General features: G+C 67.9%; 50 protein-coding genes (2 of these 50 only partly in view). 22 read left to right on the top strand and 28 right to left on the bottom strand.

What is annotated here, in order from left to right; all coding sequences use genetic code 11:
• The 4 genes in view from V7787_RS06305 to V7787_RS06290 are tightly spaced (each overlapping or abutting the next) and all read left to right on the top strand, a layout consistent with a single transcriptional unit that may run on beyond the window.
• Positions 1-1577: the 3' portion of an IucA/IucC family protein gene (locus tag V7787_RS06305; RefSeq protein WP_336086608.1), read on the top strand. It extends 232 nt beyond the left edge of the window; 1577 of the gene's 1809 nt are visible here — the last part of the coding sequence; the start codon falls outside the window, past its left edge; it ends in the stop codon at positions 1575-1577.
• A complete protein-coding gene (locus V7787_RS06300; RefSeq protein WP_336086606.1) occupies positions 1577-2767 on the top strand; it encodes an MFS transporter in 1191 nt (396 codons plus the stop codon). Before V7787_RS06305 ends, V7787_RS06300 begins: the two co-directional genes overlap by 1 nt.
• Positions 2745-4511: an IucA/IucC family protein gene (locus V7787_RS06295; protein ID WP_336086604.1), complete on the top strand. Its 1767-nt coding sequence runs from the start codon at positions 2745-2747 to the stop codon at positions 4509-4511. The genes V7787_RS06300 and V7787_RS06295 overlap by 23 nt, the downstream gene beginning before the upstream one ends.
• A complete protein-coding gene (locus V7787_RS06290; RefSeq protein ID WP_336086602.1) occupies positions 4508-5740 on the top strand; it encodes a type III PLP-dependent enzyme in 1233 nt (410 codons plus the stop codon). The genes V7787_RS06295 and V7787_RS06290 overlap by 4 nt, the downstream gene beginning before the upstream one ends.
• Before the next feature lie 139 nt (positions 5741-5879).
• Here the strand turns inward: V7787_RS06290 and V7787_RS06285 are convergent, their stop codons facing one another.
• Entirely contained in the window at positions 5880-6530 is a 651-nt protein-coding gene (locus tag V7787_RS06285; RefSeq protein ID WP_336086599.1) for a hypothetical protein, read from the bottom strand.
• Between the two features lie 330 nt (positions 6531-6860).
• Here V7787_RS06285 and V7787_RS06280 point away from each other — a divergent pair, with 330 nt between their 5' ends.
• The 4 genes from V7787_RS06280 to V7787_RS06265 all read left to right on the top strand — a co-directional run bounded on the left by V7787_RS06280 (position 6861) and on the right by V7787_RS06265 (position 10777).
• Complete coding sequence (locus V7787_RS06280; protein ID WP_336086597.1) at positions 6861-7358, top strand: hypothetical protein; 498 nt, start codon at positions 6861-6863, stop codon at positions 7356-7358.
• 22 nt (positions 7359-7380) lie between these two features.
• On the top strand, positions 7381-9228 hold the full coding sequence (locus V7787_RS06275) for an XVIPCD domain-containing protein (RefSeq protein WP_336086595.1): 1848 nt from the start codon (positions 7381-7383) through the stop codon (positions 9226-9228).
• A gap of 92 nt (positions 9229-9320) precedes the next feature.
• On the top strand, positions 9321-9695 hold the full coding sequence (locus V7787_RS06270) for an NIPSNAP family protein (RefSeq protein ID WP_336086593.1): 375 nt from the start codon (positions 9321-9323) through the stop codon (positions 9693-9695).
• Between the two features lie 119 nt (positions 9696-9814).
• Positions 9815-10777 (top strand): MBL fold metallo-hydrolase, encoded by a 963-nt coding sequence (locus V7787_RS06265; RefSeq protein WP_336086591.1) that lies wholly within the window; start codon positions 9815-9817, stop codon positions 10775-10777.
• Positions 10778-10810: 33 nt separating this feature from the next.
• On the opposite strand, the gene V7787_RS06260 is transcribed toward V7787_RS06265, so the two are convergent.
• A complete protein-coding gene (locus V7787_RS06260) occupies positions 10811-11737 on the bottom strand; it encodes a LysR family transcriptional regulator (protein WP_336086588.1) in 927 nt (308 codons plus the stop codon).
• Positions 11738-11876: 139 nt separating this feature from the next.
• On the opposite strand from V7787_RS06260, the gene V7787_RS06255 reads away from it, so the two are divergent.
• Positions 11877-12275, top strand: coding sequence for a RidA family protein (locus tag V7787_RS06255; RefSeq protein WP_336086587.1), 399 nt, complete (start codon positions 11877-11879; stop codon positions 12273-12275).
• A gap of 89 nt (positions 12276-12364) precedes the next feature.
• Here V7787_RS06255 and V7787_RS06250 read toward each other — a convergent pair whose 3' ends face one another.
• Positions 12365-12946: a LysM peptidoglycan-binding domain-containing protein gene (locus V7787_RS06250; protein ID WP_336086585.1), complete on the bottom strand. Its 582-nt coding sequence runs from the start codon at positions 12944-12946 to the stop codon at positions 12365-12367.
• A gap of 618 nt (positions 12947-13564) precedes the next feature.
• Between V7787_RS06250 and V7787_RS06245 the strand changes: the two genes are divergently transcribed.
• A complete protein-coding gene (locus V7787_RS06245; protein ID WP_336086584.1) occupies positions 13565-15085 on the top strand; it encodes a discoidin domain-containing protein in 1521 nt (506 codons plus the stop codon).
• 85 nt (positions 15086-15170) lie between these two features.
• Here V7787_RS06245 and V7787_RS06240 read toward each other — a convergent pair whose 3' ends face one another.
• From V7787_RS06240 to V7787_RS06210, 7 genes are read right to left on the bottom strand one after another with little or no spacing between them, the layout of a single operon-like run.
• A complete protein-coding gene (locus V7787_RS06240) occupies positions 15171-16184 on the bottom strand; it encodes a GGDEF domain-containing response regulator (RefSeq protein ID WP_336086581.1) in 1014 nt (337 codons plus the stop codon).
• Positions 16181-17212 carry a chemotaxis response regulator protein-glutamate methylesterase gene (locus V7787_RS06235; protein WP_336086579.1) on the bottom strand — a complete coding sequence of 344 codons (1032 nt, stop codon included), beginning with the start codon at positions 17210-17212 and terminating at the stop codon, positions 16181-16183. Before V7787_RS06235 ends, V7787_RS06240 begins: the two co-directional genes overlap by 4 nt.
• Positions 17209-19464: a hybrid sensor histidine kinase/response regulator gene (locus V7787_RS06230; protein ID WP_336086577.1), complete on the bottom strand. Its 2256-nt coding sequence runs from the start codon at positions 19462-19464 to the stop codon at positions 17209-17211. Before V7787_RS06230 ends, V7787_RS06235 begins: the two co-directional genes overlap by 4 nt.
• Positions 19461-20066 carry a chemotaxis protein CheW gene (locus V7787_RS06225; RefSeq protein ID WP_336086575.1) on the bottom strand — a complete coding sequence of 202 codons (606 nt, stop codon included), beginning with the start codon at positions 20064-20066 and terminating at the stop codon, positions 19461-19463. The genes V7787_RS06230 and V7787_RS06225 overlap by 4 nt, the downstream gene beginning before the upstream one ends.
• Positions 20063-21331, bottom strand: a complete 1269-nt coding sequence (locus V7787_RS06220; protein WP_336086573.1) for a CheR family methyltransferase — start codon at positions 21329-21331, stop codon at positions 20063-20065. The genes V7787_RS06225 and V7787_RS06220 overlap by 4 nt, the downstream gene beginning before the upstream one ends.
• Positions 21328-21828, bottom strand: a complete 501-nt coding sequence (locus V7787_RS06215) for a chemotaxis protein CheW (RefSeq protein ID WP_336086571.1) — start codon at positions 21826-21828, stop codon at positions 21328-21330. Before V7787_RS06215 ends, V7787_RS06220 begins: the two co-directional genes overlap by 4 nt.
• Positions 21829-21835: 7 nt before the next feature.
• Entirely contained in the window at positions 21836-23455 is a 1620-nt protein-coding gene (locus V7787_RS06210; protein WP_336086569.1) for a methyl-accepting chemotaxis protein, read from the bottom strand.
• 14 nt (positions 23456-23469) lie between these two features.
• Here V7787_RS06210 and V7787_RS06205 point away from each other — a divergent pair, with 14 nt between their 5' ends.
• From V7787_RS06205 to V7787_RS06190, 4 genes are all read left to right on the top strand, one after another.
• Positions 23470-23706: a hypothetical protein gene (locus V7787_RS06205; RefSeq protein WP_336086567.1), complete on the top strand. Its 237-nt coding sequence runs from the start codon at positions 23470-23472 to the stop codon at positions 23704-23706.
• 656 nt (positions 23707-24362) lie between these two features.
• The gene (locus V7787_RS06200) at positions 24363-25808 is read left to right on the top strand and encodes a lipopolysaccharide biosynthesis protein (protein ID WP_336086565.1); all 1446 of its coding nucleotides are present in this window, start codon (positions 24363-24365) and stop codon (positions 25806-25808) included.
• 5 nt (positions 25809-25813) lie between these two features.
• Positions 25814-26761, top strand: a complete 948-nt coding sequence (locus V7787_RS06195; protein WP_336086563.1) for a hypothetical protein — start codon at positions 25814-25816, stop codon at positions 26759-26761.
• Positions 26758-27894 carry a GNAT family N-acetyltransferase gene (locus V7787_RS06190; protein ID WP_336086562.1) on the top strand — a complete coding sequence of 379 codons (1137 nt, stop codon included), beginning with the start codon at positions 26758-26760 and terminating at the stop codon, positions 27892-27894. Before V7787_RS06195 ends, V7787_RS06190 begins: the two co-directional genes overlap by 4 nt.
• Positions 27895-28092: 198 nt before the next feature.
• Here the strand turns inward: V7787_RS06190 and V7787_RS06185 are convergent, their stop codons facing one another.
• The 10 genes from V7787_RS06185 to V7787_RS06140 form a co-directional block, all read right to left on the bottom strand.
• A complete protein-coding gene (locus V7787_RS06185; protein ID WP_336086559.1) occupies positions 28093-29244 on the bottom strand; it encodes a glycosyltransferase in 1152 nt (383 codons plus the stop codon).
• Positions 29241-30785, bottom strand: a complete 1545-nt coding sequence (locus V7787_RS06180; protein WP_336086557.1) for a glucosamine inositolphosphorylceramide transferase family protein — start codon at positions 30783-30785, stop codon at positions 29241-29243. Before V7787_RS06180 ends, V7787_RS06185 begins: the two co-directional genes overlap by 4 nt.
• Complete coding sequence (locus tag V7787_RS06175) at positions 30772-32184, bottom strand: WecB/TagA/CpsF family glycosyltransferase (protein WP_336086556.1); 1413 nt, start codon at positions 32182-32184, stop codon at positions 30772-30774. The genes V7787_RS06180 and V7787_RS06175 overlap by 14 nt, the downstream gene beginning before the upstream one ends.
• Positions 32181-33347, bottom strand: coding sequence for a glycosyltransferase (locus tag V7787_RS06170; RefSeq protein ID WP_336086552.1), 1167 nt, complete (start codon positions 33345-33347; stop codon positions 32181-32183). The genes V7787_RS06175 and V7787_RS06170 overlap by 4 nt, the downstream gene beginning before the upstream one ends.
• Positions 33344-34681, bottom strand: coding sequence for a VpsF family polysaccharide biosynthesis protein (locus tag V7787_RS06165; protein ID WP_336086550.1), 1338 nt, complete (start codon positions 34679-34681; stop codon positions 33344-33346). The genes V7787_RS06170 and V7787_RS06165 overlap by 4 nt, the downstream gene beginning before the upstream one ends.
• Complete coding sequence (locus V7787_RS06160; protein ID WP_336086548.1) at positions 34678-35820, bottom strand: glycoside hydrolase family 5 protein; 1143 nt, start codon at positions 35818-35820, stop codon at positions 34678-34680. Before V7787_RS06160 ends, V7787_RS06165 begins: the two co-directional genes overlap by 4 nt.
• On the bottom strand, positions 35820-37316 hold the full coding sequence (locus V7787_RS06155) for a GumC family protein (RefSeq protein WP_336086545.1): 1497 nt from the start codon (positions 37314-37316) through the stop codon (positions 35820-35822). The genes V7787_RS06160 and V7787_RS06155 overlap by 1 nt, the downstream gene beginning before the upstream one ends.
• Entirely contained in the window at positions 37316-38092 is a 777-nt protein-coding gene (locus V7787_RS06150; protein WP_336086543.1) for a polysaccharide biosynthesis/export family protein, read from the bottom strand. Before V7787_RS06150 ends, V7787_RS06155 begins: the two co-directional genes overlap by 1 nt.
• Before the next feature lie 301 nt (positions 38093-38393).
• A complete protein-coding gene (locus V7787_RS06145) occupies positions 38394-39836 on the bottom strand; it encodes an undecaprenyl-phosphate glucose phosphotransferase (protein ID WP_336086541.1) in 1443 nt (480 codons plus the stop codon).
• Positions 39837-40164: 328 nt separating this feature from the next.
• Positions 40165-41124, bottom strand: coding sequence for an MBL fold metallo-hydrolase (locus V7787_RS06140; RefSeq protein WP_336086539.1), 960 nt, complete (start codon positions 41122-41124; stop codon positions 40165-40167).
• A 151-nt stretch (positions 41125-41275) separates the two neighbouring features.
• Here V7787_RS06140 and V7787_RS06135 point away from each other — a divergent pair, with 151 nt between their 5' ends.
• Positions 41276-42184 carry a LysR family transcriptional regulator gene (locus V7787_RS06135; RefSeq protein WP_336086538.1) on the top strand — a complete coding sequence of 303 codons (909 nt, stop codon included), beginning with the start codon at positions 41276-41278 and terminating at the stop codon, positions 42182-42184.
• A 51-nt stretch (positions 42185-42235) separates the two neighbouring features.
• Here V7787_RS06135 and V7787_RS06130 read toward each other — a convergent pair whose 3' ends face one another.
• Positions 42236-43732 carry an XVIPCD domain-containing protein gene (locus V7787_RS06130; protein ID WP_336086535.1) on the bottom strand — a complete coding sequence of 499 codons (1497 nt, stop codon included), beginning with the start codon at positions 43730-43732 and terminating at the stop codon, positions 42236-42238.
• Between the two features lie 143 nt (positions 43733-43875).
• A complete protein-coding gene (locus tag V7787_RS06125) occupies positions 43876-44373 on the bottom strand; it encodes a DUF2938 domain-containing protein (protein WP_336086533.1) in 498 nt (165 codons plus the stop codon).
• A gap of 138 nt (positions 44374-44511) precedes the next feature.
• Here V7787_RS06125 and V7787_RS06120 point away from each other — a divergent pair, with 138 nt between their 5' ends.
• From V7787_RS06120 to V7787_RS06110, 3 genes are all read left to right on the top strand, one after another.
• The gene (locus V7787_RS06120) at positions 44512-45183 is read left to right on the top strand and encodes an ArsR/SmtB family transcription factor (protein ID WP_336086531.1); all 672 of its coding nucleotides are present in this window, start codon (positions 44512-44514) and stop codon (positions 45181-45183) included.
• 171 nt (positions 45184-45354) lie between these two features.
• Entirely contained in the window at positions 45355-46521 is a 1167-nt protein-coding gene (locus V7787_RS06115; protein WP_336086529.1) for a benzoate/H(+) symporter BenE family transporter, read from the top strand.
• Between the two features lie 9 nt (positions 46522-46530).
• A complete protein-coding gene (locus V7787_RS06110; RefSeq protein WP_336086527.1) occupies positions 46531-47229 on the top strand; it encodes a helix-turn-helix domain-containing protein in 699 nt (232 codons plus the stop codon).
• On the opposite strand, the gene V7787_RS06105 is transcribed toward V7787_RS06110, so the two are convergent.
• Entirely contained in the window at positions 47186-48172 is a 987-nt protein-coding gene (locus V7787_RS06105) for a sterol desaturase family protein (protein WP_336086525.1), read from the bottom strand. The two genes, V7787_RS06110 and V7787_RS06105, sit on opposite strands and share 44 nt — an antisense overlap.
• Positions 48173-48344: 172 nt before the next feature.
• Between V7787_RS06105 and V7787_RS06100 the strand changes: the two genes are divergently transcribed.
• From V7787_RS06100 to V7787_RS06085, 4 genes are all read left to right on the top strand, one after another.
• Complete coding sequence (locus tag V7787_RS06100; protein WP_336086524.1) at positions 48345-48713, top strand: hypothetical protein; 369 nt, start codon at positions 48345-48347, stop codon at positions 48711-48713.
• A gap of 253 nt (positions 48714-48966) precedes the next feature.
• Positions 48967-49983: a transporter gene (locus tag V7787_RS06095; RefSeq protein WP_336086522.1), complete on the top strand. Its 1017-nt coding sequence runs from the start codon at positions 48967-48969 to the stop codon at positions 49981-49983.
• Positions 49984-50178: 195 nt separating this feature from the next.
• On the top strand, positions 50179-50319 hold the full coding sequence (locus V7787_RS06090) for a hypothetical protein (protein WP_336086520.1): 141 nt from the start codon (positions 50179-50181) through the stop codon (positions 50317-50319).
• A 144-nt stretch (positions 50320-50463) separates the two neighbouring features.
• Positions 50464-51717, top strand: a complete 1254-nt coding sequence (locus tag V7787_RS06085) for a YcaO-like family protein (RefSeq protein WP_336086518.1) — start codon at positions 50464-50466, stop codon at positions 51715-51717.
• 7 nt (positions 51718-51724) lie between these two features.
• Here V7787_RS06085 and V7787_RS06080 read toward each other — a convergent pair whose 3' ends face one another.
• The 5 genes from V7787_RS06080 to V7787_RS06060 all read right to left on the bottom strand — a co-directional run.
• Positions 51725-52861 carry a M23 family metallopeptidase gene (locus V7787_RS06080; protein ID WP_336086516.1) on the bottom strand — a complete coding sequence of 379 codons (1137 nt, stop codon included), beginning with the start codon at positions 52859-52861 and terminating at the stop codon, positions 51725-51727.
• Positions 52862-52968: 107 nt separating this feature from the next.
• A complete protein-coding gene (locus V7787_RS06075; RefSeq protein ID WP_336086514.1) occupies positions 52969-53430 on the bottom strand; it encodes a chemotaxis protein CheX in 462 nt (153 codons plus the stop codon).
• Positions 53427-53795, bottom strand: coding sequence for a response regulator (locus V7787_RS06070; RefSeq protein WP_336086512.1), 369 nt, complete (start codon positions 53793-53795; stop codon positions 53427-53429). Before V7787_RS06070 ends, V7787_RS06075 begins: the two co-directional genes overlap by 4 nt.
• Before the next feature lie 8 nt (positions 53796-53803).
• Positions 53804-55954 (bottom strand): ATP-binding protein, encoded by a 2151-nt coding sequence (locus V7787_RS06065; protein WP_336086510.1) that lies wholly within the window; start codon positions 55952-55954, stop codon positions 53804-53806.
• Positions 55955-56112: 158 nt separating this feature from the next.
• Positions 56113-57076 carry the 3' portion of an OprO/OprP family phosphate-selective porin gene (locus tag V7787_RS06060; protein WP_336086508.1) on the bottom strand. The gene runs 188 nt beyond the window's last position, so only the last 964 of its 1152 coding nucleotides appear in the window; its start codon lies beyond the right edge, outside the window; its stop codon occupies positions 56113-56115.

The raw sequence follows: 57076 nt of genomic DNA, 5'->3' as shown, positions 1-57076 counted from the left end.
ACGCAATGCAGAGCTTGAGCGCGCTGAGCGACGGTTGGGTGCGCGAGAGCGGCGACGGCGTCGCGCTCGAATACGGGGCCGAGCGCTGGCTGGAATTGATCGGCCAGGACCTGGACGAGCAAACCCGCGCGCTGCACCGCGACTACGCGGCCGAGGCGGCCTGCGCCGCGCAGCATCGGGCGCTCGCGCGCGCCGCCTACGTCGGCAACGCGACGGCATTGACGCAGGCGCTGGATCTGCAGCCGTGGACCGAACGCGCCTTGCGGCTGGACCAAGTTGCCAGCTATCGCGACCATCCGTTCTACCCCACCGCGCGGGCCAAGTCCGGTTTCGACGAAGCCGCGCTGCGCGGGTATGCGCCCGAGTTCGATCCCAGCTTCGAACTGCGCTGGCTGGCGGTGCCCAAGGCCGCGCTGACCTTGACCACGCCGCAGCCCGGGTTCTGGCCGGGTTGGCGCGAGCTTGGCCTGCCCGCGTCGGTCGAAACCAGCCATGCGCTGATGCCGGTGCATCCGCTGACCTGGTCGCGCCTGGACGAATTCGAGTTGCCGGCCGATACGCTGCGGGCGCCCAACCCGTTCTTGCGGGTGCGCCCGACCTTGTCGGTGCGCACGGTGATGCCGGTCGAGCATCCGCGCCATCACCTCAAGCTGCCGCTGCTGATGCGCACGCTCGGCGCGCTCAACCTGCGTTTGATCAAACCCTCGACGCTGTACGACGGGCATTGGTTCCAGCGCGTGCTCAGCCAGATCGGCGTCACCGACGCGGCGTTGCGCGGACGCTTCGTGCACGTGGACGAGTCCCATGGCGGCCACGTCGATGAAGCCAAGCATCTGGCCTATCTGCTGCGCAGCTACCCCGAATCGCTGGACGGCGGCACCCTGGTGCCGGTCGCGGCCTTGTGCGGCGCGATGCCGGACGGGCGCGCGCTGGCCCGGCATTTGGCCGATCGCTATTACGCCGGCGACTTGTCGGCATGGTGGCGCGACTACGCGCGGTTGCTGTGCGAGGTGCATCTGCGCCTGTGGCTGAGCTATGGCGTGGCGCTGGAGTCCAACCAACAGAACGCCGTGCTGATCTACCGCGACGATGCGCCGCCGCGACTGTTGATGAAGGACAACGATTCCGCGCGGGTGCTGCAATCGCGTTTGCGCTCGCGGCTGGCCGGCGTCGAGGCGTACGGCCCGGTGCGCGATGCGCGCATCGAGGTCGAAAGCGACGATGCGCTGGCGCGGATGTTCTGCACCATCACCTTGCAACTGTGTCTGCTCGCCGTGCTCGAAGGCGTGGCCGAGGGCGAGCGGGCGTTGCGCGCGGGGATGTACGCGGCGCTGCGCGAGACGCTGTCGTCGAGCTTGCGCGCGCTGGCCGCCGAAGGCATCGACACCGCACCGGCCTGGGCCTTGCTGCGCGCTCCGCGCCTGCCGGTCAAGTACCTGTTGAGCGCGGGCAGCCTGTACAGCAAAGCGGCGACCGGCGCGGCCGACATCAATAAGTTCTACGGCGACAGCGGGCCGAACTTCATGCTCGCCGGCGACGACCCGGCGGCGCCGTCTAACCCGGCCGAGGCGGCCTGATGCGCATCCTAGGACCTGTCCTGACCGCGCACTATCTGGCCGCGTTCACCGCGTTGGGGCTGCCGATCTTCATGCCGCGGGTGCTGGCCGAACTGGCGCCCGGCGCGCCGGATTGGCTGGTCGGCGTGTTGTACGTGCTGCCGACGGTCTGCACCGCGCTCACCGCGACCGCGTGGGGCCGCTTCGCCGACCGCTACGGCCGCAAGTTGTCGTTGATGCGCGCGCAAGTCGGGCTGGCGATCGGTTTCGCGCTCGCCGGGCTGGCGCCGAATCTGTGGGTGTTCGCGCTGGGATTGATCGTGCAAGGCAGCTGCGGCGGCTCGATGGCGGCGGCCAATGCGTATCTGTCGACCCAGTCGCAGGGCGCGGCGTTGTCGCGCTCGCTGGACTGGACCCAGTTCTCGGCGCGGCTGGCGATGGTGTCGGCGCCGCCGCTGCTGGGCTTGATGACCGGCGCCGGGCAGACCCTGCAGCTGTATCTGTACCTGGCCGGTTTGCCGCTGCTGGCGCTGGCGATCACCGCGCGGCTGCCGACCGATACGGTCGTGGCCAGGCCCAAGCCCGCGCAGGCCGCCGGCACCGCGCTCGCGGCCGCATCGCCGCACGACCACCGGCGCGAATTGTTCGGCCTGTTCGGCGTGCAGTTCCTGTTCTGCTTCGCGATGGTCGTGACCTTCCCGTACTTCGTCTCCTACAGCGAACACCTCGGCGTCGGCAGCGACAGCCTCGCCGGCCTGCTCTACAGCCTGCCGCATCTGGTCTACCTGTTGGCGATGCCGTGGCTGCGCGCGCGCAAGACCGCATCGCAGCGGCGCTTGTTCGCCGGCTTGTCGTTGCTTGCGCTGGCCTGCGCCGCGCACGGCCTGCTGCGCGATCCGCACTGGCTGGCGCCGGTGCGGGTGGTGTACGGCGCGGGCATGTTGCTGAGCTTCAGCGGCATCAACCGCGTTTTGAGCGAATGCGTCGGCAGCGGCGGCGCGGCCGGACGCCTGTTCGGCGGCTTCGACGCGTGCGGCAAATGGGCCGGCGCCTTGGCCGGCGTGTGCGCGGGCTTTCTGGTCCATCGCTACGGCGTAGTCGCGCCGTTCTTCATTGCCGCCGTCGTCAGCGCGATCGCGCTGGTGGTGGCGCTGTTCACGTTCCGCCCCTTCCCCCAGAGGCAGTCTCATGTCGCAACAAACGATGCATGAACAATGGTACGAGGCGCAGGCCCAGGCCAACGCCGTCGAATGCTGGTTGAACTGCTACCTGCGCGAGTTCGCGATGCCACGCGGCGAAGCCGAGTTCGACTACCGCGGCAACGACCGCCCCGCCCGCTTCGAACAAGGCCATGGCGCGCTGATACGCATCCGCTTCGCCCAGCCCGGCTACCGGGTGATGGTGCGCACCCGCCGCGGCAGCCGCCTGGGCCGCTGCGAATACCAGGGCTCGCCGTACCTGAAATCGCCCGGCGAACCGTGGCGCGCGGCCAATGCCTCCAGCCTGATCCACTTCCTGCTGGATCGATTGGCTGCGCAATGCGGCTTCAACCACGAACTGCTGGCGCAGTGCGAGAACAGCATCCAGATCAACGCCCAGTTGCTGGCGCTGGCGGCGAACGCCAGCGAAACCGGCAATCCGATGCTCGACGCCGAACAGGGCATGATCTGGGGCCACGCCCTGCATCCCACGCCCAAGAGCCGCGAAGGCGTCGCCACCGAGCAGGTGCTGGCGTGCTCGCCGGAAGCGCGCACCCAGTTCCCGCTGTACTGGTTCCGGATCGACCCGAGCCTGTTGCGTCGCCAGGGCAGCGATGTCGGCGACGTGCTCGGCCAGTTGTCCGGCGCGGACGATCTGTATCCCTGTCACCCGTGGGAGGCCGAGCGCATCCAGGCCAATCCGCTGTGGCAACGGGCGCGTTCGCTGGGCCTGATCGAAGCGCTCGGCCCGCTCGGGCAGGCGCTGGCGCCGACCTCCTCGGTGCGCACGATGTTCCATCCGCGCGCGGACTATTTCCTGAAGATGTCGATCCACGTGCGCCTGACCAACTGCGTGCGCAAGAACGCCTGGTACGAGCTGGAAAGCGCGGTGGTCATGACCGACCTGCTGGCGGCGGCGTGGGACGACGTGCGCCAGCGCGCCGCCGGCTTCGACGTATTGCTGGAGCCCGCCGCGACCACGCTGGATTTCAGCGCGGTCGCCGCCGGCGATGAGGCCAATGCGCGCGAGCTCGGCGAGAGCTTCGGCATCCTGTACCGCAGCAACTTCCCGGCCCTGGTGGTCGAGCGGTATCGCCCGCAAGTGGCCGGCGCGCTGTTCGCCCGCGATCGCGCCGGCGCCGGCATCTGCCAAGGCCTGATCGAACGCTACGCGCGCCAGCACGGCGGCGGTTACGCGCACGCCGCCGAGACCTGGTTCGCCGCCTACGCCAAGTGCCTGCTCGACGGCGTGTGGCTGGCGTTCTTCAGGCACGGCATCGTGTTGGAACCGCATTTGCAGAACACCTTGATCGGTTTCAATCACGACTTGCCCGCGCGGGTGTGGGTGCGCGACCTGGAAGGCACCAAGCTGGTGAGCGAGCTATGGCCGGCGCAGCGCCTGAGCGGTCTGTCCGAACGCGCTCGCCAGTCGGTGCAGTACTCGCGCGAACTCGGCTGGAACCGGGTCGCCTACTGCGCCTTGGTCAACAATCTGGCCGAGGCGATCTTCCACATCGCCGCCGGCGATCGCACGCTGGAAGATCGTTTGTGGAACGCGATCGGCCACCTCGCCGCCGACTGGCAACGGCGCTTCGGCCGCCAGCCGTTGCTGCAAGGGCTGCTGGAAGGCGCGAGTCTTCCGAGCAAGAACAACCTGCGCACCCGCGTGTTCAAGCGCGCCGACCGCGATTCGGACTACACCGCCCTGCCCAACCCGATCCGGGCCTGGGCCGCCGCGGCGGGGGAAGCGGCATGACCCCGGCCGTGTGCGCCGCGATCGAGCGCTTGCGCGCCGAGCCCGGCGACGGCGTCTGCGCCTACGTCTACGACCTGGATGCCTTGCGCGCCCACGCGCGCGCCATGCGCGCCTGTCTGCCGCCGGGCTATGAGATCTACTACGCCGCCAAGGCCAACGCCGAGGCGCCGATCCTGCGCACGCTGGCGCCGTGGGTGGACGGCTTCGAGGCCGCCTCGGGCGGCGAGTTGCGCTGGTTGCAGCAACAGCAACCCGGCCGGCCGTTGCTGTTCGGCGGCCCCGGCAAGCTCGACAGCGAACTCGCCCTCGCGGTGTCGTTGCCCGATTGCACCGTGCACGTGGAAAGCCTGGGCGAACTGGATCGGCTCGCGCGCATCGCCACCCAGGCGGGCAAGCGCGTGCGGGTGTTCCTGCGCATGAACATCAGCGTGCCCGGCATCCGCGACACCCGGCTGATGATGGGCGGCAAACCGACTCCGTTCGGGCTCGACGAAGATGCGCTGGCGCAGGCGGCGCGTTGCCTGGGCGAGAACCCGCAGTTGCGCCTGGAAGGTTTCCACTTCCACTTGATGTCGCACCAGCGCGACGTGGCGATGCAGTTGCAACTGGTGCGGGCCTACATCGCCGCCACGTTGCGCTGGCGCGAGCAGTACGGCCTGGACGCCCGGGTGGTCAACGCCGGCGGCGGTTTCGGCATCGACTACGCCGATCACGCCCGATCGTTCGACTGGCCGGCGTTCTGCGAAGGTTTGCGCGAGCTGGACCTGCCGCGCGCCCATGGCCTGCGCGTGCGCTTCGAGCCCGGCCGCTTCATCAGCGTCGGCTGCGGCTACTACGCGATGCAGGTGCTGGATATCAAGCGCAGCCACGGCGAATATTTCGCGGTCGCCCGCGGCGGCACCCACCACTTCCGCACGCCGGCCGCGCAAGGCCACGACCATCCCTTCCAGGTGATCCGCGGCGGCGATGCGCCGGTGCTGGCGAATCAGCCAGTCACCCTGGTCGGGCAGTTGTGCACGCCCAAGGACGTGCTGGCGCGCGCGCAGACGGTCGCGGCGCTGGCGGTCGGCGATTGCCTGGTGTTTTCGCTGGCCGGCGCTTACGCCTGGAACATCTCGCACCAGAACTTCCTGATGCACCCGGCGCCGCGGATGGTGTTCCTGGAATCGGAGCATTCGCCGCAGTTCGAGCCGGATCGCACGGAGATTGCCGAAACCGCCGAGTGCTGAACCCTCGCCGGCGGCGCCGATCGTCCGGCCCGGTGCGTATTCGAATCGGGCCGGACGATGCCTCCGACAGACCGCAAGCCGACCGGCCAGGCCCGGATCGCCGCGAAACCGCGGCGGTCTTCGCCGCCGAATCCGCCTTTCAGCCACCGACGCCTGGGCGGCGCGAAATGCCGACCTTGAGATCGTCGCGGATATAGATCTCGACATAGCCCGGCAACCAACCGTCGTGGGCCATGCGCACGAACGGCGCGAGCAAACGGCTGTCCTGTTCCGGGGTCAGGAACACCACCGACCACAGGTTCAGCGGCTGCTCCTGGCGGCCGGCGACCGCGTGGATCACGTGGAAGATCGGCTGGCTGTCGCCGGCCTTGAGCACCGTGCCGTCGGCGCCGGGATACTCGGACGCGCCGATGAAGGTCACCCGCTGCCGGGCGTGATCGACCCGGGTCTGTTCCAGGATCAACTCGTAACGATCCGGCTGCAGCCACAAGCGCTGCCGCGATTTGCGCACGAAGCGCTCGACCTGGGCGCTTTCGGGCGAATCGGCCCACACCGCCGCACTGCCCTGCTCGACCACGTAGGGAATGTACAGATCCGGGCGTCGGGCTTTGCGCGCTTCCATCTCCCACAGCTGGCTGCGGGTAAGGCGCAGCGGGCGTTCCAGGTCGTAGCGCTCGGCCAGGATCCGGTTCACGTCGACCGGCGGGATTTCGAAGCGGGTATTGCTGGGGTCGTTCCAGGCCTGCTCGAAAACGGGCTCGTGGTCGACACTCGGGTATTGAACGGTCATGGCGGTGCTCCGGTAAGAAGGGCGATGCGTTGCGTGTGCCTATAAGCTAGAACCTTAAGTAATGTTTAGGTCAACGAACGCACGGACGAACGATCCATTCCAGTGCGGAAACGATGCGGCTTTCGCGGCCGCACGCGGATGCGTGGAAAGCGCGGTGTGCCCGCTCGCTGCGTGCGATGGTTTATGACGATGAACGCCGAATCGCATTCGCGCTTTCGCCCCGCGCAATTGTGATTCGCAACACGTTTGCGGGCGAAAAACGCGTCCGGTCGCGGCATCGATGCGCGTGTTTTCACTTGAACGCCGAACGATCGAGCACGCCCCGCGACAATGGACGAACCTCAGAACCACACCGAACAACCTCCCAGCGAGCTGGCGACCCGGCTCGAACTGGGCGTGCTGCATTGGCTGGCAGCCGCCGAAGCGCCGGACCGGTTCGCGCCCGAGACGCTGCGCGCGGCGCTGGGCGTGGAACTCTCGCCGCTGGGCGAGAGTCCCGGACTGTACTGGCATGGCGATGCGCTGACGCCGGCGTGGCGTTACGGCCTGCTGCTGGACCGTTCGCGGCCGGCGCCGCGTCTGGAACTCGATTTCCGCCCCAGCGCGGGCAACGATCCGTCGATGCGCGAGATCGCCGCGATCGATCTGGAAGCGGCATCGAGCCGCTTGCTCGAAGCCGGATTCCAGCGCGACACGGTGCGCGCCGAACACGGCCGCGTCGATCACCACCGCTTCCGCCGCGATGCCTTGACCGTGGAGATCTACGCGCGCGGCGAAAGCGCCGCCAATCCCGAGCGTCAGTGCATCCGCCTGTTGGTCGCACGCTGAGCGGACTGGGGCACCAATCGCCATGCCCGCGCTGAGCGACGCCGACACCGCACTGCTCGACCGGGTCAACGGCATCGGCGCCGACACGGTCGAGTACGCCAACCTCAAACAGGTATTCGCCGACTCGCCGCAGCTGTTGGCCCAACTGCGCGATGCCGTAGCCAACCACGGCCTGATCTCGATCCAGTTGCTGCCGCCGACATCGACCTTGGCCGGCGGCTACCTCGGTACGACCGGGGTGATATCGCTGTGCGGCGCGAACCTGCAGCGGCCGCACAACGAAGGCGCAGCGGCGGCTTCGACCGTCGGCCACGAACTTCGGCACTGCCAGCGCTACGCCGAAGTCCGTCAACGTATCGACATCGACATCGGTTTCGCCAACCTGCTCGCATCCGCAGGCGCGTACGACTGCACCGACACGGTCCAGGCCTACGTTCAGACGATGCGCGAAGACGAGGCGCACGCGGAAATCGCCGGCTGGAACGCGCATCTGGATATCGTCAGGGAAAACATCGGCGATCGACCGCTCACCGCGGACGATCTGTACCGATCCGCGCCCGGCCGGATGGCGTATTACGTCCAGCCCGCCTCCGACAACGTGCATTACGAGTTCAAGCCGGAGATCCAGGCGGTGTTGAACGCCGACTTGAGCATGCCGGTCGATCAGACCGCCATCGATGCGGTCGCGACGAACTATTTCGACGTGCCGCCGCATCTGTCCGGACTGGGCCCGACCGGCGCCTGCGACTACCGGCACTACTACGCCGCCGCGGCCATCGCCGAAATCCGTCACGGCAGCCCGGAGGCGGTGCAGCTCGATCTGTCCCGATTGCAGCTCAACGAAACGACGCTGCGCGCCAGCGGCGCCGACCTGGGTCCGGCCGATGCGCCGTCGTTCATCGACGTGCCCACACCGCCGCCGGGCTTGACGATGCCCGATACGGCCGATGCCGTGTGGGCGATACCGCCGACTTCGCCGCCGATCTCCGCGTTCCCGGAGCTGGATCTGGGACTGGAACTGGAGTTCGGGCTGCAACAGCTACCCGATGGGTCTGCCCACCACGATCCACTCGCCGGCAACGACGATCCGGGCTTGGATTTCGGCACCGCGTTCGGACTGGACTTCGACGACCATCCGCTGTTCGACGACGACGCGCCGAATCCGCTCAATTCCCCGCCCGCTTCGACCTCCGCCGCGCCGCCCAGCCCGCGATCGGAAGAGCCGAGCGATTGGTTCGCCGAGTGGCTCAAGCAGCACGAGTCCGAACACGTCGCTCTGCCCCCGGGCGACGACATCGACACCAGCACCAGCGTGCTCGGCAAGCGCGGGCGCGACGACGACGAACCGGAGCCCAACCCGGGCAATCCGAAGTCGCCGCGCAACCATCCCGACACCGTGTTGCCGCAGCAATCGGCTCCGCCGCATGCCACCGTTATGCGTCCGCAGCAGTCGGCGCCGAACCTCGGCGGAACCGCAACACCCGAACCCGCCGCGCCGTCCAAGGCGCATCCGCTGTATCAGCAAGCCTGGAACGCGCTGCAAGCGCACCCCGACCCCAGGATCAACGGCTGCGCGCCGGAGACCTTGCAACGCCTCGCCGGTGGATTGGCCTGCCAGGCGCGCAACGCCGGCATGGAGCGCATCGACCACGTCGTCGCGTCGCCGCGCAACGACAATGTGTTCGCGATCCAGGGCCTCAGGCCCGACGATCCCGGCAACCGCCAGGCCCATGTCGACCTGCACGCGGCCGGCGCCAGGCCGCTGCAACAATCGTTGGCGGAATTGTCCGCGGCCGCGCCGACCGATCCGGGCCGGACGCAAGCCGCGCCGTCGCAACAGCCCGGCGGACGCGCGCCGTCCGGGCACTGAGCGCGGGCCTTCCCACCGCCCGCTCGGCTTGCCAAACCCCCGCCAGCGGCGACAATCGTCTGCGCCACCGCGTTTTCGATTGAGGCCAGACGATGGACCAGGCAACGCCGCCACCGAAACTGATCGAGATCCGCACCTACCGGGTCAAACCGGGTTCCGGCCCGCGTTTCGTCGCCGCCATGGCCGACGCCTTGCCGATGGTCCGCGCCAGCGGCATGGACGTGGTGGCCTTCGGCCGCTCCGATCACGAGCACGAAAGTTTCCATCTGATCCGGGCCTACGCCGACCGCGCACAGTTGATCGCGCAACAGGACGCGTTCTACGGCTCCGACGCCTGGCGCCTCGGACCTCGGCAAGCTTTGATCGATTGCCTGGAGGATTACTTGAACACCTTGCTGTGGTTGTCGGCCGACGCGGTCGAAAATCTGCGTTCCAGCAACGGCGCGGAAATACGCTTTCCGGCGTGATTCACTGCGGCGGCCGCATCGCCTTGTTGGCCATCGGCAGCGGCTATAAGCTCGCCGGGCTGCGGCATCGGTCGTCGGCGAGCGCCGACGCGTCATTACTCACGACTTGAGAGCGTCCTGTGACTTACATCCACTTCTCCCGCGGACGTTTGGCCGCCACGGCCCTGACCGTCGCGCTGCTCGCGGCCTGCGCCAAGCCCGAACCGGCCGCGCCCGCCGCGACCGCAGCGGCACCCGCCGCCGCACCGGCGCCGGCCGCGCAAAACGAAAGCCCCGACGTGCGGCGCTTCCGCATCGGCGCGCTCGAAGCGGCGGCGCTGAAAGACGGCGACATCGACGTCGTCAACGACGCCAAGACCTTCGCCATCGGCCAGCCGCTGGATCAGATCAACGCGCTGCTGTCGGCCGCCGGACAACCGACCGACGCGCTGCATCTGAGCATCCAGCCGCTGCTGGTGCGCAGCGGCACCCGCAACCTGCTGTTCGACACCGGCGCCGCCGATGCCTCCTTCGCCCACGCCGGACGCCTGCCCGCGTCCTTGCGTGCGGCCGGGCTGGAACCGGCTCAGATCACCGACATCTTCATTTCCCATCAGCACCAGGACCATGTCGGCGGCCTGTTGACCCGCGACGGCGCGCTGGCGTTTCCCAACGCGGTCGTTCACCTCTCGGCGCCGGAGTGGGAATCGCTGAAGGCCGATGCCGATGCCGCCAAGCTGGTCGCCGCGATTACGCCGAAGGTGGAAACTTTCCAGCCCGGCGCCGCGATCGTTCCCGGCGTGGTCACCGCGGTGGCCGTCGACGGCCACACGCCGGGGCACAGCGCGTATGAGATCGCGTCCGGCGACGAGCGCCTGCTCTACATCGGCGACACCGCGCACCACTTCGTGATTTCGGTGCAGCGTCCGGAATGGACCGTGCAGTACGACCAGAACGCGCCGCTGGCCCAGACCCACCGGCGTGCGCTGCTGCAACGCGCCGCCGACGGCAACCTGCGCGTTTACGCCGTGCACTTCCCCTTCCCCGGCCTGGGGCGGGTCAAGGCACAGGGCGACAGCTTCGTTTGGGAAGCCGAACGCTGATCCACGCCGTGGCGCGCGAGCGCCGCGGCTCGATCATCCATCGCGCCGGTCCTCGACCGGCGCGTGTTGCGCCATCAACTCGACCACCCAGTCGATGAACACCCGCAGTTTCCTGCTGACATGGCGGTTCGGCGGAAACGCCAGATACAGCGGCATCGGCTGCAAGCGCCAGTCCTGAAACAGGCGCACCAGCTCGGCTTGCGCCACATGCGCCTTGGCCATGTAGTCCGGCAGCCACAACACGCCCATCCCGGCCAGACCGGCGGCCAGATACGCGTTGCCGTCGTCGACCGCTAGCGCATAGCGACCTTGCGCCTGAATCTCTTCCGCACCCCGCCGCATCGCATACGGATACACCTTGCCGGCGCGTCCCCAACGGAAACCGACGATGCGGTGATGGCCGTCGTCCAGTTCGCGCGGATGCGCGGGCGTGCCGGCGCGCTGCAAGTACGCCGGCGCCGCGTACACCCCGAGTCGTAGATCGCCGATGCGGCGCGCCACCAGCGATTGATCGGCGATTTCGCCGCCGCGCACGACGCAGTCCACGTTCTCGCCGATCAGATCGACCCGGCGGTCGCTCACGCCCAGATCGAGTTGGATGTCGGGGTATTGCGCATGGAACGTCGGCAACGCCGGCACCAGAATCATCCGCGCCAACGGGCTCGGCACATCCACCCGCAACCTGCCGCGCGGCGATGTCGAAGCATTCGACAAACCGGTTTCGGCGTCCTCCAGATCGGCCAGCAAGCGCACCACCCGCTCGTAATACGCCGCGCCGTCGGCGGTGACATTGACCTTGCGGGTGGTGCGGTTGAGCAGCTTGACCCGCAGCCGCCCCTCCAACTGCTGCACCAGTTGGGTGACGCTGGTCTTGCTCATCTGCAGGGTGTCGGCGGCCTTGGTGAAACTGCCGGTCTCCACCACGCGGGCGAACGCCTGCATCGCATCGATACGGTCCATCGGCGCTCCGGGCGTTTGGGATTGTTTGGATTCTACAAACAGTGATCCCCGGCTGGGCGCGTTTATCCGCATGCCGCGCCGGCCTAGAGTGGCTTCATCGCCGATTACCGGCCTTTTTCAGCTTATCCAGGAGGTTTCCATGACCCAGCGCGACGTCGTTTTCCCGCCCGGGCGCCATGCGCTGTATGAGCGCAACCGTTACTCGCCCGCGATCCGCTCGAACGGTTTTTTGTTCGTGTCCGGCCAGGTCGGCAGCCGCGAGGACGGCTCGCCCGAACCGGATCTGACCGCGCAAGTCCGGCTGGCGTTCGAGAACTTGAACGCCATCCTGAAGGCGGCCGGTTGCACGTTCGACGATGTGATCGACGCGACGGTCTTCGTCGTCGATCCCGAAGCTAACTTCGAGACCGTGTGGAAAGTGGTTCCGGAATACTGGGGCCAGGCGCCGCACCCGACCCTGACCGGTATCGGCGTGACCTGGCTGTACGGCTTTCAGTTCGAGATAAAGGTGATCGCGAAATTGCCGGACGGCGTTTGAGCCCGGAGCTTCGCCGAACCGGCGTAGCCCACACGAAAGCGGCGCGTCTGTACCGACGCGCCGCTTGAGCGGTGCCAGCGCGGCCGCGATCAGTCCGTGTCGCTGATTTCCTTGGCCCGTGCCTGCGCCGCTTCGCGTGCGGCCTTGGCCAGTTCCGGCTCGCCTTGCGCTTCATAGCGCTGGGCGATCTTCTCCCCGACCGCCAGCGCTTGCTTGGAATGGCCCTCGCGGTTGCTATTGGGCGGCAGCACGATGCCGGCATCGATCTCGGCCTTCACCGTGTTGGTGAACTCGGCCTTGGCCGAGGTGGCCGGCGCCGACTCGGGCGCATGGCCTTGTTCGAGCGTGGCATCGTATTTTTCGGCCGCCGCATCGGTCGCCTTGGCCTTGTCGCCGGACACGAAGATCACTTCGCCCGGATAGATCAGATCGGCGCTGCGGGTGTTCGGATGGCCGGCCGGATCCATACTGAATTGCGGATTGACCGCCAACAACTGCGGCAAGGTCATGCCGTTCTCTGCGGCGATCCGACTGAGGTTGTCGCCGGGTTCGACCACCACCGGCTTCATGCCCGTGGGCGTGGCGACCTGCGCGGTTTCGATTTCCGCCTTGGTGTTGACCAAGGCGCCCAGCGACGGACCTGCGTAGGACGGGCCATTCAAAGTAGTCATAAGTCGTCTCGAATTGGTGGGGGAAAAGACTGCGGTCGGTAGTGCGATCCAGCTACGGCTCAAGCCAAGGTGCAGCCACATCGCCGCTCGGGCCAGGGACGGACGACGTTCGTCCCGGGCGTTTGCGGATGTCGTCGGCGGCGGTGTCTTGTCGAAACAATCCAAGCCCGCCGGATCGCGGCGCCTGCGTGCGTTCCGGCGTGTGCGCCATCCTCCGCGCATCCATGCGCCATAACGCGGTCGCGAATCGAAGAAACGGCGAAAGCGCGGCAAGTGCATAGGCAATCGCGTCTAACCGCATCAAATCGCCGGCGCCCTTCAATGATGGCAATGCCTGGCGAATCGCTCGCGCCGCGGTGCGGCCTGCTTCGGGACGGTCCCGCTCTTCGGCCGGCTTCGCGATTTGCGAACGTGCGCACGCATTTTCCGATCCAAGCCGTTCTGTGCAGCGCGAATCTCGCCCAGCGCGGGCCTACTCTTCGGATTGGATCGATCTAAACCCGGCTTGACGCAAAGGTTCCGTTTCCGGGCGTCGCCCGCGGATCGACCGCGTTCGTCATCGCGACGATCGCGCCGATTGGACGCTCCACACCTCCGTCAAGAAGAAAAGGACCTCCCATGCAATCGACCCATCATGCGAGTTCTCGCGCCCGCCGAATCCGATGGCTGCAAGCGGCCAGCGTGCTCACCTGCCTGGGCCTGGCCGGCACCGCGCCGGCGGCCAATCTGGCCTTGAACAAGGCCGCCACCGGCTCGGCGGCGTGCAACGCCAACGAAGGCCCGGCCAAGGCGTTCAACGGCAGCGTCGGCGGCGGCAACAGCGACAAGTTCTGCTCCAGCGCCAGCAGCAAGTGGTTGCAGGTCGATCTGGGCGCGAGCAAGTCGATCTCCAGCTTCACCGTCAAGCACGCCGGCAGCGGCGGCGAGCCGGCTGCGTTCAACAGCAAGAACTTCAACATCCAGATCTCGGCCAACGGTTCGAGCTGGACCACGCCGGTCACGGTCAGCAACAACACCGCCAACACCACCACCCACCCTATCGCCGCGGCCACCGCGCGTTATGTGCGGCTCAACATCACCACCCCGACCCAGGGCAGCGACAGCGCCGCGCGGATCTACGAGTTCGAAGTCCACGACACCCCGCCGGCCGCGGAAAAACTGGTGCAGGTGCTCGACCAGGTGCCGCAATTCGGCATCTACCGCAGCACCGAGCCGACCACGTACACGCCGCCGACGGGCTTGCTGATGTGGAAGCGCGGGACCGAGTTCGCGCGCAAGCTCAGCGATGCGGACAAAGCCAAGATCGGCGACGACGTCGCCCTGCGCATCACCTATCACGCCCAGTGCGATCCCTACGACCGCTTCGCCTCGGCGTTCTACATCAGCATGCCCAAGGGCGTGGCGCCGACGGTGGACACGCCGCGGGTGACCTTCACCGATTTCATTTCGCCCTTCAGCGACATGTGGCAAGGCGCCAAGGCGACCCGGGTGTATCCCGACGCGCCGATGGACCCGTACGCCGCGGCGCTCGCCAATCCCGACCGCGATATCTGGGTGGGCATCAGCGGCGGCTCCAATCCGCAGTACGGCGACGACGCCTGCGAAAACCACGGCGTCACCGATCCGGCCATCGCCGAGGTCGGTTTCAAGTATTCGCTGGCGCTGGTGTCGACCAAGGCCTTGACCGCCGGCGGCGATCCCGACGTGGTCAGCGTGCTGTCGCGCTCCTCGGAAAAGGACGACAACATCGCCACGCCGGCGGTTTCGCACAGCGCCAATCTCGGCATCGGCACGCTGGCGGTCAGCATCGCCGGTTACGGCGCCGCGTCGGGTGGGCAGGAATACACCAACACCAACATCTCGGTGAAGGTCAACGGCGCGCAGTTGGCCAACTTCAGCACCAAGATCGATTGCGCCAGCTACGAGCAATTCAGCCCGCGCGGCAATCCGGGGATCTTCCGCAACAACAACAGCAGCAATCCGCGCAGCTGGTGCCCGGGCGCGCTGGTGCCGATGCGTTACTTCGATCTGGGCAACATCGCCGGCAAGACCATCCAGGTGACCTTGGGCGTGGGCAATCCCTCGCCGTGGACGGTGGATTCGCAGTACGTGACCAGCATCAGCGTGCTGGAACACTGATCGCGGGCAACGTGCCGGTCGCGCGAGTCGCGGCCGGCGCTTCCCGTTCGTCATTCCCGCGTTCGCGGGAATGACGGCTGGTTAGTCAGCCAACTTCGGAAATCAACGCCCGGTTCTTGCCCGAACGCTTGGCATCGTACAAAGCCCGATCCGCCGCCTGCAGCAGCGCTTCGTACGAACCCACATCGCGTTGCGAACTGGTCGCGCCGCCGACGCTGACGGTGATGCGCTGGGTCGGCGCGCCTTCGTTGGGAATCGCCAGTTCGAACACCCGCGCGCAAATCTGCTCGGCCACCCGCGCCGCGCCGTCGGCCGAAGTCGACGGCAGCACCAACGAGAACTCCTCGCCGCCGTAGCGCGCGGCCACGTCGGCCGGGCGCTGCGCGCACTGCTGGATTTCGCTGGCCACCGCCTTGAGCGCTTCGTCGCCGGCCAGGTGACCGTACAGATCGTTGTAGACCTTGAAGTTGTCGACATCGATCATCAACAGCGAGAACTCGGAGCGGTCGCGCGCGGCGCGGCGCCATTCCTGATCCAGGTATTGATCCAGGTAACGCCGGTTGTTGAGCCCGGTCAGCCCGTCCACGTCGCTGAGGCGGCGCAGGGTCTCGTTCATTTCCAACAGCTTCTGCTGGCTCTCGCGCAGCGCCTGATAAGCCAGATCGCGTTCGACGTGATACAGGTAAGACTGCGAATGGTGGCGGATGCGCGCGATCAGCTCGATCGGATCGGGCAGCTTGACCAGATAGTCGGCCGCGCCGGTGGCGAAGGCCTGGCTCTTGACCGCCGCGTCTTCCTTGCTCGACAGCACCACGATCGGCACGTTGCGCAATGAGGGATGCACCCGGTACAGATGCACCAGGGTCATGCCGTCGACGTCGGGCATCACCAGGTCCTGCATGATCACCGTCGGCTTCAGCGCCTCGGCCATGGCGATCGCGTCGCTGGCCGAACTGCAGTAGTGGAAGTCGATGTCCAGCTCTTTGGCGATGGCGCGACGCACGGCCTCGCCGATGAAAGGCTGATCGTCGACCAATAGCACCACGAACCGATGTTCGCTCGGCAACCCGAGGTGACGGTTCACGGGGGGAACACTCATGGGGAGACACTCCTGTGATCTGCAAACAGCTCGCGCAGCTTCGCGGCGATACGGTTCAACGGTAGGACATCGACCGCGGCGCCGCGTTCGACCGCCGCCTTGGGCATGCCGTAGACGGCGCTGCTGGCCTGATCCTGGGCGATGGTGTGGTGGCCGCTGCGGCGCAGCGTCTCCAGCCCCTTGGCGCCGTCGCGGCCCATTCCGGTCAGCAGCACGCCGACGATCTCGCCGGTCCAGGCGCGGTTCGCGCTTTCGAAAAACACATCCACCGATGGGCGGTACGGCTGCTCCACCGGTTCGCGGGTGTAGCCCAACGTGCCGTCGGGCTCCAACACCAGATGTTCGTTGGTGCCGGCCAACAGCACCGTGCCGGCGGTCGGGCGCTCGCCCTGGGCGGCCACCCGCACCGGGTTGGCCGAAAAACGGTTGAGCCAGTCGGCCATGCTCAGGGCGAATTTTTCGTCGATGTGCTGCACGATCACCAGCGCGGCGGGAAAATTCGCCGGCAGTCCGGACAGCAGTTCCGACAACGCCGCCGGGCCGCCCGCCGACGCGCCGATGGCGACTAGCCGCCGCGCGTTGCCGCGGCGCGGCTGCGGATTGACCGCGCGTTGCGCCGGGGTGTCGCCGATCAGCCGGGCGATCAGATCGATCTTGGCCAGCAGCTCGCGCCCGCCGCCGTTGCCGCCGCCGTCCTCGCCCAGGCCCAGCGCGGGTACGTCGGTGGCGTCCATCGCGCCGTAACCCATGGCTTCGAACACCAGCGGCGCGTTGCCGCCGACGCTGGCGGTCACGATCAGGATCGGGCACGGGCTGGCCGCCATGATCCGGCGCGTGGCCTCTACCCCGCCGATGCCGGGCATCAGCAAATCCATCAGCACCAGGTCCGGCGGATCCTGCGCGCAACGCTTGACCGCTTCTTCGCCGTTGGCCGCGGTCCAGGCGATGCTGTGGTCGCGGCGCTGGCCGATCACCCGGCGCAAGGCTTCGACCGCCAGCGCCAGATCGTTGACGATGGCGATCCTCATGCGGCGGCCTCGCCGATCAAGTCGACCACCGCCTGCAACAGCGCCTCTTCATGGAACCCGCCCTTGGTCAGATAGAAATCGGCGCCGGCTTCCAGACCGCGGCGGCGGTCTTCTTCGCGGTCCTTGTAGGACACGATCATGATCGGCAGATCGCGCAGACGCGCGTCTTTCTTGATCAGCCCGACCAGTTCGATGCCGTCCATGCGCGGCATGTCGATGTCGGTGACCACCAGATCGAAATGCCCGGAACGCACCGCGTTCCAGCCGTCCATGCCGTCGACCGCGACTTCCACCTGATAACCGCCGCTCTCGATCAGCTTGCGTTCCAGCTCGCGCACGGTCAGCGAATCGTCGACCACCAGCACGCGTTTGCGCGCGGCGGCCTGGGCGTGGTCCTGGTAACGCAGTTGCGCCAAGCGGCCGGTCGAGACCAGCCGTTCGACCGAACGCAGCAGGTCGTCGACGTCGACGATCAACACCGGCGTGCCGTCGTCGAGCAAGGCGCCGGCGCTGATGTCCTTGATCTTGCCCAGTTGCGGCGGCAGCGGCTGCACCACCAGTTCGTTGGCGCCGCGGAAACCGTCCACGGCCAGGCCGTACTCGGGATCGGCGCCGCCGCCGACCACCACCACGTGCAAGCGATCCTCGGTGGCCTGAGTGTCGTTGCCGCCGAGCACCTGGGTCGCCGACACCAGCCCGATCCGGCGGCCGTTCAAGCGGAAGTGCTGGCGCCCTTCCAGCCATTGGATGTCCTCGCGCGGCACCAGCGCGGTGCAGGCGACCTGGGTCATCGGGAAGGCATAGGCTTCGCCGCCGATGTCGACCACCAGCCCGCGCAACACCGAGGTGGTGAGCGGCAACTGCAATTGGAAACGCGAGCCGTGGTCCGGCGACGACGACAGCCGCACGCTGCCGCGCAGTTGCTTGACCATGTCCTGGACCGCGTCCAGGCCGACGCCGCGCCCGGAAATTTCGGTGACCACCTCGCGCAGGGTGAAACCGGGCAGGAACAGGAACTCCAGCAACTCGGCTTCGCTCAGCCGCGCCGCGGTGTCTTCGTCGGCCAGACGCCGGGCCAGCACGATCGCGCGGATGCGTTCCAGGTCGATGCCGGCGCCGTCGTCTTCGACGGTGATTTCCAGCAGGCCGGAGACGTGATGCGCTTCCAGCCGGATCGTGCCGACGGCGGGCTTGCCCGCGGCTTCGCGCTGCGCCTCCGACTCGATGCCGTGGTCGACCGCATTGCGCAGCAGATGGCTCAGCGGCGCTTCCAGTTTGGCCAGCACGTCGCGGTCGACCTGGGTCTTGGCGCCGACGATTTCCAGGCGCGCCTGCTTGCCCAACTCGCGCGCCAGATCGCGGACCATGCGCTTGAAACCCTGGGTGCCGTCGGCGAACGGCCGCATGTGGCTGGACAAGGCTTCTTCGTACATGCGATGGGCGACGCTGGCGCTGCGCCGTTCGAACAGATCCAGCTGGGCCACGCGTTCGGCCAGCAGCCGTTGCGATTCGGCCGCCAGCGAGCGCGCCTCCATCAGCAAGGCGACCGCGCGCGGATCGCGCGCGACGCTGGCCAGATCGGCGAGCTTGTCCAGGGTTTGCGCGCCGCCGTGCTGGATCCGCTTCAGCCGTTCCAGCGAGCGGATGTAGGGATCGAGCCAGCGCGAAGCGACCAGCGATTCGCCGGCCAGGCCGAGCAAACGGTTGAGGCTGCGCGCGGTGATCCGCAGCACCCGTTCTTCGCCGTCGCCTTGCGTCTCGGCGCGGGTTTCGCGGCTTTCGTTGCGTACGGGCGCCGGCGGCGATACTGGCAAGGCTTCGGCGACCGGCGCCGCGCCGGGCTCGGACGCCAGCGCCTGGGCGAGCAAGTTGCAGTACGCCAGCGCTTGCGGCGCGTCGTCGCGCATCCATTGTCCGGCCTGTTCCGGCGGGGTGGCGGCGATCCGGCTGAGCATGTCGACGCCGCGCAGCAAGGCGTCGATCGCGGCGTGGTCGAGCAGCAGCCGTTTTTCCTGCGCGGCAACCAGGCAATCCTCCATCACATGGGCGATCGCCACCGCCGCCGACAAGCCCAGAATGCGCGCCGCGCCCTTCACCGAATGCGCCGCACGCATGCACGATTCCAGCTCGGCCGCCGAGTCGGGCTGGCTTTCCAGCACCAACAGCCCTTCGGTCAGCACCTGCGCCTGCCCTTCCACTTCCATCCGGAACAGGTCGTGCAGCGAGTAATCCTGGAGATTGCCTGTACTCATCCCAGCCGCCGGTTGATCGCGCCGATCATCAGTTCGATATCGAGCAGGCCCACGCTGCGTCCGCCGTCCATGCTCAATACGCCGGTGCTGAACGGCGAGCCGGACAAGGCCACGGTGGCCGGGACATTGCCGACCACGGCCGGGTCGTAACGGTGCGAGCCGTGCACCTCATCGGACTCGAACGCCAGACGCTGGCCGTTCGCCGACAACACCACCAGCCGTTTGCTCAGCAGCATCCGCCGCGGGTCGACGCGCTCGGCGGCGGCTTCCAGATGCAGCAGCGCCTCCAGCGCGACGCAGACGGTGAGCTGGCCGCGCACATTGACCAGACCGCGCACCACGCCTTCACGGCGGTGCGGCAGGCCGTGGATGGCGCGCGGTTCGATCACTTCGTCGGCGACCGCCGCGGGCAAGCCCAGCCACTCGTTGCCCAGGCGGAACACGAAGAGGGTATGGGTCAGCGAGCGCAGGTCGGCTTCGCGCGTGGCTACGTGCCGGGTCGCCGACTGCAGTTCGCCGCGGTCGGGCGCGCGGCCGAGCAGGCGCGCGACCGCGCTGTGCGAGGCATCGTTGTTGTCGCCGCTCATCGGCACCTCGCTCATGGCCGCCGGCCTACCGCGGCGGCGCCGCGGCAACGTTCGGCGCGGGTGCGCAGCACGCGCCCGCCGGCCGCGTCGCCGCGGGTTTCCAGCAACAACGCCAGATGCATCAACGCCTCTTCGTGGCAGGGTTCCAGGTACAGGACTTTGCGGAAATGCTGTTCGGCCTCGCGCTCGCGTCCGCTGGCGCTGTCGATCAGCCCGCTCAGATACAAGGCGCGCGCGGACGGTCCGTGCGCTTGCAGATACTTTCGGCAGGCGGCCAAGGCTTCGGCCAGGCGGCCGTTGTCGGCCAGGGTCTGGGCCTGATCGAGCAGGCTCTCATCGACGCTCGCCGCGGCGGCGGCCGCGGGTCGCGCCGGCGTCGGCCGCAGCGGCGCGATCGGTTTACGCAACGGCGCGGCCGCGCGGGGCTGCGTCGGCGCGGCGATGGCGCGTACCGACGCCGTCGCGGCCGGCGCATCGACCGCCCGCGCCGGCGCCTTGCGGAACGCGAACGCCATCGGGAACTGCGCCGATACGAAATTCAGCGACAGCAGCAGACTCGCCTCCGACGGCCCCACGAACAACAACCCGTCGGGCCGCAACAGTCGCCGCAGCACTTCGACCGTGCGCAACTGGGTCTGCGCGTCGAAGTAGATCAACAGATTGCGGCAGAAGATCGCGTCGTACAGCGACTCGCCCGGCAGGAAGCCGAGGTCGAGCACATTGCCCTGACTGAAATTGACCCGCGAGCGGATCGACTTGGGCAACTGCCAACCCTCGGCGGTCGCCTCGAAATGGCGCTCGCGGAATTCCAGTTCGCGGCCGCGGAACGAATTGCTGCCGTAACGGCCCTGACGCGCCTTGCTCAAGGCGCGCTCGCTGATGTCGATGGCTTCCACGTCCAGGCGTTCGAGCGGGAATCCCGCGTCCTGCAGCGCCATCACCATGGTGTAGGGTTCTTCGCCGGTCGAGCACGGCAGGCTCAGCAGACGCAGGCGCTGGGCCGGCCGGGTCGCCGCCCACAGCGGGTCGTAATTGCGCGCCAAGGCCGCGAAGGCCTGGTTGTCGCGGAAGAACCAGGTCTCCGGCACCACCACCGCTTCGATCAGCTCCTGCTGCTCCAGCGCCGAGTCGCGCAACAGTTGCCAATACTGGCCCAGGTCCGCGCGGCCGCAGGCGGCCATCCGCCGCTGCACCGCACGCTCGACGATGGTCGGACCGATCGTGCTCGCGTCCAGTCCCATCGTGTCCTTGAGCCATTGCTGGAAACCGCTCAACTTCATGCGTCCGCCGTCCTCGGCTGGAACAGCAGTTCGTACAGCGACTCGGGCAGCAGATGCTCGATCCGCACCCGCTGCAACGCGCCGCGCGCATCGGCCGCGACCGGCCCGAGATAGGCGGTGTCGGGGTGGTCCACGCCCGACTCCTGAAAGTCGGCCTCGGCCAGACGCACGGTCTGCAGCACTTGCTCGCCGATCAGACCGAGCTTGCGCGGCCGGCCCGCGCTGTCGCGGTATTCGGCGACGATGATGCGCGTGCTCAGCACCGGCCGCGCGGCGCGGCCCAGCGCGATCCGGCACAGATCGATCAGCGGCAGCAGTTCGCCGCGGTAATCGAACAAGCCGGCCACCGCTTCGGGCGCGCGCGGAATCGCCTTGGTCTCCACCAGCGGCAGCACCGAGATCACCCGCGCCGCCTCGATGGCGTAGCGGTCCCGGTCCAGATGGAAGACGAGAAACAACACGGCGTCGTTCTCCCGAGCGGACGATGCTTCGGCCACGGATCGATCAGGCCTGCAGCTTGAACTTGGACACGCCGTCGCGCAGCCCGGCGCTGACCTGATGCAATTCGTCGATGGCCTGGTTGGATTGCTTGAGCGCGTCGACGGTCTGTTGCGCGGCCTCGCTGAGCTGGACCAGGGCCAGATTGATCTGCTCGGCGCCCGCGGCCTGCGCCTGCACGCCTTCGTTGACGGTTTCAAAGCGCGGCACCATCGCCTGGACGTGGTCGATCACCTTCGACAACTGCCCGCCGACTTGCTGCACATCGCCGGTGCCGCGGCGGACTTCCTCGGAGAACTTGTCCATGCCCATCACGCCGGCGGACACCGCCGACTGGATCTCGCGCACCATTTGTTCGATGTCCAGCGTCGCCACCGCGGTCTGATCGGCCAGGCGGCGGATTTCCACCGCCACCACCGAGAAGCCGCGGCCGTACTCGCCGGCCTTCTCCGCTTCGATCGCCGCGTTGAGCGAGAGCAGATTGGTCTGATCGGCGACCTTGGTGATGGTGGTGACGACCTGGCTGATGTTGCTGGCCTTCTCGGCCAGCACCGCCAGCTTGCCGCTGATCGCCGCGGTGGCGTCGATCATCCGGCCCATGGTTTCTTCCATCTGCGCCACGCCTTCCTGGCCGTGGCCGGCGAGCGAGGCGGTCTGCTCGGCGCTGCCGGCGACATCGCCCATCGCCCGCGCCAGTTCTTTCGAAGTCGCGGCGATCTCGCGCGAGGTCGCGCCGATTTCGGTGGTGGTGGCGGCGATCTGCGCGGCGGTGGCCTGCTGTTCGCGCAAGGTCGCGGTGATTTCGTTGATCGAGGAATTGACCTGGATGCCCGAGGTCTGGATCTGCCCGACCAGTTCGGACAAATCGCTGCTCATGCGGTCGTAGCCTTGCGCGACCGCGCCGAATTCATCGCGCCGGTTGAAACTCAGGCGGCGGCTGAAATCGCCCTTGGCCATCACTTCCGAGGCGCGCGTCAGCAGATCCAGCGGCTGGGTGACCGAGCGCAGCAGATAGAACCCGGCCAGGCCGGCGATCAACAAGGCCACGCCGAAACTGGTGCCGATGCCGATCCGCGCGTCCTGCACCGCGCCGTCGATGCGGTTGCCCGATTCGGTGGCGCGGCGGAAGTTGTAGTCGATCAACCACTCCACCAGATCGGCGGCCTTGGCGAACATCGGCGTGGCCCGCGCTTGCAGCATCGGCTGCACCGACAGCGAATCGACATCGCCGGCGGCGGCCAGTTCGGACTGCAACGCGAACATCTTCGTGCTCAGCTGATCCAGCGCGTCGAAATTGCGCTGGTCCACCGTTTCCACGATGGTCGGGCGATAACGGTTCATCGCAGTCTGAAACGCCACCCGGCGCTCGTTCAAACGCAGCACCGCGTCGGCGCGCTTTTCCGGCTTGGACGAGGTCAGGCCGTTGAGCGCGGTGTAATAGGCATGCCACTCGGTTTCGATCTTGCCGGAGATATGCAGACCGGGAATGAAGGCCTGCCGCAACTGGTTTTCTTCGTTCTGGATCTTTTGCAGGCGTTGCAGGGAAATGCCGCCCATCACCAGCATCACCGCGACGATGACCGCGAAGCTGAGGATGATTCTCTGGCGGATCGTGATGTTGGGCATAACCGGTCCTGGTGATGAACGAAAGTCTTTGTCCAGACACCGGTGCGCGTCGCGCACCGATGCCGGAGGTATTGCGGCGCGGAACGCTGTCGGAAGCGGGTACTGCTGTTTGTCGTTTCCCGGCGGCTGCCCCGGCCGAAACAGCGGTGTCCGCGGTGTCGGTTTCAGGCAACCGGATCGAGACCGGCCGCAGGGTTAATTTACACGTTAAACATGCCTTCAAAGTATCTGTAAATGTTGTTGTTGCCTGATTATTAGTCCGATCAGGCACGCGGCCGGCAGCCACCCGGACCGTGAACGCAATCGAGCCACGCGAGCGGTCGGACTGCCGCGATGCGAATCGGGCTCGGCCGCCCCAGGCCCCGGGCCGCATCGCAGCGCATCCGGTTCGAACGCGGGCAGCCGCGACGCGGCGCGGGTTCCGGGCCTGTGGCGATGCCGCTCGCGGGCAGATCCGATGATGCTTTCGATGTCATGGCATCGATGCTTCGGCGCGGCTTTGGGTGCGGGTTTGTGCCGCACCCGCCATTCGTCGATCAGCCAACCTGCGTCAGCCGCATCGCCGTATCCAACGTCGGCGTGAACCCGCGGTGAAACGCCGGGCGCGGCGAACGCGCGATCCGGGCGATCGGCCGAAACACCCTGCGGACGGCGCGCCCAGGTGAAGGAAATGTCATGAAATTCCTTCGAATCTGAAGCGATTTCAGCGCTTTCTAGCGCCAATGCTTGTCGCTGCCGTGGCCGCCGTGGGAGGATGCGCCACGCGAAATATTGTGACGCTAATCACTTAAATTTCTTCAGATTTATGAATGAAACGGCCGCATAGGACATCCCACCGGCCCATCGCCGCCACCGCCCGCACGACCGGCCTCGCCGGCGTCGCGGCGGCCGTCGCCAAGGAGCCGGCATGCTGATTCGCCAAACCGTTCTGTACCTGCCCGCGCAACTGCTGGGCCCGCTCGCGCAGTTGGCGGCGATCGTGCTGTGGACGCACTGGCTGGACCCGCTGGAGTTCGGTCTGTTCACCCTGGCGCTGGCGACGCAGGAAGCGGTGTACCTGCTGTTCCTGGCGTTCTGGTCCTACTTCCTGTTGCGTTTTCTGCCCGGCGCCGACCGCGCCGAGCGCGAACGCATGGACGCGATCGAGACCTGGGTGTTCTTCGCCAATGCCGTGCTGCAGTCGGCGACGCTGCTGGCCTTGCTGGCGTATGTCGGCCACCACTGGCCCGATCCGGGCGTGCTGCTGACCTTGTTCGTGTTCGCCCTGACCCGCTCGTACTGCACCCACCTGGCCGAACGGGCCAAGGTCGCGCAGAAGATCGGCGTGTACACCGCGCTGCAAACCATCGGGCCGCTGGGCGGGCTGATCATCGGTTGGACCTGGGCCAGCCTGATGGCGAAGGGGCCGGCGCAAATCGGGCCGACCCAGGTGCTGACCGCGTATGCGATCGCGCAAACGCTGTCGCTGTTGTTCGCCGTGCCCAGCCTGCGTTTGCGTTTGCGCCCCGCCCGCCCCGACCCGGCGCTGGCGCGCAGGATCGCGGTGTACGGCCTGCCGCTGGCGATCAGCGGGGTGCTGGCCTGGGTGCCGGGCAACGGCATCCGCTTCGTGGTCGAGCACGGCCTGGGCATCGCCGCGGTCGGGCTGTTTTCGGTCGGTTGGACCCTGGGCCAGCGCGCCTGCGCGTTCGCCGCGATGCTGGTGACCGCGGCGGCGTTTCCGATCGCGCTGCGCCTGGAAGCCAACGGCGAGAAACACCGCGCGCTCGAACAACTCGCGCTCAACGGCGCCTTGCTGTGCGCGGTGCTGTGGCCGACCGCGGCCGGCTTGATTCTATTGGCGGCGCCGCTGTCGAAACTGGCGGTATCGGCGCCGTATCTGGCCACGACCCTGAGCATCCTGCCGATCGCCACCCTGGCCGGGCTGATCAAGAACCTGCGCAGCCACTTCGCCAACCAACCGTTTCTGCTAGCGCAAAAGACCGGCTGGACGCTGGCCATCGATGTGCTGGAAACCGTGCTGTTTCTGGCCGGCGCGGCGATCGGCCTGCGCACGCTGGGCCTGAGCGGCGCGGCCTGGGGCGCGTTCGCGGCGGTGAGCATCGGCGCGGCGCTGTCGTTCTATATCGCCGTGCGCCGGCTCGGCATGCCGATGCCCTACGCCCATCTGCTGCGGATCGGCTTGGCCACCGCCGCGATGGCGGCGGCGTTGTCGTTGTTGCCGCCGCTGTCCGGCTGGGCCGCGCTGCTCGGCGCGGTCGCGCTCGGCGGCGCGGTGTACGCGGCCACGCTGGCCTTGAGTTATCGCGGCCATTGGGGCCGCCTGCGCGCCTCCCTTTCTACTACCTCGTGAACGCCATGGATTCCACCGCCCCTTTCAGCTCGCTGAGCGCGCAGTCGCCCGGACAATGGCAGCAAGCGCCGCTGTTGTTCCAACATCGCCTGCACACCGATCCGCGCCTGTCCAAAAGCGCGATCGCCGGATTGATCGGGCGCTACCCGCGCGAGAAGTACTCGATCGTGCACATGGGCGAACAAGGCGCCAACGGCAAACGGGTCTGGCGCGAGGGCGAGTTCGGCGGGCTCGACGGCGAGCGCGTGCTCGACGCGATCGAGCAAGGCCGGCTGTGGCTGAACCTGCGCGACGGCCATGAGTTCGATCCGTTCCTGGGCGAGGTGCTGGGCGGCCTGTTCGCCGAAGCCGGCGCGCTGGCGGCGCCGATGTCGAGCTACGACCATCGCCTCGGCGTGCTGGTGTCCTCGCCCGGCGCGCAGGTGTATTACCACGCCGATCTGCCCGGCCAGGGCCTGCTGCAACTGCACGGCCGCAAGCGCATCTACATCTATCCGCCGCGGTTGCCGTTCCTCAGCGCCGAAGGCCTGGAGAACATCGCGCTGAGCCAGTTGGAAGTCGGCCTGGGCTATCGGCCCGAATTCGACAGCGAAGCGGCGGTGTTCGACCTGGAACCCGGGCAAGGCCTGTTCTGGCCGTTGAATTCGCCGCATCGGATCGAGAACCACGACAGTCTCAACATCTCGATGACCCTGGAATACTGGACCCAGGAGATCCGCCGCAGCCACATGATCAACATGGCCAACGGCATCCTGCGCCGCTGGTTCGGCCATGCGCCGCGCTCGCGCCAGTTGGCCGGGCCGTCGTTCTACGCCAAGGCCGCGCTGCAATCGCTGTGGCGCCGCGGCGGCGGTCTGAACTCGCTGCGCCGCGCGGCGCGGCCGATCGATTTCCGTCTCGATCCCGAGCGGCCCGGACGCATCGTCGATCTCGGCGACGGGCCGCGGATGTGAGCGCCGATCATCGCGCTTACACCGTCGCGGTCGAACGCGACATCGCCGCGGCGTTGGCGCGCTGGCGCGAATGGAGCGGCGCCGGTTCGACCTTGAGTCTGTTCCAGAGCGCGCAGTGGCTGGATGCGTGGTACGCCACCCTCGGCGCGCAGGCCGGCCGCGAAGCGTTGTTGGTCAGCATCGCCCGCCGCGACGACGGCCGGCTGTTGATGGCCCTGCCCTTGATCCGCGAAACCCGCGACGGTCTGGTCCGGATCGCGTTCGCCGATTGCGGCGTGAGCGACTACGCCGCGCCGTTGTGGACCGGCGACTGCCCCGACGATCCGGCCTCGGTGCAGGCGATGTTCAAGGCGCTGCGCCGGGCCTTGCCGCGCGCCGATCTGTGGAGCGTGGAGAAGATGCCCGAGCAGGTGGACGGACGCGCCAATCCCTTGCGTCATCTGCCCGGCACGCGCGAATCCGCGTTGTTCGGCAATCCGGCCATCGTCGGCGAGGATTTCGAGGCGTGGCGTTTCAGCCGCGAAAAGACCCATCGCAAGGAACTGGAACGCTCGTGGCGGGTGTTCACCCGGCATCCGGATGCGCGGCTGGAACAGATCGTCGATGTGGACGCCGCGATGCGGGTCATGGACGCGCTGGAAACCCACCAGCGCGCAGCGATTTCGGGCAAGGGCTGGGCCTATATTCTCGATGAGCCCGGGTATCGCGAGTTCTACCGGCGCTTGATCGAAGAAGGGCTGGCCGGCGGCGAGGTGGTGCTGACCGCGTTGATGGCCGGCGAAGAAGTCGTCGCCGCCTTGCTCGGTCTGCGCCGCGGCGGCGAGTACGCGATGATCCGGATCGGCAATGCGGCCGGCGAATGGCGCAATTGTTCGCCGGGGCGGCTGGTGATCGAGCGGACCATGGCGGCGTTGCATGCGCAGGGCGTGCGCCGGTTCGATTTCACTATCGGCGATTACGCTTACAAGCGCGGGTTTATGCCGGATCAGTTGAAGTTGTTCGATTCCACGGTTGCGCTGTCGTGGAAGGGGTTGCCGCGTAGTCGGTATCTGGCGTTGCGGTATGGGTTGAAGCGTTGGTTGGCGGAGCGGCCGCGGTTGCGGCGGCGGTTGGAGGCGCTGCGGTCGGGTTGAGCGATGCGGTGGTGCAGTTTGCTGCTCGCATGGATGAGAGCAAAGTCAAAATGGGTTCCGGCTTTCGCCGGAATGACGGGGTAATCGAGCGCGCGGCGCAATCTGATCGAATGACGGGGTAAGTGGGCGCGCGGCGCGATCGGATCGAATGACGGGGTAAGTGGGCGCGCGGCGCGATCGGATCGAGTGACGCAGTGGTCAGACGCGCGGCGCGATCCGGTCGAACAAGGCCAGATACTGCGCGGCGCTGCGCTCGACGGTGAAACCCGATGCGTGCGCCTGGGCCCGCGCTTCGGCCACGGCGTTGGGACGCTGCAACTGGCGTTCGATCGCCGCGGTCAATGCCGCGGTGTCGTCGACCGCGACCAGAGCGCCGAAACGCCCGCCACCCAGGACCTCGCGCGGGCCGACCGGGCAATCGGCGCTGATCACCGGCGCGCCGCTGGCCATCGCTTCGATCAACACGTTGCCGAAGCCCTCGAACAACGAAGCCAGCACGAACACCCGCGAGCGCCGCATGTAGGCGTAAGGGTTGGCTTGCTGACCGAGCAGGCGCACCCGCTCGCACAAGCCCAACTCATCGATCAGAGCCTGCAAGGCTTCGCGTTGCGGCCCCTCGCCGATGATCGCCAGATGCACCCGCATCGGCAGGCGCAGGCCGGCGTAGGCGCGGATCAGTCCGGCGAAATTCTTCTCCGGGCTCAAGCGCCCGACCGACAGGATCACCGGCGTGGTGCCGGGCTGGAACCAGGGGTCGTCCAGCGGCGCATCGGCCAGATCGCTCCAGTCCTGGCGCAGCACCGGATTGGCGATCACCGCCGTGCGCGGGCGCCCGCCGGGGCCGGGGTCGATCAGACCGGGACCGATGTCGTCGAGCACGCCTTGCGACACCGCCACGATCGCATCGCTCCAGCGATACGCCCACGGCATCAGCCGCAGCGTCGCGCGGTAACGCAGCGAACGATCCAGTTGCCGCATCGACGACACCGGCGCGTGTTCGGTCACCACCACCCGGGTTCCCGCCCGCGCCCACCGCGCGGCCAGCACCGCGACGATATTGCTGTGGGTCAGCGCCGACACCAGCACCTGCGGGCGGCGCTGGCGCAGCAGCTGGGCCAGGCGTCCGGGCACCGCGCGGGTGCGTTCGGCGTCGAGCGAGAGCAGTTCCAGATCGCCGGCCAAGGCCAGCGCCTGATCGTCGGCGCGGTGCACCGCCATCGCCACTTCGGCGCCTTGCGCGCGCAGCCCCTGGGCCAGACGCAGCATCGATATTTCCGCGCCGCCGACCTTGAGCTGCGGCAGATACAACAACACCGTTCGCACGCTGGCGCCGATAGCCGAAGCGCTCACCGGCCTGCGCTCCCGAACGTCCGGTCGCGGCGTTGCCGCAGCTTGCGGCCCAGTTCGCGCGGACTGAACACATACCGCTTGCCGTCGACCAAGGTGCGCTCGCCCCACGCCGACACCGTGTGCAAACCGTGCGGGTTGAGGCCGCGCGGATCCGGCCGGCACTCGGCGACGATTTCCTCGCGATAGCTGTGCGGCGTGCACAGGTCGACCCGATTGAGCACCACCGCCTGCCCGTAGCCGCTGGCGCAATCCTGAGCCGGCCGATACAGCGCGCCCTCGTGCACGAACGGCGTTCCGGCTGGGCGCGCGCTGCGATGATCGAGCTTGACCGGATAACGCGCGTGCCGCTGCCAAGGCCCGCGCAGATCGTCGGCGTAGCTCAGGCAAAGATTGTCGAACGCTCCCAGGGCCAGATCGGTATAGGCCAGCCAGAAGCGGCCGCCCCAGGCGAACAGGCTGGCATCGACCGCGGCGACGTCTTCCAGCAGCGTCGTCACCGGCTGCCAGTGCCCGGCCTGGTCGATGCGGAACAGCTCGCAGCGCCGGCGCGCGGCGGTTTCCGGCACCGCGTACAGGCCGCCGTCGTGTTCGAACAGATACGGGTAAGACAGATGGCCGGGCAAGCGCACGCCCGCCGGCGCGGCTTCGACGATTCGGTCCTGCTCATCCAGGCGCAGGCTTTCCAGCCGGCCGAAGCCTTCCTGGTAGTCGTAGCTCTCGCAATACAGCCGGCGGGTATCGCCGGGCAGGCCGAACGGATCGGCGCGATAGCCGCTGCGACCGCGTTCGCCGAGCCAGCGGATCCGCGATTGGAACGATTCGGTCAGCATCCCCTGGATCGGCGCGTCGACCACGCCGATCATCCAACTCTCGCTCAGCCATTGCGCTTTGAGCCGCCGCCGCCACGCCAGGGCGCGGCCCCTGAGGCCGTGCAAGGCGCGGCTCAGCGAACCGGCCCGCGGTTGCGGCGTGAACGCGGCGACGGGTTGCGGACCCGCCGGCCGGGCCAGTTCCCGCACCGCCGCGCACAGCAGGATTTCCGCGCTGCGATAGGCCTGGCCCAACGAGGCCGGGTAGTACGGATCGGCGAAGAAACGCGCACTGTCCAACACCTGCGCGCCGTCGCGGACCAGGGCCAACTCGCCGCCCTGCCCCGAGGTGATCGAGGCATGGCAGGGATAGGCCGCGGCCAGATGGCCGCCTTGCGAATCCAGCAACTGCCACACCCCGCGCGCACTGCGAGCGCGCCACGGCGCCAGTTCGGCGATGCCGGCCAGATCGATGACCGCGTCCCAGACCTCGCCCAGGCCAGCGTGGTCGACCGATGCGGGCTCGGCCGCGCCGAGTTCGGCGATGGTGTTGCGCCATCGCCGCCATTGCGCGTCGGCCGCGTGGGTCGCCGCGACCCGCACGATCCGCACCTCGGTATCCGGCAATCCGTTCAACGCGGCGGCGATGCGCTGCTGCCAAACCCGGCAATCCGCCTCCGGCAGCAACAGCGCGACTCGCACCGGCGGTGCGCTCGGGTCAAAGTCGCTCATGCAGGGCATACGGAAGGTGCGAGCGGTGTTTGTTCAAGACCGAGCCGAGCACGCGCGCCTCGACCGCGGACAGATCGTCGAGCAGCTTGCGCAGCAGCGAGGCACGGGTGACTTCGGCCTCGACCACCACGATCACCCCGGCGGCGTGCCGGGCCGCGGCCAGCGCGAACGGCGGCCGCGCGTCGACCACGATTTCATCGAAGGCCTCGGCCAATGCCGACCACGCGGCGGACTCGCCGAGCGCGGCGTAGTTGTCCTGGTAACTGCGTTCGGGATCGCACAGACGCGCGAAGCTCACCGTGCCCACGGCGCTGCTGGCGATCGGCGGTGCATCCGTACCCAACGCCGTGCCGGCCAGACTTGCGACGGCAGTCTCGCCGTCCAGATCGTCCGACAGCAGCAATACCCGCCGTTTGCCCAACCGCGCCGAGGCGCAGGCGTAGCTGTAGGCCAAGGTGCTGGTGCCCTCGCCCGAGCGCGCGGCCACGAACTGGACGATGCGCTCGCGCGTCTCGCCCATGCTCGCATCGACCCGGTGCAGCAACTGGGTCACGCTCGCATCGGTCTGGGCGAACAAGGGCGGCGTTTGCGGGTTCATCGCGGCGATCTCAGGCAAAGGGGTATCGGTGTCGGCGGACCGGGCGGCCGCGGCGGAATCCAGGTCGCTGCTCCAGCCCAGGCGCGCCACCCGGGCGATGAATTGGCCGCCGCCGAGCAGATAGCGGCGCCACAGACGGCGCGGTTCGCGACCCAGGCGGTACAACCATTCCAGCCGCGCCTGGCGCATCCACTGCGGCGCACGCGGAAAACGGCCGGCGAGAAAATCCAGAATCGCGCCGCCGTTGACGATCAGCATCGGTCTGTCGGCAGCGGCGGCGAGCTCGGCGGCGATGCGTTCCTGCTTGGGCATGCCCATGCCGAGGATCACCAGATCCGGACGCGCCGCGCTTACCGCGGGCAGGTAACGCGCTTGATCGCCGAAGCCGTCGAGCGCGCAGACCACGTCGGCGCCTTGCTCGCGCAAGTAGCGCGCGGCCTGCTCGAGATAAGGTTCGCGCGTGCCGATCAAGGCGACCCGCCTGCCGGCGTAGGCGGCGACGATTTTCGGAATCAGGTCGGTGCCGTTGGCGTTGAGTCCGGGATCGCGCGCCAACAACCGCAATCCCAGCGCGACGCCGACGCCGTCGCGCAGCAACACATCGCTGCGCAGCAGCCGTTCGCGGAAGGCCGGATCGGTCCAGGCCAGATTGAATCCGTGCTGGTTGAGGAACGACACCACCGTCGGCGCGCGCGGCCGGGCCAACCGGTCCAGCAGTTTCTGTTGCGAGGCGGCATTGGCGAGAATCCGCAACCGACTCAACAGGCGGCCGATCCCGGCCAAGTCATGAGCGTCGCTCACGCGCCCTCCCCGTGCAGCACTTCGCGATACACCGCCGCGACCTGACGCGCCATCACCGTGTCTGAGTAACGCTCGCGCTGCCGCCGCAATCCGGCCCGGGCCAGCGCCTGCGCGCGTTGCGGCTGGTCGATCATCGCCGCCAATCCGCGGGTCAAGGCCTGCGCGTCGCCGGGCGGCACCAGGGTTCCGGCGCCGCCGTCGGCCAATACTTCGGGGATGCCTTCGTTGGCGGTGGCCACCACCGGCAATCCGACCGCCAAGGCTTCGATCAACACCATCGGCAGGCCTTCGCCGTACAGACTGGGCAGGACGAACAGATCGATCCGCGCCAACTCGGCGGCGATGTCGCGGGTGAAGCCGGTCCAGTGGATATGCTCGGCCACGCCTTGCGCCTGGGCGAAGGCCAGCACTTGTTGCCGGTAGGCCTCGCTTTCGAAACCGCCGACCGCGTGCAGACGCACCGGGTAGCCGCCCGCGCGCAGCGCCGCCAGCGCCTGGATCAATACTTCCACGCCCTTGCGCGGACGGAACAGCGCGACCATGCCCAACACCCAGTCCGCATCCGGCGCGCGCCAATCGCGCGGCGCCGCCGCCACCGGCACGCCGTTGGGCACCACCCGGATGCTGTCGTCGTCGTAACCGATCGAACGCAGGTAGTCGGCGGTGCCGTGCGAGACCGCGATCAGCCGCTCGACCCGGCGCAGGCTGAAGCCCTGGATCGCGCTGTTGATGCGGTTGCGCATGGCGTTGTCGGTATCGCGATCGGTGCGGCTGTGGACGTGATGCACCATCGGCTTGCCGGCGCGCTGCGCGGCGAACCGACCGATCAGGGCCGAACGCACGGTGTGGGTGTTGAGCACGTCGTACTGGCCTTCGCGCAACAGCCGCGCCAGTTCGCGCACCGGCGCCATGTCCAGGCGCGAGCGCATCGTCAGCGTGGTCACCCGGCTGGTGTCGGCCTCGCGCACGCGCTCGAACACGCCGCGCTTGAGGCAGACGAAATCCACCACCCAACCGAACCGCGGCAGTTGCAGGGCGAGCAGATCCTGCACCCGTTCGGCGCCGGCGTAGTGCTCGCCGTTGATCAGGTGCAAGACCCGGTACGGCCGCGGCGGCGCGATCTGCCAACCGTCGTGAGCGCTGGTGACGGACAAACGAGTCATGCGTTTACTCCGTGACGCGGAAGAAGGGACGCGCGCGGGCGCGCATCGCCGCGGCGGGCGCCGGCGACGGCGCACAGCAGCGCGAACAGCAAAGTCAGTGCGCTGGTCTTGGACGCCAGCGAGTTGGTGGTCGAGGCGGTGATCACAAACACCGCCAGCGCCCAGCGCCCGCCGACGCCGGTGCGCCGCCACAGCCAGCCCAGCCCGCAGGCCAGGCCGATGGCGAACGCCAGGAACACCGGCGCGCCCAGTTGCAGCAGCATGAACAACCAGAAGTTCTCGATCGCCTCCAGGTTCTGCGACAGGCCGATCCGCGCCGACAGGTCCTGAATCTGCTGCGGCGAAATGCCGAAGGCGATGTCGTAGCCGTCCAGGTAGTCGAATACCGAGAAAATCCGCAGCCGCACCGCGGCGCTGCCGTCGAAGTACAGGCCCTGGAAGATGCGCGCGCCCAGGCCGCTGCTCCAGACGCCGGCGATCGCCACCGGCGCCGCGATCATCGCCGCCAACAACGCGCCGACGATGTGCAGATAGCCGTAGCGCCCGGCCAGCAAACCGCGCCACAGCACTGGCGCCGCATACGCCAGCAAGGCCAGCACCGTCAGCAGGAAACTGGTGCGTCCGCCGAACGCCAGCAAGGCCAGGATCGACAAGCCGCACAGCGCCGCGCGCCGCAACAGCGACATCGGCAGATCCAGCGTCGCCAGCAGCAGCATGCTGGTCAGCAGCGCGTTCTCCAGCGGATGGCCGAGCAAGGCGGTGGCGCGGAATTTGTCTTCGATCACCGGCACGCCGCCGGCCACGGTGTAGGGAATCAGATGGCGCGCGGACGCGGCCTCCAGCAGGCCGAGGACCGCGTTGGCGATCAACAGCGCCAGCATCAGCCGCAACAGACCGCGGCACTGCGCGGCGTCCAGCCGGATCATCACCAGCGCCAAGGCCACCGGCATCATCAACGTATCGATGAAGAACGCCGAACCCGACGGCCCGTGGCGCAGCAGCGAGTAACCGAAGGCCAGGCTCATCGCGATCCAGTACGCGCTGAGCAAGGGCTGCATGCGCAAGCGCCGCAACAGTTCGCTCAGCGGGTTACCCTGCCCGGCCAACGAACACATCAACGCCGCGGCCAACAGGTAATCGCCCGGATGCAGTTTGAACACGAAGCTGCCGTAGGGCGCGTCGTACGGAATGCCGAGCACGGTCAGCAACGCCGGCGACACCGTCAGGTACACGGCCAGGGCCAGCCCGGCCAGCGCCGCGCTGGCGCGTTGCAAACGCTGGCCATCGACCGCGACGGCGCGGGCCCGCAGCGCAGCGACACGGGCCGCGCTCATCGCGCCTCCGGATTCAGGCCCAAAGCCCGCAACGCCGCCGGTTCCAGCGCGCCGCGCGGCCGGCCGTCGGTGTTGCTGTTGTCGGCGATGCCGAAATCGTCGGCGTAGTTCCACACCGACCAGCCCCAGCCCTCGGCTTCGGCCAGCGCGCGCACGTCGGCGATCCAGCGATAGCGCGAAACCGGATCGACGCCTTCGCGGATCACCCCGAATTCGCCGCAATGCACGCGGACGCGGTGTTTGGCCGCCCAGTCGCGCAAGGGCTGCCATTGCGCGGCGATGTGTTCGCGGTTCCAGCCGTCCTGGAAATACTCGGTCAGCTCATCGCGCGCGCGCTCGAACTCTACCTTGCCGTCGGTGCGCGGCAACTGCTTGCGCGCCAGCGGTGCGGGATAGCGCACGCTGCGCCAATGGCCGGCGGTGGTCCAGCGGTCGCCCTGCATCCAGCTCGCGCCCTGGTGGGTGAAGATGTACGGCAGGTAGTAGTGAAAGCTGTAGATCAGATGCGGGTCGTCGAGCGGGTCGAGTTCGACCAGCCCTTCCAGGCTCCCGCCCTTGCGGCCGCTGATGATCAACACCCGCTCCGGCGCGACCGCACGCACCGCCCGCACCAGCCTTTGTTGATAACGGCTCCAGCGAAAGCCGCCGGCGATCCCGTAAAAACCCGGCTCGTTGAGCAGTTCGAACGCGACCCGCTGCGTCGGCAGCGATTTGAACTCGCCGGCCAGACGCGTCCACATCGCCAGATACGCGTCGGCAACGGCCGAATCGTTCTCGATCGCCTGCTTGGTCGCTTCGTTGGGATGCATATCCACGATCGCGTCCAGCCCTGCCGCCAGCGCGGCGTCGACCGCGGCGCGCAGGCGCGGCGCGGCGTCCATACGCGCGCCGCGCTCAGGCGACCAACCCAGTGCGGTCGGATCGACCGGAATGCGCACGTGGTCGAAACCGGCGCGACGCAGCATTTGCAGTTCCGCCGCTTCCACCGGCGCACCGGCGCTGGCTTCGAACCAACGGCTCAGGTTGACCCCACGCTGCAACGTCAGCGCATCGGCGCCGCCGCAGACCATCAGCAGCAGCCACAACAGCGCGCAACGGCCGATGCCGAATCCGATCGCGGCGTCGGCCCGCGCCGGCATCAGCCTTGCACTCGCGGCATCGTCGCCAGCACCGGCAGCCCCAGGCCGCGTTCGAGCTGTTCGGGCGATTGGAAACTGCTGCGCAGCGCCTGCGACAGGAACGCCACCAGCAAGGCCGCGCCGAGACTGACGAAGAAACCGATCGCCAGAATCGGCAGACGCACGCTCTTGGGCTTGAGCGGCCAACTGGCCGCTTGCAGCACGCTGACGGTGGTGCGCTGCTTCTGATCGCGCGCTTCGGTGATGCGCGCGGCTTCCAGCTTGCGCGCGTAGTTGGCGTAGCTGTCTTCCAGCAGTTTCTGCTCGCGGCTCAGCGCCGCCAGTTCGCTCTGCTGGCGGGTCAGTTCGGCGCCGCGCTTGCGCAACTGGGTCAGGCGTTCCTGCAAGGCCTTGCGGCTGCCGGCCAGGGCCGACTCATCCGATTGCGCCCGCAGCAGATCCAGCTCCGCCGCTTCGCGCACCGGGTTGCGGCCGGTGCGCACCGTGGTCGGCGGCGCCCGCCGCTGCTGGCGGATGAACGACTCGGCGGTGGACACGTCCTTGCTGGCGTTGACCACCAGCGGGTTGTCGTCGAGATAGCGCGAGCGCAGGTTCTGTTCCTTGAGCTGCAAATCCAGCAGCTGGCGCGGCACCTGCGGATCGCCCAGGGTCTCGCTGTACTGGACCAGATTGGCCGGGGTCTTGCTGGCGATCCGGGTCAGGGTCTTGGCCCGCGCGTTGGCGGTCTGCGCTTGCTGGCTGGTTTCGTTGAGGCGGGTTTCCAGATCGTTGCCCTGCTGCAGCAACAGGCTGATCTGCTGGTCGTAATTGACGATGCCGTGGGCCTGCTTGAACCCGGTCAACTGCAGTTCGGCCTGTTTCAACCGCTTGTCGACTTCGCCGAGCTGGCCTTGCAGGAACCGCACCTGGCCGTCGGAGAAAATCGCCCGCCGACGCTCCAGGTAGGTCTGCACCAGGGTCCGCAGCGCCGATTGCGCGATCGCCGGGTCCGGATGGGTGAAACCGATCTGGATCACGGTGGCGCCCTTGAGCAGGCGCGCGTCGAGGTTTTCGCGGAAGGCCTGCACCGCTTGATCGAGCTTGGGCCGGCGCGGGTCTTCGCTCTGCTTGGCGATGGCCGGATACAGCCGGCCCAGGCCGACATGCGCGACCACGTCGCGGATCAAATCGCGGCTGCCGAGGATTTCGGTCTCCGCGCTCATCGCTTCGGTGCGGTCGAACATCAGCGGCGTGGCGCCGCCGTTGCCGTTGCCGTCGGCGCTCTCGGCCAGATACACATACTCGTGGCCCAGACGCACCAGCAGACTGGCGTCGGAGACGTAGCGCGAGGTCGGCAACAGCGCCGCCAGCAAGGTCAGCGCGAAACAGACCGCGAAGGTCAGCGCGATCCGGCGCCGGTCGCGGAAAGCGATGTCGAGCGATTCGCGCAGCGAAAACGCCGGCGCCGGACGCGCGCGCGGCGCGGGGTCGGCATCGTCCTGAAAGACCTTGTCCATCAATAGCCCGACCGGTTGTCGTTGAGGTCGTAGGAGAAGCCGACGTTGACCGGCAGGTTGCGGCGCACGTACTGGTCGATCCATTTGTTCAAGCGCGACACGTTCGAGGGCACCGCCAGCACCACGTCGAATGGTTGCAGCAAGGGATCGTTGACTTCGTCGGCGCCGCGGCGCGCCTGCGCGGCGACGTCGACCTTGATCACCTGCGGCTTGCCGTCGGGCGCGCGGCGCAGGATCACCACCCGCCGCGCCGCCGCGCTGTCCTTGAGCCCTTGCGCGACGATCAAGGCGCGCATCAGGGTCAGCGACGGCAACAGCGGCTGGGCGCCGGGATGGGCGACTTCGCCGCCGACGAACACCTGTTGACGCGCGAATCCCTTCTGCACCTCCACCGCCACCTCCGGATGGCGCAGGTTGGTGGCGTAGGCGTTCTTGAGCGCGGCGGCCAACTGCGCCGGGCTCAGATCGGCGGCGCGGACTTCGCCGACCAATTGCAGATGGATCCGGCCGTCGGGGCGCACGGTCGCGACCTCGTTGAGTTCGGGCGCGTAGAAGAATTTCAGCGCGAGTTCGTCGCCGGGCGCGATGCGGTAGTCGCCGGCGCCCGCATCCGCGGCGCGCGCGGACAAGTTCATCGCGGCTTGCGCGTCGGCGGCGGCGCCGTCGTCGCGGGTGCGGTCTTGCGCATGCAGCGGCGCGAACGCGGTCCAGGCCAACGCCGCGCAAACACAAAACCGGCGAAACACGGCGCCAGCCCGGTTCGCGGATCGCGGCATCCCACCTCGGCCGACAACGCGCGCCACCGTGTGCCCGCCGCCAGCGCCTGGCCCTGCCCCTGCGAACCGCTCTGTCATCCTTTCGCCCCAGCCACGCGCCTTGCTGCGGAGTTCCGCACAAGGCATTGATTTATATGGATTGTCGTGCAGACCGGAGGCGTAAACCGGGCGCCCTAGGGGCGCCACCCAGCCGGTAAATATGTGACTTGAATCACATTATAAGGAGCAAATGTCACGGCGCCGTAGACGCGGCGTGGCGCTGGGCGCGCCTGCATGAACTCGATGAACCGACCCGCGATTCTCAGTACGCCGCTTGCGTCGACAGCACCGCCGGCACCGTGCGCAGCAGGATCGACAGGTCCAGCCACAGCGACCAGTTTTCGATGTATTCCAGGTCGTACTCGACCCGCTTCTGGATCTTTTCCAGCGTGTCGGTCTCGCCGCGATAGCCGTTGACCTGGGCCAGCCCGGTGATGCCCGGCTTGACCCGATGCCGGGCCACGTATTCCTCGACCGCGTCTTCGAACAGCACATTGGCCGCCTTGGTCGCGGTCGCGTGCGGGCGCGGGCCGACCATCGACATGCTGCCGCCGAATACGTTCAACAGTTGCGGCAATTCGTCCAGGCTGGTCTTGCGGATGAAGCGCCCTACCCGGGTCACCCGCGGATCGCCGCGGCCGGTCTGGCGATCGGCGTGATCGTCGCGCAGATGGTGATGCATCGAGCGGAACTTGTAGACCTCGATCAAACGGTGGTTGTAGCCGTAGCGCTTTTGCCGGAACAACACCGGGCCGGGCGAATCCAGCTTCACCGCCAGCGCGATCAGCAGCATCAACGGCGCCAGCGCCAGCAGCGCCAGTCCCGACAACACCAGATCCTCGCAACGCTTGAGCAGCGGCGCCCAGCCCTGCAGCGGCGGTTCGGCGACGACGAACATCGGCACCCCGCCCATCGGCACCATCCGCCGGTGGGCGAAGCGGAAGGTGGTCATGTCCGGAATCAGCAGCACCTGCACCGGCAGGCGGCGCAGGCGTTGGGCCAGGGCTTCGTTGCGGCCCTGCGCCTGCGCGGGCAAGGCCACCAGCACCTGGTCGACCCGGCCGTCGCGGATCAGTTGTTCCAGCGCGCCGATGTCGCCCAAGCGCGGCAGTTCCGGCGGCGGGGTTTCGCTCAGGCGATGGGAACGGCGGTCGTCGATGTAACCGATCAGCCCCGACGCCACGTCGGCGCGGTGATGCACTTGCTCGGCCAGACGCAGCGCGTTCTCGGTCATCCCCAGGATCACCGAGCGTTGAATGAAATGCCCCTGCCGGATCCGGCGCTGGAAGAACCACAGCATCACCAGACGGCTGAGCACGAACAACCCCAGCCCGAGCAGATACCACACCGCCAAAGTCTTGGGCGGCAACGGCGACAGCGCGCGGAACAACCCGTGCAGGGTCATGACCAGGGCGAACGCGGCCGACCAGGCGAAAAACACCCGCCGGATCAGCAGCAGATGACTGAACATCTGGTGGCCGTACAGGTCCAGGGTCTGGAACACCAACAGACACAGCAATCCGGCCAGCAACGACAAGGCCAGATGCTCGCCGAACAGCGCCATCGGATCGTCCTGGAACAACGACAGCGCCAACAGGCCCACGCCGGCGGCGATGGCGAAATGCGCCAGCCGCGCCATCGCCACGGTGTAACGGATCGCGTTGGGGCGCGCGAAGGCGAACAACGCGGGAGAAAGCGGCGACATCATCTGTTCAACAACCGTCCATGCATCGGGTCTGCCGGGAAACGCTCCGTAGGCGGGCCCGCGTTCGCGGCGCGGTTCACGGCACGTGATTTCCTTTGCAACGATTGTGATTCGGCGTTGTGTGATGGAGTCGCGAAATGGATCGGGCCGGGCGGCGCGATCGATGAACCTACTGAATGAATCCGATCGCGCTGCGGCTGGGTCGCGTCGGCCGCATCGGCGGCACGACGCGACGCGCCAGCCGGCGCATGGACGATCGTGGAGCTAACTCAAATGCGCGGCGCCGGCCGTGCGCGCGGCTCGCGCCGCGCCCCAGCGGCCAATCGGCTCACGGCCATTTCATCTCGCCCTTGGCCACTTTGGCGCTGAGCTCCAGCGAGGCCTGCGCGCCCAGGCCGGGATAACGCCGCTGCATCGCCGCGATCAGCGCCGCCGCGTCCTTGGCCTTAGCGGTTTCTTCGTCGAAGGCGCGGATGTAGTCGGCGGTGAAACGCACCGCGTCCAGGTTCTGCGCCGCGCCCGGGGCGAAATGGCCCGGCACCACCGTCTTGGGCTGGAGCGCTGCGATCTTGTCGAGCGTGCCCAACCAGTCGGCGTGCGACTGCGGCGTCTGGGTGTCGGCCATCCACACGTGTTCGCCGGCCATCACCGGGATGCCGCCGAGCACGGCCTTGATCGGTTCGATCCAAACGAAGCTGCGGTCCGGGGTCGGGCCGTCCAGGCCGACGATCTTCAAGCTGTTGCCTTCCAGATCGATCGTGTCGCCCTGCAGCGGCTCGGGGATCACGATCCGGCTCGGCGCGCCGGCGCCGAGTTTCGGCCCCCAGAACTGCAGCTTGCCGGCCGAGGTTTCGCGGATATGGGCGATGGTCTGCGGCGTGGCCAGCACCTTGGCCTGCGGGAACGCGTCGGTCAGGGCGACCAGTCCGAAATAGAAATCCGGATCGCCGTGGCTGATGTAGATGGTGGTCAGGCGCTTGCCCGAGGCCTTGATCCGCTCGACCAGCTTGGCCGCGTCGACGGTGGAGAACTGGGCGTCGATCAACACCGCGTCCTTGGCCCCGGTCACCAGGGTCGAGGAGACCGCGAAGATCGCCTGCTCGCCGGGGTTATAGACCTCGATGCTCAGCGGCGCCGCGGCCGGCTCGGCGACGGCGGGCGCGGTGCTGGCGCTGGCGGTGTCGGCGGCCGGGGCGGCGGTCGGGGTCTTGTCGGCGCAGGCGGCGACGGCGAGGGTCGCGGCGATCGCGCAGGCGGCGCTCAAAGCGCTGGAACGTAGGGTTTTCATGCGGGTGTCCTGGTCGGAAGAAAGGCGCTGAGCGAAGCCGACAGCGCCGACGGGAACCACGATAAGCGAATGAAAGCGAGCGAAAAACCGCGTATAAGTCGACCGACTGTTGCGCAGATCGAGCAAATAGCCGAGCCACAGACCGACTGGAATGGACAGATTCACCGCGATCAACGTGTTCGTCCAGGTCGCCGAACGCGGCAGCCTGACCGCCGCCGCCGACGCCTTGTCGATGTCGCGGGCGATGGTGTCGCGTTATCTGGCCGAGTTGGAGGACTGGCTCGGCGCGCGCGTCCTGCACCGCACCACCCGCCGCATCAGCCTCACCCCGGCCGGCGAAGCGGCGCTGGCGCGCTGCCGTTCGATCCTGGAACTGGGCGAGGACCTGCGCGCGGCGCTGGTCGATCCGGGCGACGCGCCGCACGGCCAGATCCGCATCACCTGCAGCACTTCGTTCGGCCTGAGCCATATGGCCGCGGCGGTGGCCGATTACGTCGCCCGCTATCCCGGCACCGCGGTCGACATGCTGTTGATCGATCGCGCGGTGAATCTGGTCGAGCAGCGCATCGATCTGGCGATCCGGATCAGCGGCGAGCTCGACCCGGGCCTGATCGCACGGCGGCTGTCGCTGTGCCGCTCGCTGTTGTGCGCCACCCCGGCCTATCTGCGAACGCACGGGCTGCCGCAACGCCCCGAGGACCTGGCCGCGCACAACTGCCTGACCCACCACTACGTCGGCCGCAGCCTGTGGCGCCTGCACGGCGAAGGCCGCATCGCCACGGTCGCGGTCAGCGGCAACCTCAGTGCCAACGAGGCGACCGCGCTGATGCAGGCGGTGCGCGCCGACGCGGGCATCGCGATGCTGCCGACCTATCTGGTCGCGCCGCGGATCGTCAGCGGCGAGTTGGCGGTGGTGCTGCCCGCCTACGCGCCCGAACCCATGGGGATTTACGGCGTCTATGCCTCGCGCCGGCAGATGCCGCTGATCGTGCGCAGCTTTCTGGATTTTCTCGCCGCCCGCTTCGGCGAGACGCCGCAATGGGATCGGGACTTGGCGTAAAAGCGCGCGTTCGCGGACCGATGCGCAGCGCACCGGTCCGCGGCCGCAACCTCAGTGCCGGTGTTGCTGCGGCTGCGAGTCCACCTGCATGGCGTTGTTCTGCACCGGCGCAGTGGCGGTCGACGGCGTCCGCGCCACTTCGCTGGCTTCGCGCGAGCTCTGCGACATCAGCTTGGTCATCGCCGTGGTGTCGACGCCCGCCCATTGCATGGCCTCGCCCTGCCCGCGGGTGGCGAACAGCTTGTCGGGCTGCTGATAGATCACCGCGTCGATCGAGGCCAGTTGGTTCTGCTTGGCCGCAACCACCAGCGCGGCGGAGACGTTGTCGAGTTCGCGCTGTCCCATGGTCCAGCCGTGCTGATCCTTCAGGGCGCCGACCTGCTGGCGGGCCTGGACGAACAGATCGTTGTCGGGATTGCGCGCGTCGCTGAGCGCATAGCGGACCTGCGGATGGTGCACCGGCGCGTCGGCGTCGAACATCGACGGCCGCGGCGGCGGATTGCGGTCGAGCATTTCCGACAGCATGTCCAGCGCGCGCCGGTCTTCGGGCGAGATCGGGCTGTGATCGATGAAGGCCCGGTCCTCGGCGGTTTCCGGCGCTTCGTACTCGCGGTCGCGGTATTCGCCGTGGGCGTCGAGCTCCCACTCGTGCGAACAATTGGCGCTGCGGCTGACCAGGCGCAGGTTGCTGGTGTCGTTGTACAAGTCCAGGGCGTCGGCCTTGCTGATCGAGCCGCCGGACTGCTGCAGACGCAGGCGCGCGACGTCCTCGAACGGTTGCACGTGGTCGATGTCGAACGCATCGCGGGTCACCAGTTGCCGGGTCGCCGGGCATTGGAACAACGGCACCTGCCGGGCATAGCCGTTGTCGCCGGTGATCGGAACGCTGCCGACGTAGCACTGCGAAAGCTGATTTTCGAACCACTTGCCCGTGACCCGGGTGTCGAAACTCAGGCCGGCGCGCCCGTCGGCCAGGCTCCAGTTCTGATCGCGGGTGACGCTGGTGCGGCGCGCGCCGTCGTGTTGCGGATCGAACGGCGGATGCGCGGCGTTGGGATCGAAGTCGAAGTGACGGCTCGACCAATCGCGCCAGGCCTGCGAATCGGTGCCCTGCTCCAGCGCCCGCTCGGCGCTGGTGCGGGCGCGGTTGATGACCCCGGGCAAGGTGCGCAGATTGCTGACGTCGTTGTACGCGGCCTGGGCGTCGGCCATGCTGCGCGTGCCCACGTCCTGCAGGTGCTGCTTCCACGGCTGCACGTGGTCGATGTCCAGCGCTTCGGCGCTGTGCCAGGTATCGGATTCGCGGTTGCGGTACAGCAGCAGATTGTGCTGGCCCGCCGACACCTGGATCACGTCCATGTTGTCGCGCGCCCAATCGTTGCGCATGTAGTTGACGGTGGACTCGTAGAACTCCAGCGAGGTGCGGCTGTCGTTGGGATTCCAGGCGCGCTGCTGCAGTTCCAGGCCGTGCACGGGCGGACGCATTTGCTCCCAGGTCGCCAGTTGCACTTCGGTGCCGCCGCTCAGCGGATGCCGGTAAGTTCCCATCGCAGGTTGTCCTTGCACTTAGATGACTGCACCAACGCAGTATGCGTGTGGATGCGGTCAATCAAAAAGGCACAAGATGCGAAAACCTGGATCGTGCAAATCGCGCGACGGCGTTCTTCGAACCGCGGCACAAAACCGCGCGGCTAATCCAGCGCCGCGGCCGTAGTCCAAGCCGCCGCATACAAGCCCAGGCCGAATACGGTGTGGGTGATCAGACTGCGCAGGCGCGCGCGATTGGGCTCGGGCGTCTTCGACGCCGCCACGCCGGCGCCGAGGCCGGGCTGCATCAGCAGGAACGGGAACGCCACCGTGGCCACGCCGAACAGCAGCGCCGGCAACGGCCGCGGATCGCGCGCCCACTGCGGGCCGCACAGCCACAGCAGCAGGGTCGCGAAGACCACGCCGGTGGCGTAGTGGGCGATCCAGCCCAGCGCGCGCTCGCCGCGCACCGGCGCGGCCGCGGCGATGCTGGCGTGGACGAAACGGCCGTGGCGGAAATGGCCGATCCAGCGCCCGACCATCGCCCAGTTCAACGACGGGATCGACAACGCGCGCTTGAGCAGCAGCGCCCACAGATCGATCAGTAAGGTCGCGCCGATGCCGATGGGCACGGCGCGGATCAGCAGCTCGTAAGCGCTCATGGTCCGACTCCAGATCCGGGGCGGCGGCGGGTGCGGCGACCGGCGCCGGGCAAAGCCCGGCCTCGACGCCCGCAACACCCTGCGGCCGCTACTGATGTATCATTCAATTGATTAATAGAATGATCGGGCGACACCACCATGTCAATCCAGACCCCAGCCCCCGCCGACCCGTTGCACGAGGACTGCGCCGCACTCGCCCGCGCCCTGGCCAGCGCGCCGCGCTTGGCGCTGTTGCAGCGTCTGCTGCAAGGCGAACTGGCGGTCGAACCGCTGGCCGAATCGAGCGGGCTGTCGATGGCCAACGCCTCCCAGCATCTGCAGCAACTCAAGCGCGCCGGCCTGGTGCTGGCGCGGCGCGACGGCAAGCACATGCTGTATCGGCTCGACGACGGCCCCACCGCGCCCTTGCTGGAAGCGCTGCGCCGCTTCGCCGACCACCGCCGCACGCGCATCCGCGACCTGCTCGACGACGCCGCCCACGGCCGCGACCGCCTGGAAGGCGTTTCGCGCGAACAACTCATCAACCGCATGCTCGACGACGCGGTGACTTTGCTCGACGTGCGCCCGGCCGATGAGTTCGCCCTCGGCCACCTGCCCGGCGCGATCAACATCCCGCTGGACGAACTGGAACGGCGCCTGTCGGAACTGGCGCCGGAGCTGCCCATCGTCGCTTACTGCCGCGGCCCCTACTGCGTGCTGTCGACCGCCGCGGTGGCGAGCTTGCGCGCGCACGGCTTCGACGCGGCGCATGCGCAAGACGGGTTTCCGCAATGGCAGGCGGCCGGATTGAAGGTGGAAACCTCGCTCTGAACCTCGGCGTCCGCGCCCTGCCCCGGCGTTCGCGGCTTCGTGACCCAGACCACACTGCCGCATCGGCGCGAGCCGATGTCGACACGCGCAACACAGAACCGCTGCGCGCGATCTCGCCGCACCCGCGCTTGTGCCTCATCATGCTCGCTTCCCTTGTCGGTCGGTTCTTGCATGCGAGCCCTGCGCGATCTGTCGCTGTCCGCGGTCACCGCGGGTTTCGTCGCCGTCCTGGTCGGCTTCACCAGTTCGGCGGCCATCGTCTTCAGCGCCGCCCAGGCCTCCGGCGCCAATCAGGCCGAGATCGCCTCGTGGATGTGGGCGCTGGGCATGGGCATGGGCGCGACCTGCATCGGCTTGTCGCTGCGTTACAAGGTGCCGGTGGTGACGGCGTGGTCGACCCCCGGCGCGGCGATGCTGATCACCGCGGTGGCCGGCTTGCCGCTGGCCGAGATCATCGGCGCGTTCGTGGTCAGCGCCGCGCTGACCGCGCTGCTGGGTTTCAGCGGCTGGCTGGAACGCATCCTCGGCCGGCTGCCGACCAGCCTGGCCTCGGGCATGCTCGCCGGCGTGCTGCTGCGCTTCGGCTTGAACGTGTTCACTTCGATGGAGCAACGCTTCTGGCTGGTCGGGGCGATGTTCCTGAGCTGGTTGCTGGCGCGGCGCTGGAGTCCGCGTTACGCGGTGGTCATCACCTTGGGCATCGGTGTGGCCATCGCCGCGGTGCAAGGCGAGCTGCACCTGGAACGGCTCAGCTTGGCCCTGGCCACGCCGATCTGGATCACTCCGAAGTTCTCGCTGGCGGCGATCATCGGCGTGGCCGTGCCGCTGTTCGTGGTGACCATGGCCTCGCAGAACGTTCCCGGCATCGCGATCCTGCGCGCCCACGGCTACAAGGAAACGCCGGTGTCGCCGCTGATCGGCTGGACCGGCCTGACCAATCTGCTGCTGGCGCCGTTCGGCGCGTTCGCGCTGAGTCTGGCGGCGATCACCGCGGCGATCTGCATGGGCCACGACGCCCACGAAGATCCGCGCAAGCGCTACACCGCGGCCGTCGCCGCGGGCGTGTTCTATCTGATCACCGGCGTGTTCGGCGCCACCGTGGCGGCGTTGTTCGCCGCGTTCCCGCAGCAACTGGTGCTGGCCATCGCCGGCATCGCCTTGTTCACCACCATCGGCAACGGCCTGGCCGCGGCGGTGCACGACCCGCAGGAACGCGAGCCGGCGCTGATCACCTTCCTGGTCACCGCCTCGGGCGTCAGCGCGTTCCAGATCGGCTCGGTGTTCTGGGGCATGATCGCCGGGCTGCTGGCCCTGGCGGTGCTGCGGGTGCGCAAGTGACGCGCGGCGATGGCGGCCGATAACGACCCAGGCGCCGATGCGGCCGCCGCCGACTGGCGCGGCCAGTTGCATCTGGCCGAGGATTTCGCGGTGCTGTACGCCGACATCGGCGACGCCGCGGCGCATCGCCACTACTGCCATCAAGTCGTCCGCGGGTCGGCGGTATCGGCCTGGACCGAACACGGCGCGCTGAGCGGCGAGTGCCTGCTGATCGCCTCGCAACTGCGCCACCGCCTGCAGATCAATACGCAACGTTGCTGGCTGGTGTTCGCCGAACCGCTGGCCTTCGCCGCCGAGGACTTGCTGCAGGCGGTCGCGCAGGCGCCGGCGCAGTTGCCGGCGATCGTGCGCGCGGTCCAGGACGCGCGCCGACCGCGGCCGCTGGACCCGCGGGTGGCGGCGACGCTGGAGCGGATCGATGCGCTGCTCGGCGAACGCGTGCAGGCCGCCGCGTTGGCGCGCGAGGCGGCGCTGTCGTTGAGTCAGTTGGAGCGTTTGTTCAGCGCCCAGGTGGAGCTGCCGGTGCGCCGGCTGATTCTGTGGCGGCGCCTGCGCCTGGCGTTGGCTCTGGCATGGAGCGGCGATTCGCTGACCCAGGCCGCGCATGCCGCCGGCTTCGCCGATTCGGCGCATCTGAGCCGCAGCATGCGCAGCCTGTTCGGGCTCAGTCCTTCGCGGGCGCTGCGCGGGTTGCGTCGTCAGCCTTGAGTTTCGCGCGCGGCTGCGGCAAGCCCGGCGGGATCGGCGGCAGCGCTTGCGCGGGACGGTCGAAAAACGGTTCCAGCAGTTGGTCGCGGTACTCGCTGGGGTAGTCGGGCCAACTGCCGATGCCCAGATCCTCGCTGTCGATCCGATAGCGCGGATTGTCGAACGCGGTCCCCAGCAAGCGGTCCCAGACGGTGAAGAACAAACCGAAATTGACGTCGCCGGCGGTGCCGTACTTGATGTGATGGAAGCGATGCAGCGGCGCCCAGGCGAACACATGCCGCAGCGGCCCCAGGCGCATGTCGACATTGGAATGCTGCAGCAACAACTGGATCGCGATGGCGAACGCCAACCCCGCCGCCACCGGCGCCGGCATGCCCAGCAGCAGCAACGGCGCCACGCCGGCCGCGGCTTCCAGCATCTGGTGCAGGGGATGCTTCATCAAGCCATTGAACCCGTACATCCGCCGCACGCTGTGATGCACCGCGTGCAGCCGCCACAGCGGGCGGAAACGATGGCTGGCCCAATGCATCAAGGTCAGGCCGCAATCGGCCAGCACGATCGCGCCCAGCAACTGCAGCGCGAACGGCGCCCGATGCGGCCACAGGCCGATATCGGGCAGCGCGCCGGCGAGCAAGGGCAGCGCCGCCAGGCCCAGCAGGTTCAAAGACTCGTTGACCACGGCATGGGCGATGTCGCGGCCGCTGTCGCCGGCGTCGCGGTTCCACAGCGGCCAGTAAGGCAGATAGCACTCGGCCAGCAACGACACTGCGATCGCCAGCAGCAGCAACGGCAGCAACAGCAGCGGCGATCCCTGCCGCGTGCCCAGCCACCACGCCGCTGCGCCGATGAATCCGGCCCAGAACAGCGGCGCGTACAGCCGGGCGAAGACAGCCTCGCGCCAGCGCAAGGCCGGCGTGGGTTCGAAACGGTGGACAGTGGCCATGAGCGGCTCGGGTGTTGAGGGAGCCGCAGTGTCCGGCGCCCCGCCCCGGCCGGGCTTGAACAAACCGCGCATCGCGGCGGCCGGCGGCGGACTTCAAACTGAGCAATGCCGCGCATTTGCACGGTGCATGCGCCGGCTATGCTCCGGGCAATCGATCCAGGAGCCCAACCGTATGGAAGCCGGCCGTATGGAAGCCAGCCGACCGCGCTCCGCCGTCGCCGCTGGACTGCTGGATCCGCACGATCCGGCCCGCGCCAACGGCCGTCGCCTGAGTCCGGGCTTGATCGTGAGCCTGGCGCTGGCGCTGCTGCTGACCCTGCTCGCCTCGGCCCACGCGATGCTGCGGCGCGACCTGCCGGCGCCCGCCCCCGCCGCGCCCGCCGTCGGCGCCAAGGTCAACGCGCACCGCGCCAACGCCATCGACCGCGCCGACCCGTTCACTGGTCAGGGGATCGTCGAAGATCTGGTCGAGTTCCGCTGCGTGGACGGCATCCGGATGCGCAAGCAGGCCAGCAGCTACACCCAGGTCGGGCGTTGCTAACTGGCAGCGCTTGCCCTCATCCGCCCTGCGGGCACCTTCTCAGCCTTGCACTGCCTTTGGTCGCCGCAAGTGGGATAAGGGAAGATCCGCGCCGCCATTGAGCCCTTCTCCCGCCTGCGGCGCCGGAAGGGTGTGCAAGGCTGAGAGGGATTGGGGTGAGGGCCGCGCCCATCCACCGAAGCGAATGCGATAGGACTTGCAAGCGCTTTCGGCTAGCTTATGCCGGCCGACCCGTCCCCACGATCTCACACGCATGCGTATCGCCGATGCCAGTTACGGGTCCAACGAAGACGGACTGATCTGGGGCTATCGCTTCGTCCCGGGCCAACCGGCCCAGGCGATCAGCACCGACGCGGTCGCGCAGTTCCTGGCCGCGCCCGCCGACGGCGACGGCCAAGGTTTCCTGTGGCTGCATTTCTCCCTGTCCAACACCGGCAGCGAGCGCTACCTGCGCCGCGCCCTGGAACTGCCCGACGCGTTCTACGACAGTCTGCGCAGCGAGGTCGGCTCGACCCGGCTGGAACTGGACGACGGCGCGCTGATCGCGGTGATCCATGACGTGCTGTTCGATTCCAGTTTCGACGCCTCCGAGGTCGGCACCACCAGCCTGTGCATCGGCCCGCGCCTGTTGGTCAGCGCCCGGCTGCGGCCGTTGCGCTCGGTCGACCAGCTGCGCGCGGCGGTGCGTTCGGGCCAGAGTTTCCGCTCGCCGGTGGAACTGCTGGCGCATCTGCTGCGCGACCAGGCCAGCGTGCTCGGCGAGATCCTGCGCAAATCGACCGTGCAGGTCGACCGGATCGAAGACCGCCTGCTGGCCAACCGCATCTCCACCGACCGCACCCAACTCGGCGCGCTGCGACGCAGTCTGGTGCGGCTGCAACGGCTGCTGGCGCCCGAGCCGACCGCGCTGTTCCGCCTGCTCAACCGTCCGCCGGACTGGATCGATCGCGACGACATCCAGGACCTGCAGCAGGCCGCGGAAGAATTCTCCACCGCCATCGGCGACTCGGCGGCGTTGGTGGAACGGGTCAAGCTGATCCAGGAAGAATTGGCCGCGCTGGTCAACGAACAAACCGGCCGCACCTTGTTCGTGCTGACCGTGGTGACCGTGCTGGCCTTGCCGATCAATCTGATCGCCGGCCTGTTCGGCATGAACGTCGGCGGGATGCCGCTGGCCGAAAGCGGCCACGGCTTCTGGACGGTGGTGGTGGGCTTGTTCGTGCTGACCGCGATCCTGGCCTACGCCGCGTTCGGCCGCCGCCGCGACTAGCCCGGCCGGCGGTTCAGGCGGATTTTCGGTGCCATACCGTCGCCTGCGGTCACACTTCCGCGCATTCGCCCGTCGCCGGGCGCCGAGCTTTGATATAGAGGTCCGGCAGCCAGCGGACGGCGACAGCCCCTTTACGCGCCGGCCTGCATCGCTGCGACGCGTTTCATCGGATGAATCACTCTTATGAGGGACTATATGAAGAAGCACATCGATATGCCGTTGATCGTCAAGGCCCGTCCTTACCTGATCGAGCCGATCGCCACCCTGGAAGCCCAGCAGATCGCGCCGGAACTGAGCGACGACGAACAGGCCTTCCTGGACCAGCACGCGAAGTAATCGCAGGCTGAGTCGCCGCAGGCGAAGTAAGCGCGGCCGGCGTCAGCCCGCCGCCAGGCACGACGGCACGGAGGCCTCTCCGTGCCGTCGTGTCCGCGACCACGACACCACCGGCCAGGCCCCGGCGCGAAGGAGAGCGCGAACGTGATTCCTCTGGAACGAGAACGCAGCCTCGGCGAGGCCGAGCGGGTGTTGCGCGATTTTCTCCAGGCGCAAGAGTGGCGCGCCGAACTGCAGCGCATCGGCGAGCCGTTCGCGGCGACGATCTGCACGCTTTACGACGAACACGGCCGCATGCTCGGCAACGGCTTCGGCAAGGGCGAAAGCGAACCGGCCCAGGTCGGCGCGCTGTACGAGGCGGTCGAACATCTGTTCACCGGCAAGACCGCCGCCGAAACGGTATTGAGCCTGCGCAGCGGCGCGGATTGCCTGAGCGACCCGCTGATGGCCGATCTGCCGTTCCGCTCCGCGTTCGCGCGCCAACCCGAACGCCAACTGGCCTGCCGCGCTTATCGCTCCTTCGTGCAAGGCGAACCCGAGGTGGCGTTGCCGCTGTTTCTGTCTTACCCCACTTACCTGGACTGGCGCCCGCCGCAAGACGATTTCGATTACGCCAGCGCGATGCGCTTCGGCTCCAACAACGGCACCGCGATCGGCGGCAGCCTGGCCGAAGCCGCAGTGCACGCGATCGGCGAATTGATCGAGCGCGACGCCTGGTCGCTGTTCCTGACCGCGCATTACCTCGGCGATCCGGCCAGTTACGGCTATCGCCTGGAGCCGCGCGATCTGCCCGAAACGCTGGCGCGCCGCTTGCACGACGCTAGCGCGCAATTGCAGCGCGAGATTCTGCTGATCGAGGTCACCAGCGACCTCGGCGTGCCCTGCTTCATCGCCACCGCCACCGATTTGCGCGACGACGAATCGATCCACACCTGCGGTTACGGCGCCTCGATCTACCCCGAGCACGCCGCCACCCGCGCGATCACCGAACTGGTGCAGGCGCTGGAGTTGCCGCGGCTGGAGCCGAAGATGAGCGGCTATTCGCAACGCGTGCTCGATGCGCTGGCCGCCTATCCAAAACTGCGCGATTGCGCCGTGTTCCAGATCGACGCCGCGCGCCTGCGCCGCGGCCGCTGGCGCGACCACACGCCCGCGCCGATGCCGCCGGCCGCGCTGCTGCAAACTCTGATCGAACGCCTGCGCGCGCGCGGCATCGATCTGCACTACGCGATCAACCACGAGGAGCCCGGACGCTTCTGCGTGGTCAACGTGGTGTCGCTGGCGCTGGAGCGCTTCTTCCTGGTCAGCTCCGGCATCGCCATGGCGCCCGGCCGGCGCGGCCGCGCGCTGTTGGCAGCGGCGCCGGCGCCGGAAACGCCCGCACCGGTGGCAGCCTGAGTCCGGCTTAACGCGGAAACTCGATCACCGAGTTGGCGGCCGGCAGTTCGTTGCGGCGTTGCGGCTCCACGCCCTCGGCCAAGCCGTCCCAGACTTGCTTGTTGAGCAGATCCGGCCGCGCGTAATGGCCGAGCAAACGGAACCCGGCCAGCCCGTAGCCCACGCCTTCCGAAGACAGCGGCTTGGAACCGTCGGCCAAGTGGAAATGCAGATGCGGCCCGGTCGAGTCGCCGGTGAAGCCGAGCTCGCCGATCTGTTGGCCCAGGCGCACGCGATCGCCCTGGCCGACTTTGATGCTGCCCGGGCGCAGATGTTCGTAAGTCGCGTAGCGGCCGTCGCCCAGCGCCAGCACTACATAGTTGCCCGGAGCCTGATCGAAATCGTGCTTGGGATTGCCCGCGACCGTCGCCGCCTCGGCCATGCCGTCGCGCACCGCCGCGACCGTGGCGTCGGCCACCGCCAGCACCGGCTCGCCGTACCCCAGGAAATCGCTGGGCAACTCGCGAGTGCCGCGATGGCTGTTGCCTTGCGCATCGAGTTTGACCCAATCGATGGCGTGGCGGCCGGGCAAGCGCGCGCGGCCGTCCAGGGTATAGAACACCCGGCGGTGACCGCGCGGCCACTGGGTCGAATAGATCGCGATCCACGGCCCACCGCGCAACGGCGGGCCCAGTTGCAGGCGCGGCGCCGCGCCCGGGCTGACCGCGGCGCCTTCGATCACCGTCGCCGCGCCCGAGGCGGAGGCGAATTCGAAGCGGTGGCGCAACTGCTTCGGCGGCGCCGCGCTGAGGTCGAATTCCACGTACACCACCGCGCGCTCGCCGGGGCGGATCGGCGCGTTCAAGGTCGCCGAATCGCGGCCGATGGTGCGGCTGCGCGCAGCCAGATCGGCGCCGCGCCACTGCGCAAGCTCCGTATCGCCGTCCGCGTTCAGCACGACCAGTCGTTCCAGACTCAACTCGGAGCGGCCGAAATGGGTCAGATGCAGTTCGTACATCAGACGCTGCCGGCCTTCGACGGTAAGCGGCACCGGCGCCTGCGGCACGGCGATATCGAAGCTGTCGACCGGCGCCGCCGCGCCGGCGGATCCGACCAGCGCGCACCACAGGATCAGGGTCGATACGTAAGCGAGCGGACGCGGCATGAGACGGATCCTGGGCAGATGAGGGCGGCGCGGGCACGCAGCATCGGTTAGCGCCGATGCCGCGTCCCATGCCATTTGTCATCGGTCCGGGCGACGCTGCCCTGGCGTTAATCCAGCCGTTCGATATCCACCACCAGCGAGGCGCTGTAGGTTTTCCAGCTGATCATGATCACGTACGGCCGCTTGCGCGAGGCGCCCTTGCCGATCGCGCCGGCGGCGGTGCGCGGCACCGAGATCTGCATGTCGCTGCCGAAGTGTTTGCGCGCGTTGCCGGCCAGGGTGTTGGCCAACTCGCCGACGGTATCGCGCAGGTTGGCGTCGGACTGGTCCTGCTCGCTCATCGCCAGCAGCAGATGGCGGATCAACGCCCGCGGCGCCGACACGGTGATGGTGCCGCGGAACTGGCCGCTGACCGCGATCTGGCCGCTGTAGTCGTACACCGGCACGCTGCCGCCGTTGTCGTCGAGAAACGCGCCGCGCACGGTCGCCGCTTCCTGGGTGAGCTGATCGAAATAGTGGGTGATGGCGTCGATGAACACCCGGATTTCGGTCTCGTTGAGGTCGCTCATGCGGGCAGCATCTCCAATAAGGCATCGACCAACTGGTCGTCGGTGAAGGGTTTGTAGAGGAATCCGCGCGCGCCCTTCTTCAACGCTTCGATCGCGGTGGCCTTGTCGCTGAGCGCGGACACCACCAGGATGTTGATGCGCTCATCGATGGCGGTCATCTGTTCGGTGCACTCCACCCCGCCCAGTTCGGGCATGGTCAAATCCATGGTCACGATGTCGGGCCGATGGCGCACGAACAGGCTCAAGGCTTCGGCGCCGTTGCGGGCCTGACCGACGATTTCGGTCTCCGGCAGGCGGGTGTCGCTGGCCAGTCGCGCGATCCGCTGACGGATCACGTTGGAATCGTCGACGATCAACAGTTTCATCGCAGGCCTCACAGGTTCAGTTGGAACTCGGCCGGTTCGGCCTGGACCGGACGCGGCTCGGGTTCGGCGCCGCGCAACTCGGCCACCGGCAGGCGGATCCGGAACTCGGTGTACGCGCCCAGCTTGGTCGCCAGCGAAATCGTTCCCGACATCGCCCGCACCTGCTTCATCACCAGGTCCATGCCGACGCCATGGCCGGCATCGCGGTCGTGGGCTTCGGCGGTGGAGACGCCGGGTTCGAAGATTTTCAGGATCAACTCGCGGTCGCTCAGGCCGATCGCCGCGTCGTTGCTGTATTCGCCGGCGGCGATCAGCGAGGCGCGCACGCGTTCGGCATCGATGCCGCGGCCGTCGTCGCGCGCCACCAGTTCGATCTGGCGGCTGCCGAGCAATTCGGCCCGGAACGAAATCGTGCCGACCGCGGGCTTGCCGATCCGCAGCCGCTCCTCGATCGGCTCGATGCCGTGCGCGACGGCGTTGCGCAGCAGTTGCAGGCCGACCGTGCGCAGCGAATCGAGCTGCTCCGGCGGCAGCCGGTCGAACGCGTCCAATTGCGCGTCCACCCGCACCTGCTTGGCCTGATCGCGGGCGATCCGCGCCGCCAGCGAGCGCCAGCCCTCGATCGATTGCTGCGAGGGCTTGGCCGCGCCCTGCCCGGCCACGACCCGGCCGCCGGAGATGCGGTCGAGAAAGTCGCGGATGGTCGCTACGCATTCGAACAGATCATCCAGATGCACGGTCATCCGCACCATGTCGCTGCCCTCGGCGCTGCCGCGGTCGCGCACTTGCACCAGGTCCTGTTCGAAGTTGTGCGCCAGCGCTTCGATCATTTCCAGATTCAGCGCCGCCGCCTCGCTCTTGAGCGAATGCACGTCGCGGAAGATCGCGTTGACCAATTCGCTATAATCGGTGCCGCTGCGGCGCGCCGCGGCCTGGCGCAGATCGTCGTTGACCCGCTCCAGCACCGTGCCGATGCGGTGCAGGAACACCCGCACCTCGGTCGACTCGCGGCTGAGCACGCGCAACAGCCCTTCCATTTCCTCGCGGGTGCGGGTCTTGGCCGCGGCGACTTCATTGGTCAGGCGCACGCGCTCGCTGGCGTCGGACACGGTGACCAGCAGATAGACGGTGTCGTCCTTGTCCTGCACCCGGTTGAACTGGAAGTTCAGATAACGCGGCAAGGGCTGGCCGCGGCCGTCGCTGCCGCCGGCCACCGGGACTTCGGACAGCGGATTGAGGCTGGCGACCAGTTTTTCCTTGACCCGCTTGCCGAACAGCAGGCCCAGATAGTCGCGGGTCGCCTCCAGCGTTTGCGCCGCCACCATCGGCCGCAGCACCTCGATCAAGTTCATGCCCGGCTCGACCCGGCGTTGCATGACCTGCGGCAGCGAGTTCGACATCTGATCGCCGACGGCCAAGTCCGGCGTCACCAGGAACAGGCCTTCCTTCACCGTGGCCAGGATGTCGTCGGTCTGTTTGCGCGAACGCGCCACCGCACGATCGCCGATCATCAGGCCGCGGAAGGCGAACAAGGCGGTGAACAGGAAGTTCAGCAGGATCAGGCCGGCGCCCAGATTCTGGGTATCGCGCAGCTTGCGGTTGGCCTGCTCGGTGATTTCGGAGGAACTGTCGACCAATCGGTTCATCGCCGCGTACAGGCGGACGTTGTGGCTGCGCGCGTATTCGATCGCCAGCGCCAGTTGCTGCGGATCGGGATTGGCGCTCTTGAGGATCGGCGCGATCGCCGAAGCGTACGGCGCCCACAGCACCGCGATCTCCTCGTTGATCCCGGCGATCTTGTGCGAACCCGCGCCGGCTTTCAGCGTCGCCTCGCCGTCGCCGCCGGACGCGCCGCCCTCGCGGAAGGTCCGCACCGCGTCGCTGATCAGCTGCGATTCGGCCTTGAGCGTGCGCCGCAGCGCCGGCTGGACTGCGCGGCCGGCGGCCAGATCGTGCTCCATCTCCAGCATCGAGCGCAGCACGATCTGCGAGGCGCTGCGCTGGGCGCCGCTGAGGTTGCGCGCCTGGGTGCCCTGGGCGATCTGGCTCGACAAGCGCAAGCTGACGACGATGACCGCCGCGGCGATGACCAGGAACAGGCTCACCGCCAGAATCAGGAAGAAGTAGCGTTTCCACACACTGTTGCGGGCCTGCTGCATTGGGGCACTCCCGCGCCGCCGCGATGGAGCCGGCGCCGCTGCTGGGTCGGATGGATGCGGCGCGCCCTGGGCGAACCGCGATGCGGCTTGCCCAGGGCGACGTCCGTGAGTTGAGAACCGGCGCGCATCGGCCCGAGGGCCGCCGCGCGCCGTCGCTGTCAGAAGTAGATCTGCACGCGCACTTCGGTGATGTCCGGATCGGCCTTGACGCCCAGGCGCTGGCTGTCGACACGCACGTAGTTGGCCTGCAGCTTCAGATGCCGGCCCAGGTACCAGTTGGCGCCGAAGGTCCAGTCGCTCTGGCGGCCGCCGCGCAGGACGCCGTCGTTCAGATCGACCCGGCTGTAACGCAAGGCCAGTTCGACCGCGCCGTAAGCGTTGGCGGGCTTGACGTTGCCGAGCGCTGCGCTCTTGTAGCTGCGCTGTTCGCCGGTCAGCATCCACGCGCCGAACAGGTAGTAACCGTCGGCGCGATAATCGGGCTGACCTTCGCGTTGCACGTCCATGCGCAGGTACTCGCCCTGCGCCAGCCACGGCCCGCGCTGCCACAGACCTTCCACGCCGACGCGGTCGATATGCTCGACGTTGCCCAGCGCGCCGGAATCGACCAGACGCCGCGCGGTCAGGAACGCTTCCGGACGCACCCGCACCCGGGCCAGATCGTCGTCGCGCTTTTCGGTCGACGCGGCCAGGCCCAGGTGCAGCACCTGATCTTCGCTGCGGATCGGATTGAACACCACCCGCGCGGCCAGGGTGCGACCGTCGTTGTCGCCCTGCAGATCGCCGCCGGTCATCAGCGCGGCGTTGAAGTACCAGCCCGGAATGCGCTCGTAAGTCCAGTCCACGCCCAGACGGCGGCCCTGATAGACCATCGATGCGGCCAGCGAACGCTCCAGGAACGTGGTCGCGTTGGAAGCCACCGCGCCTTCTTCGAAACCGACCGGGGTCTTGAACTGGCCGATGCGCAGATCGCCGCCGCGCTCGTTGGAGAGCTTGAGATAATTGTCCAGCCAGACTTCGTTCTTGAAGTCGTAGCCAACCGAAGCTTCGAAAATCCCGGGCTTGCGCAGATAGAGACTAAGTTCCTGGCGCCGCCATGCATCTTCTTCCACCGCGTTGCCG

The sequence above is a fragment of the Pseudomonas sp. CGJS7 genome (assembly GCF_036961695.1).
This window is presented reverse-complemented; position numbering and strand designations above follow the sequence as displayed.

What these genes read in the sequence shown, in the direction of transcription:
- V7787_RS06290 (WP_336086602.1), top strand. Translation starts at nt 4,508, where the DNA reads ATGACCCCGGCCGTGTGCGCCGCGATCGAGCGCTTGCGCGCCGAGCCC.
- V7787_RS06180 (WP_336086557.1), bottom strand. Translation starts at nt 30,785, where the DNA reads ATGAGCGACTTTGACCCGAGCGCACCGCCGGTGCGAGTCGCGCTGTTG.
- V7787_RS06205 (WP_336086567.1), top strand. Translation starts at nt 23,470, where the DNA reads ATGAACGAAAGTCTTTGTCCAGACACCGGTGCGCGTCGCGCACCGATG.
- V7787_RS06195 (WP_336086563.1), top strand. Translation starts at nt 25,814, where the DNA reads ATGGATTCCACCGCCCCTTTCAGCTCGCTGAGCGCGCAGTCGCCCGGA.
- V7787_RS06120 (WP_336086531.1), top strand. Translation starts at nt 44,512, where the DNA reads ATGTCAATCCAGACCCCAGCCCCCGCCGACCCGTTGCACGAGGACTGC.
- V7787_RS06295 (WP_336086604.1), top strand. Translation starts at nt 2,745, where the DNA reads ATGTCGCAACAAACGATGCATGAACAATGGTACGAGGCGCAGGCCCAG.
- V7787_RS06255 (WP_336086587.1), top strand. Translation starts at nt 11,877, where the DNA reads ATGACCCAGCGCGACGTCGTTTTCCCGCCCGGGCGCCATGCGCTGTAT.
- V7787_RS06140 (WP_336086539.1), bottom strand. Translation starts at nt 41,124, where the DNA reads ATGAAAACCCTACGTTCCAGCGCTTTGAGCGCCGCCTGCGCGATCGCC.
- V7787_RS06250 (WP_336086585.1), bottom strand. Translation starts at nt 12,946, where the DNA reads ATGACTACTTTGAATGGCCCGTCCTACGCAGGTCCGTCGCTGGGCGCC.
- V7787_RS06235 (WP_336086579.1), bottom strand. Translation starts at nt 17,212, where the DNA reads ATGAGGATCGCCATCGTCAACGATCTGGCGCTGGCGGTCGAAGCCTTG.
- V7787_RS06230 (WP_336086577.1), bottom strand. Translation starts at nt 19,464, where the DNA reads ATGAGTACAGGCAATCTCCAGGATTACTCGCTGCACGACCTGTTCCGG.
- V7787_RS06135 (WP_336086538.1), top strand. Translation starts at nt 41,276, where the DNA reads ATGGACAGATTCACCGCGATCAACGTGTTCGTCCAGGTCGCCGAACGC.
- V7787_RS06225 (WP_336086575.1), bottom strand. Translation starts at nt 20,066, where the DNA reads ATGAGCGAGGTGCCGATGAGCGGCGACAACAACGATGCCTCGCACAGC.
- V7787_RS06125 (WP_336086533.1), bottom strand. Translation starts at nt 44,373, where the DNA reads ATGAGCGCTTACGAGCTGCTGATCCGCGCCGTGCCCATCGGCATCGGC.
- V7787_RS06090 (WP_336086520.1), top strand. Translation starts at nt 50,179, where the DNA reads ATGAAGAAGCACATCGATATGCCGTTGATCGTCAAGGCCCGTCCTTAC.
- V7787_RS06110 (WP_336086527.1), top strand. Translation starts at nt 46,531, where the DNA reads ATGGCGGCCGATAACGACCCAGGCGCCGATGCGGCCGCCGCCGACTGG.
- V7787_RS06300 (WP_336086606.1), top strand. Translation starts at nt 1,577, where the DNA reads ATGCGCATCCTAGGACCTGTCCTGACCGCGCACTATCTGGCCGCGTTC.
- V7787_RS06210 (WP_336086569.1), bottom strand. Translation starts at nt 23,455, where the DNA reads ATGCCCAACATCACGATCCGCCAGAGAATCATCCTCAGCTTCGCGGTC.
- V7787_RS06130 (WP_336086535.1), bottom strand. Translation starts at nt 43,732, where the DNA reads ATGGGAACTTACCGGCATCCGCTGAGCGGCGGCACCGAAGTGCAACTG.
- V7787_RS06080 (WP_336086516.1), bottom strand. Translation starts at nt 52,861, where the DNA reads ATGCCGCGTCCGCTCGCTTACGTATCGACCCTGATCCTGTGGTGCGCG.
- V7787_RS06200 (WP_336086565.1), top strand. Translation starts at nt 24,363, where the DNA reads ATGCTGATTCGCCAAACCGTTCTGTACCTGCCCGCGCAACTGCTGGGC.
- V7787_RS06095 (WP_336086522.1), top strand. Translation starts at nt 48,967, where the DNA reads ATGCGTATCGCCGATGCCAGTTACGGGTCCAACGAAGACGGACTGATC.
- V7787_RS06270 (WP_336086593.1), top strand. Translation starts at nt 9,321, where the DNA reads ATGGACCAGGCAACGCCGCCACCGAAACTGATCGAGATCCGCACCTAC.
- V7787_RS06065 (WP_336086510.1), bottom strand. Translation starts at nt 55,954, where the DNA reads ATGCAGCAGGCCCGCAACAGTGTGTGGAAACGCTACTTCTTCCTGATT.
- V7787_RS06240 (WP_336086581.1), bottom strand. Translation starts at nt 16,184, where the DNA reads ATGAGTGTTCCCCCCGTGAACCGTCACCTCGGGTTGCCGAGCGAACAT.
- V7787_RS06280 (WP_336086597.1), top strand. Translation starts at nt 6,861, where the DNA reads ATGGACGAACCTCAGAACCACACCGAACAACCTCCCAGCGAGCTGGCG.
- V7787_RS06105 (WP_336086525.1), bottom strand. Translation starts at nt 48,172, where the DNA reads ATGGCCACTGTCCACCGTTTCGAACCCACGCCGGCCTTGCGCTGGCGC.
- V7787_RS06145 (WP_336086541.1), bottom strand. Translation starts at nt 39,836, where the DNA reads ATGTCGCCGCTTTCTCCCGCGTTGTTCGCCTTCGCGCGCCCCAACGCG.
- V7787_RS06165 (WP_336086550.1), bottom strand. Translation starts at nt 34,681, where the DNA reads ATGAGCGCGGCCCGTGTCGCTGCGCTGCGGGCCCGCGCCGTCGCGGTC.
- V7787_RS06075 (WP_336086514.1), bottom strand. Translation starts at nt 53,430, where the DNA reads ATGAGCGACCTCAACGAGACCGAAATCCGGGTGTTCATCGACGCCATC.
- V7787_RS06070 (WP_336086512.1), bottom strand. Translation starts at nt 53,795, where the DNA reads ATGAAACTGTTGATCGTCGACGATTCCAACGTGATCCGTCAGCGGATC.
- V7787_RS06100 (WP_336086524.1), top strand. Translation starts at nt 48,345, where the DNA reads ATGGAAGCCGGCCGTATGGAAGCCAGCCGACCGCGCTCCGCCGTCGCC.
- V7787_RS06160 (WP_336086548.1), bottom strand. Translation starts at nt 35,820, where the DNA reads ATGCCGGCGCGGGCCGACGCCGCGATCGGATTCGGCATCGGCCGTTGC.
- V7787_RS06150 (WP_336086543.1), bottom strand. Translation starts at nt 38,092, where the DNA reads ATGCCGCGATCCGCGAACCGGGCTGGCGCCGTGTTTCGCCGGTTTTGT.
- V7787_RS06260 (WP_336086588.1), bottom strand. Translation starts at nt 11,737, where the DNA reads ATGGACCGTATCGATGCGATGCAGGCGTTCGCCCGCGTGGTGGAGACC.
- V7787_RS06275 (WP_336086595.1), top strand. Translation starts at nt 7,381, where the DNA reads ATGCCCGCGCTGAGCGACGCCGACACCGCACTGCTCGACCGGGTCAAC.
- V7787_RS06170 (WP_336086552.1), bottom strand. Translation starts at nt 33,347, where the DNA reads ATGACTCGTTTGTCCGTCACCAGCGCTCACGACGGTTGGCAGATCGCG.
- V7787_RS06245 (WP_336086584.1), top strand. Translation starts at nt 13,565, where the DNA reads ATGCAATCGACCCATCATGCGAGTTCTCGCGCCCGCCGAATCCGATGG.
- V7787_RS06115 (WP_336086529.1), top strand. Translation starts at nt 45,355, where the DNA reads ATGCGAGCCCTGCGCGATCTGTCGCTGTCCGCGGTCACCGCGGGTTTC.
- V7787_RS06220 (WP_336086573.1), bottom strand. Translation starts at nt 21,331, where the DNA reads ATGAAGTTGAGCGGTTTCCAGCAATGGCTCAAGGACACGATGGGACTG.
- V7787_RS06155 (WP_336086545.1), bottom strand. Translation starts at nt 37,316, where the DNA reads ATGGACAAGGTCTTTCAGGACGATGCCGACCCCGCGCCGCGCGCGCGT.
- V7787_RS06285 (WP_336086599.1), bottom strand. Translation starts at nt 6,530, where the DNA reads ATGACCGTTCAATACCCGAGTGTCGACCACGAGCCCGTTTTCGAGCAG.